Origin of the sequence: Haloferax sp. DFSO52 (assembly GCF_048158745.1) — an archaeon.
GTDB lineage: Archaea > Halobacteriota > Halobacteria > Halobacteriales > Haloferacaceae > Haloferax.
Genome location: NZ_JBLOPB010000002.1, coordinates 618,581 through 673,850 on the forward strand (window position 1 = coordinate 618,581; position 55,270 = coordinate 673,850).

Annotated in this window: 59 protein-coding genes, 1 tRNA gene and 1 pseudogene (2 of these 61 cut by a window edge); 34 read left to right on the forward strand and 27 right to left on the reverse strand. The window is 61.5% G+C overall.

Features of this window, described 5'->3' with window-relative positions:
- From speB to ACK3SC_RS12660, 5 genes are all read right to left on the reverse strand, one after another.
- Positions 1-450, reverse strand: the 5' portion of a protein-coding gene (gene speB, locus ACK3SC_RS12640) for an agmatinase (protein WP_416840547.1). Its footprint begins 360 nt before the window's first position; the window shows 450 of its 810 coding nt (coding positions 1-450); its start codon is at positions 448-450; its stop codon lies beyond the left edge, outside the window.
- Positions 451-465: 15 nt separating this feature from the next.
- Complete coding sequence (locus ACK3SC_RS12645; protein WP_416840548.1) at positions 466-840, reverse strand: translation initiation factor IF-5A; 375 nt, start codon at positions 838-840, stop codon at positions 466-468.
- Positions 841-963: 123 nt separating this feature from the next.
- A complete protein-coding gene (locus tag ACK3SC_RS12650) occupies positions 964-1,392 on the reverse strand; it encodes a DUF5518 domain-containing protein (protein WP_416840549.1) in 429 nt (142 codons plus the stop codon).
- Between the two features lie 57 nt (positions 1,393-1,449).
- The gene (locus ACK3SC_RS12655; RefSeq protein WP_416840550.1) at positions 1,450-3,126 is read right to left on the reverse strand and encodes an ABC1 kinase family protein; all 1,677 of its coding nucleotides are present in this window, start codon (positions 3,124-3,126) and stop codon (positions 1,450-1,452) included.
- A 9-nt stretch (positions 3,127-3,135) separates the two neighbouring features.
- On the reverse strand, positions 3,136-3,525 hold the full coding sequence (locus ACK3SC_RS12660; protein ID WP_416840551.1) for an Hsp20/alpha crystallin family protein: 390 nt from the start codon (positions 3,523-3,525) through the stop codon (positions 3,136-3,138).
- Positions 3,526-3,682: 157 nt separating this feature from the next.
- Between ACK3SC_RS12660 and glp the strand changes: the two genes are divergently transcribed.
- The 3 genes from glp (at position 3,683) to ACK3SC_RS12675 (ending at position 7,675) form a co-directional block, all read left to right on the forward strand.
- Positions 3,683-4,948 carry a gephyrin-like molybdotransferase Glp gene (gene glp, locus ACK3SC_RS12665; protein ID WP_416840552.1) on the forward strand — a complete coding sequence of 422 codons (1,266 nt, stop codon included), beginning with the start codon at positions 3,683-3,685 and terminating at the stop codon, positions 4,946-4,948.
- Positions 4,945-6,825, forward strand: a complete 1,881-nt coding sequence (locus tag ACK3SC_RS12670; RefSeq protein WP_416840553.1) for a molybdopterin biosynthesis protein — start codon at positions 4,945-4,947, stop codon at positions 6,823-6,825. The genes glp and ACK3SC_RS12670 overlap by 4 nt, the downstream gene beginning before the upstream one ends.
- Positions 6,826-6,931: 106 nt before the next feature.
- Positions 6,932-7,675 (forward strand): response regulator, encoded by a 744-nt coding sequence (locus tag ACK3SC_RS12675; protein WP_416840554.1) that lies wholly within the window; start codon positions 6,932-6,934, stop codon positions 7,673-7,675.
- 63 nt (positions 7,676-7,738) lie between these two features.
- Here the strand turns inward: ACK3SC_RS12675 and ACK3SC_RS12680 are convergent, their stop codons facing one another.
- The 8 genes from ACK3SC_RS12680 to ACK3SC_RS12715 form a co-directional block, all read right to left on the reverse strand.
- Positions 7,739-8,410, reverse strand: coding sequence for an HAD family hydrolase (locus tag ACK3SC_RS12680; protein WP_416840555.1), 672 nt, complete (start codon positions 8,408-8,410; stop codon positions 7,739-7,741).
- Between the two features lie 51 nt (positions 8,411-8,461).
- A complete protein-coding gene (lwrS, locus tag ACK3SC_RS12685) occupies positions 8,462-8,842 on the reverse strand; it encodes an LWR-salt protein (RefSeq protein ID WP_416840556.1) in 381 nt (126 codons plus the stop codon).
- A gap of 2 nt (positions 8,843-8,844) precedes the next feature.
- A complete protein-coding gene (locus ACK3SC_RS12690; RefSeq protein WP_416840557.1) occupies positions 8,845-9,120 on the reverse strand; it encodes a 4a-hydroxytetrahydrobiopterin dehydratase in 276 nt (91 codons plus the stop codon).
- 42 nt (positions 9,121-9,162) lie between these two features.
- Positions 9,163-9,813 carry a hypothetical protein gene (locus ACK3SC_RS12695; RefSeq protein WP_416840558.1) on the reverse strand — a complete coding sequence of 217 codons (651 nt, stop codon included), beginning with the start codon at positions 9,811-9,813 and terminating at the stop codon, positions 9,163-9,165.
- 131 nt (positions 9,814-9,944) lie between these two features.
- Positions 9,945-11,327 (reverse strand): glutamyl-tRNA reductase, encoded by a 1,383-nt coding sequence (gene hemA / locus ACK3SC_RS12700; RefSeq protein ID WP_416840559.1) that lies wholly within the window; start codon positions 11,325-11,327, stop codon positions 9,945-9,947.
- Entirely contained in the window at positions 11,324-11,971 is a 648-nt protein-coding gene (locus ACK3SC_RS12705; protein ID WP_416840560.1) for a precorrin-2 dehydrogenase/sirohydrochlorin ferrochelatase family protein, read from the reverse strand. The genes hemA and ACK3SC_RS12705 overlap by 4 nt, the downstream gene beginning before the upstream one ends.
- 1 nt (position 11,972) lies before the next feature.
- The gene (locus ACK3SC_RS12710) at positions 11,973-13,034 is read right to left on the reverse strand and encodes an Lrp/AsnC family transcriptional regulator (RefSeq protein WP_416840561.1); all 1,062 of its coding nucleotides are present in this window, start codon (positions 13,032-13,034) and stop codon (positions 11,973-11,975) included.
- 141 nt (positions 13,035-13,175) lie between these two features.
- Positions 13,176-13,574, reverse strand: a complete 399-nt coding sequence (locus tag ACK3SC_RS12715) for a DUF5778 family protein (protein ID WP_416840562.1) — start codon at positions 13,572-13,574, stop codon at positions 13,176-13,178.
- A 162-nt stretch (positions 13,575-13,736) separates the two neighbouring features.
- Between ACK3SC_RS12715 and uppS the strand changes: the two genes are divergently transcribed.
- Positions 13,737-14,666 carry a polyprenyl diphosphate synthase gene (gene uppS / locus ACK3SC_RS12720; RefSeq protein WP_416840563.1) on the forward strand — a complete coding sequence of 310 codons (930 nt, stop codon included), beginning with the start codon at positions 13,737-13,739 and terminating at the stop codon, positions 14,664-14,666.
- 48 nt (positions 14,667-14,714) lie between these two features.
- On the opposite strand, the gene ACK3SC_RS12725 is transcribed toward uppS, so the two are convergent.
- Positions 14,715-16,079: a serpin family protein gene (locus tag ACK3SC_RS12725; RefSeq protein ID WP_416840564.1), complete on the reverse strand. Its 1,365-nt coding sequence runs from the start codon at positions 16,077-16,079 to the stop codon at positions 14,715-14,717.
- A 147-nt stretch (positions 16,080-16,226) separates the two neighbouring features.
- Between ACK3SC_RS12725 and ACK3SC_RS12730 the strand changes: the two genes are divergently transcribed.
- The gene (locus ACK3SC_RS12730) at positions 16,227-16,415 is read left to right on the forward strand and encodes a hypothetical protein (protein WP_416840565.1); all 189 of its coding nucleotides are present in this window, start codon (positions 16,227-16,229) and stop codon (positions 16,413-16,415) included.
- Positions 16,416-16,557: 142 nt separating this feature from the next.
- On the opposite strand, the gene ACK3SC_RS12735 is transcribed toward ACK3SC_RS12730, so the two are convergent.
- Positions 16,558-17,166: an undecaprenyl diphosphate synthase family protein gene (locus ACK3SC_RS12735; protein WP_416840566.1), complete on the reverse strand. Its 609-nt coding sequence runs from the start codon at positions 17,164-17,166 to the stop codon at positions 16,558-16,560.
- 161 nt (positions 17,167-17,327) lie between these two features.
- Between ACK3SC_RS12735 and ACK3SC_RS12740 the strand changes: the two genes are divergently transcribed.
- Positions 17,328-18,641 (forward strand): DUF92 domain-containing protein, encoded by a 1,314-nt coding sequence (locus ACK3SC_RS12740; protein ID WP_416840567.1) that lies wholly within the window; start codon positions 17,328-17,330, stop codon positions 18,639-18,641.
- Positions 18,638-19,039, forward strand: a complete 402-nt coding sequence (locus ACK3SC_RS12745) for a GNAT family N-acetyltransferase (protein ID WP_416840568.1) — start codon at positions 18,638-18,640, stop codon at positions 19,037-19,039. The genes ACK3SC_RS12740 and ACK3SC_RS12745 overlap by 4 nt, the downstream gene beginning before the upstream one ends.
- 93 nt (positions 19,040-19,132) lie before the next feature.
- On the opposite strand, the gene dnaG is transcribed toward ACK3SC_RS12745, so the two are convergent.
- A complete protein-coding gene (gene dnaG, locus ACK3SC_RS12750) occupies positions 19,133-20,509 on the reverse strand; it encodes a DNA primase DnaG (RefSeq protein ID WP_416840569.1) in 1,377 nt (458 codons plus the stop codon).
- A 170-nt stretch (positions 20,510-20,679) separates the two neighbouring features.
- Positions 20,680-21,423: a sugar phosphate isomerase/epimerase family protein gene (locus ACK3SC_RS12755; RefSeq protein ID WP_416840570.1), complete on the reverse strand. Its 744-nt coding sequence runs from the start codon at positions 21,421-21,423 to the stop codon at positions 20,680-20,682.
- A 271-nt stretch (positions 21,424-21,694) separates the two neighbouring features.
- Between ACK3SC_RS12755 and ACK3SC_RS12760 the strand changes: the two genes are divergently transcribed.
- The 10 genes and pseudogenes from ACK3SC_RS12760 to ACK3SC_RS12805 form a co-directional block, all read left to right on the forward strand.
- Positions 21,695-21,910: a DUF3311 domain-containing protein gene (locus ACK3SC_RS12760; protein WP_416840571.1), complete on the forward strand. Its 216-nt coding sequence runs from the start codon at positions 21,695-21,697 to the stop codon at positions 21,908-21,910.
- Positions 21,910-23,409: a sodium:solute symporter family protein gene (locus ACK3SC_RS12765; RefSeq protein WP_416840572.1), complete on the forward strand. Its 1,500-nt coding sequence runs from the start codon at positions 21,910-21,912 to the stop codon at positions 23,407-23,409. The genes ACK3SC_RS12760 and ACK3SC_RS12765 overlap by 1 nt, the downstream gene beginning before the upstream one ends.
- 132 nt (positions 23,410-23,541) lie before the next feature.
- A complete protein-coding gene (locus tag ACK3SC_RS12770; RefSeq protein WP_416840573.1) occupies positions 23,542-23,826 on the forward strand; it encodes an amphi-Trp domain-containing protein in 285 nt (94 codons plus the stop codon).
- Positions 23,827-23,886: 60 nt separating this feature from the next.
- A complete protein-coding gene (locus ACK3SC_RS12775) occupies positions 23,887-24,360 on the forward strand; it encodes a GNAT family N-acetyltransferase (RefSeq protein WP_416840574.1) in 474 nt (157 codons plus the stop codon).
- A 107-nt stretch (positions 24,361-24,467) separates the two neighbouring features.
- On the forward strand, positions 24,468-25,286 hold the full coding sequence (locus ACK3SC_RS12780) for a YqcI/YcgG family protein (protein ID WP_416840575.1): 819 nt from the start codon (positions 24,468-24,470) through the stop codon (positions 25,284-25,286).
- Complete coding sequence (locus ACK3SC_RS12785; RefSeq protein ID WP_416840576.1) at positions 25,286-25,858, forward strand: cysteine hydrolase family protein; 573 nt, start codon at positions 25,286-25,288, stop codon at positions 25,856-25,858. The genes ACK3SC_RS12780 and ACK3SC_RS12785 overlap by 1 nt, the downstream gene beginning before the upstream one ends.
- A 131-nt stretch (positions 25,859-25,989) precedes the next feature.
- Positions 25,990-27,120, forward strand: coding sequence for a putative sulfate/molybdate transporter (locus ACK3SC_RS12790; protein ID WP_416840577.1), 1,131 nt, complete (start codon positions 25,990-25,992; stop codon positions 27,118-27,120).
- Between the two features lie 26 nt (positions 27,121-27,146).
- A complete protein-coding gene (locus ACK3SC_RS12795) occupies positions 27,147-28,073 on the forward strand; it encodes a DUF6293 family protein (RefSeq protein WP_416840578.1) in 927 nt (308 codons plus the stop codon).
- A gap of 369 nt (positions 28,074-28,442) precedes the next feature.
- The gene (locus ACK3SC_RS12800; RefSeq protein ID WP_416840579.1) at positions 28,443-28,691 is read left to right on the forward strand and encodes a DUF4242 domain-containing protein; all 249 of its coding nucleotides are present in this window, start codon (positions 28,443-28,445) and stop codon (positions 28,689-28,691) included.
- A 26-nt stretch (positions 28,692-28,717) separates the two neighbouring features.
- Positions 28,718-28,786: pseudogene (locus ACK3SC_RS12805) on the forward strand (hypothetical protein); the annotation flags it as partial.
- Positions 28,787-29,097: 311 nt separating this feature from the next.
- Here ACK3SC_RS12805 and ACK3SC_RS12810 read toward each other — a convergent pair.
- Positions 29,098-30,153 (reverse strand): hypothetical protein, encoded by a 1,056-nt coding sequence (locus ACK3SC_RS12810; protein WP_416840580.1) that lies wholly within the window; start codon positions 30,151-30,153, stop codon positions 29,098-29,100.
- An 80-nt stretch (positions 30,154-30,233) separates the two neighbouring features.
- Positions 30,234-30,971: a DUF1405 domain-containing protein gene (locus tag ACK3SC_RS12815; RefSeq protein WP_416840581.1), complete on the reverse strand. Its 738-nt coding sequence runs from the start codon at positions 30,969-30,971 to the stop codon at positions 30,234-30,236.
- Positions 30,972-31,094: 123 nt separating this feature from the next.
- Between ACK3SC_RS12815 and pdxS the strand changes: the two genes are divergently transcribed.
- Complete coding sequence (gene pdxS, locus ACK3SC_RS12820; RefSeq protein WP_416840582.1) at positions 31,095-32,003, forward strand: pyridoxal 5'-phosphate synthase lyase subunit PdxS; 909 nt, start codon at positions 31,095-31,097, stop codon at positions 32,001-32,003.
- Between the two features lie 165 nt (positions 32,004-32,168).
- On the opposite strand, the gene ACK3SC_RS12825 is transcribed toward pdxS, so the two are convergent.
- Positions 32,169-32,672 (reverse strand): universal stress protein, encoded by a 504-nt coding sequence (locus tag ACK3SC_RS12825; protein ID WP_416840583.1) that lies wholly within the window; start codon positions 32,670-32,672, stop codon positions 32,169-32,171.
- Positions 32,673-32,805: 133 nt separating this feature from the next.
- A complete protein-coding gene (locus ACK3SC_RS12830) occupies positions 32,806-33,687 on the reverse strand; it encodes a homoserine kinase (protein WP_416840584.1) in 882 nt (293 codons plus the stop codon).
- A 154-nt stretch (positions 33,688-33,841) separates the two neighbouring features.
- Here ACK3SC_RS12830 and ACK3SC_RS12835 point away from each other — a divergent pair, with 154 nt between their 5' ends.
- The 3 genes from ACK3SC_RS12835 (at position 33,842) to ACK3SC_RS12845 (ending at position 37,684) form a co-directional block, all read left to right on the forward strand.
- Positions 33,842-35,155: an NAD(P)/FAD-dependent oxidoreductase gene (locus ACK3SC_RS12835; RefSeq protein ID WP_416840585.1), complete on the forward strand. Its 1,314-nt coding sequence runs from the start codon at positions 33,842-33,844 to the stop codon at positions 35,153-35,155.
- A 385-nt stretch (positions 35,156-35,540) separates the two neighbouring features.
- Positions 35,541-36,206, forward strand: a complete 666-nt coding sequence (locus ACK3SC_RS12840) for a TetR/AcrR family transcriptional regulator (protein WP_416840586.1) — start codon at positions 35,541-35,543, stop codon at positions 36,204-36,206.
- Positions 36,203-37,684, forward strand: coding sequence for an MATE family efflux transporter (locus ACK3SC_RS12845; protein WP_416840587.1), 1,482 nt, complete (start codon positions 36,203-36,205; stop codon positions 37,682-37,684). Before ACK3SC_RS12840 ends, ACK3SC_RS12845 begins: the two co-directional genes overlap by 4 nt.
- 35 nt (positions 37,685-37,719) lie before the next feature.
- Here the strand turns inward: ACK3SC_RS12845 and ACK3SC_RS12850 are convergent, their stop codons facing one another.
- A complete protein-coding gene (locus ACK3SC_RS12850; RefSeq protein ID WP_416840588.1) occupies positions 37,720-38,313 on the reverse strand; it encodes a DUF6149 family protein in 594 nt (197 codons plus the stop codon).
- A 106-nt stretch (positions 38,314-38,419) separates the two neighbouring features.
- Here ACK3SC_RS12850 and ACK3SC_RS12855 point away from each other — a divergent pair, with 106 nt between their 5' ends.
- From ACK3SC_RS12855 to ACK3SC_RS12865, 3 genes are all read left to right on the forward strand, one after another.
- Positions 38,420-39,328 carry a winged helix-turn-helix domain-containing protein gene (locus ACK3SC_RS12855; protein WP_416840589.1) on the forward strand — a complete coding sequence of 303 codons (909 nt, stop codon included), beginning with the start codon at positions 38,420-38,422 and terminating at the stop codon, positions 39,326-39,328.
- A gap of 88 nt (positions 39,329-39,416) precedes the next feature.
- The gene (locus ACK3SC_RS12860; protein ID WP_416840590.1) at positions 39,417-39,770 is read left to right on the forward strand and encodes a hypothetical protein; all 354 of its coding nucleotides are present in this window, start codon (positions 39,417-39,419) and stop codon (positions 39,768-39,770) included.
- A gap of 108 nt (positions 39,771-39,878) precedes the next feature.
- The gene (locus ACK3SC_RS12865; protein ID WP_416840591.1) at positions 39,879-41,120 is read left to right on the forward strand and encodes an NAD(P)/FAD-dependent oxidoreductase; all 1,242 of its coding nucleotides are present in this window, start codon (positions 39,879-39,881) and stop codon (positions 41,118-41,120) included.
- A gap of 76 nt (positions 41,121-41,196) precedes the next feature.
- Here ACK3SC_RS12865 and ACK3SC_RS12870 read toward each other — a convergent pair whose 3' ends face one another.
- On the reverse strand, positions 41,197-44,067 hold the full coding sequence (locus ACK3SC_RS12870) for a S8 family serine peptidase (protein WP_416840592.1): 2,871 nt from the start codon (positions 44,065-44,067) through the stop codon (positions 41,197-41,199).
- Positions 44,068-44,162: 95 nt separating this feature from the next.
- Here ACK3SC_RS12870 and ACK3SC_RS12875 point away from each other — a divergent pair, with 95 nt between their 5' ends.
- The 4 genes from ACK3SC_RS12875 to mptA all read left to right on the forward strand — a co-directional run bounded on the left by ACK3SC_RS12875 (position 44,163) and on the right by mptA (position 47,329).
- A complete protein-coding gene (locus ACK3SC_RS12875; protein ID WP_416840593.1) occupies positions 44,163-45,515 on the forward strand; it encodes a winged helix-turn-helix transcriptional regulator in 1,353 nt (450 codons plus the stop codon).
- A gap of 17 nt (positions 45,516-45,532) precedes the next feature.
- Complete coding sequence (locus tag ACK3SC_RS12880) at positions 45,533-45,772, forward strand: hypothetical protein (protein ID WP_416840594.1); 240 nt, start codon at positions 45,533-45,535, stop codon at positions 45,770-45,772.
- A gap of 156 nt (positions 45,773-45,928) precedes the next feature.
- On the forward strand, positions 45,929-46,324 hold the full coding sequence (locus tag ACK3SC_RS12885) for a hypothetical protein (RefSeq protein WP_416841223.1): 396 nt from the start codon (positions 45,929-45,931) through the stop codon (positions 46,322-46,324).
- 78 nt (positions 46,325-46,402) lie between these two features.
- A complete protein-coding gene (gene mptA / locus ACK3SC_RS12890; protein WP_416840595.1) occupies positions 46,403-47,329 on the forward strand; it encodes a GTP cyclohydrolase MptA in 927 nt (308 codons plus the stop codon).
- Between the two features lie 49 nt (positions 47,330-47,378).
- Here the strand turns inward: mptA and ACK3SC_RS12895 are convergent, their stop codons facing one another.
- Both ACK3SC_RS12895 and ACK3SC_RS12900 read right to left on the reverse strand, forming a co-directional pair.
- A complete protein-coding gene (locus ACK3SC_RS12895; protein ID WP_416840596.1) occupies positions 47,379-48,182 on the reverse strand; it encodes a TrmB family transcriptional regulator in 804 nt (267 codons plus the stop codon).
- An 83-nt stretch (positions 48,183-48,265) separates the two neighbouring features.
- On the reverse strand, positions 48,266-49,906 hold the full coding sequence (locus ACK3SC_RS12900; RefSeq protein ID WP_416840597.1) for a DUF255 domain-containing protein: 1,641 nt from the start codon (positions 49,904-49,906) through the stop codon (positions 48,266-48,268).
- Positions 49,907-50,040: 134 nt separating this feature from the next.
- Between ACK3SC_RS12900 and ACK3SC_RS12905 the strand changes: the two genes are divergently transcribed.
- The 3 genes from ACK3SC_RS12905 (at position 50,041) to ACK3SC_RS12915 (ending at position 51,924) form a co-directional block, all read left to right on the forward strand.
- Positions 50,041-50,583 carry an FxsA family protein gene (locus ACK3SC_RS12905; RefSeq protein WP_416840598.1) on the forward strand — a complete coding sequence of 181 codons (543 nt, stop codon included), beginning with the start codon at positions 50,041-50,043 and terminating at the stop codon, positions 50,581-50,583.
- A gap of 226 nt (positions 50,584-50,809) precedes the next feature.
- Positions 50,810-50,883, forward strand: a tRNA-Ile gene (locus ACK3SC_RS12910).
- 213 nt (positions 50,884-51,096) lie between these two features.
- A complete protein-coding gene (locus ACK3SC_RS12915) occupies positions 51,097-51,924 on the forward strand; it encodes a hypothetical protein (protein WP_416840599.1) in 828 nt (275 codons plus the stop codon).
- Positions 51,925-51,926: 2 nt separating this feature from the next.
- On the opposite strand, the gene ACK3SC_RS12920 is transcribed toward ACK3SC_RS12915, so the two are convergent.
- Entirely contained in the window at positions 51,927-52,946 is a 1,020-nt protein-coding gene (locus tag ACK3SC_RS12920) for a tyrosine-type recombinase/integrase (RefSeq protein WP_416840600.1), read from the reverse strand.
- A 674-nt stretch (positions 52,947-53,620) separates the two neighbouring features.
- Between ACK3SC_RS12920 and ACK3SC_RS12925 the strand changes: the two genes are divergently transcribed.
- The 3 genes from ACK3SC_RS12925 (at position 53,621) to yciH (ending at position 54,622) form a co-directional block, all read left to right on the forward strand.
- Entirely contained in the window at positions 53,621-53,806 is a 186-nt protein-coding gene (locus ACK3SC_RS12925) for a DUF1059 domain-containing protein (protein WP_416840601.1), read from the forward strand.
- Positions 53,807-53,979: 173 nt separating this feature from the next.
- On the forward strand, positions 53,980-54,108 hold the full coding sequence (locus ACK3SC_RS12930) for a hypothetical protein (protein WP_416840602.1): 129 nt from the start codon (positions 53,980-53,982) through the stop codon (positions 54,106-54,108).
- Between the two features lie 208 nt (positions 54,109-54,316).
- Positions 54,317-54,622, forward strand: coding sequence for a stress response translation initiation inhibitor YciH (gene yciH / locus ACK3SC_RS12935; RefSeq protein ID WP_416840603.1), 306 nt, complete (start codon positions 54,317-54,319; stop codon positions 54,620-54,622).
- 54 nt (positions 54,623-54,676) lie between these two features.
- Here yciH and ACK3SC_RS12940 read toward each other — a convergent pair whose 3' ends face one another.
- Positions 54,677-55,270, reverse strand: the 3' portion of a protein-coding gene (locus ACK3SC_RS12940; RefSeq protein WP_416840604.1) for a sodium:calcium antiporter. The gene runs 429 nt beyond the window's last position; 594 of the gene's 1,023 nt are visible here — the last part of the coding sequence; its start codon lies beyond the right edge, outside the window — the gene reads right to left on this strand; it ends in the stop codon at positions 54,677-54,679.

Sequence of the window (55,270 nt, forward strand, 5' to 3'; positions counted from 1 at the left end):
GTCCACGTCGAGTTCGTTGAGGACGCGACGCGTAATCGTCGCGTGACTCCACTCGTTGCCGTCGTACTCTCTTCTCAGGTCGAGGTGGGCGTCGAGACAGACGAACACGTCGGGGTCGACGCCATCGACGCCTGCGGCGGTGACAGTGTGTTCACCACCGAGGACGATGGGGACGGCGTCGCCCCAGGCGGCGTCGCGGACGCTCCCAGTGAGCCACTCGATGTAGTCGGGCGCGTCGTCCCACGCGCGGATATCGCCCGCGTCGTGGACTGAGAGGTCGGTAAAACGACGGTCAGTTCGCCGGTCGTAATCGTCGAACGATTCGGCGAACTGACGGATTCGATTCGGTCCGAAACGGGTTCCCGGTTGGAAGGAGGTGGAGATGTCGAGCGGGGCACCGACGAGTACGTAGTCGGCGACCTCGCGGTCTGCGATTGCCCCGGGAAACATCACTCAGTCTCCCGTTTAGACGATCTTGCGCTGGCCTTCGAATTCGAGGTACTCGATTTCGTCTTCGGGGTTGAGTTCCTCGTCGTCGGGGATGCGCATCGTGAACGTCTGGTAGGTTTCGAGGTCCATAATCTGGGCGTCCTCACCGGTGACGGAGACGACCTGCCCCTGCTTTCGCTCGATGATTGGGACCCACACCTTCGCGTCGACGGGCTGGGAGAGCGAGCGCTTCTTGCCGTCGAAGACGCCACGGGCCTCGACACGGGCCTTCGCACTCCCGTGTTTACCGGGCTTCGCGGTACTGTAGGCGTAAATCTTGCACGGCTTGTCGTCCATGTTGACGTAGCTGCCTTCTTGGAGCTCGCGCACCTGCTTCTGCTCTTTCGCCATGTTCTCTCGTTATCGGATGGAGGGTATAAACGGTTTGGAACGCCTCTCGCACGGGAATCTTTCACGAAGCGCGACTACTCCGGCTTCGAGTCCGTCTCTTCAGGCGTCTTCGATGCCGTCTCTTCAGGCGTCTTCGACGGCGTCTCGCTCCGCCATCGCCGGATCGAACCACGTTCCCTGTGCATCGCGCCGGCCGAGACTGCCGAGCGCTCCCGACGCGACGTTCGGCAACGAGAGCGCCAGCATAATCGCCGTCGTCAGTTCGCCGGCCGATTCGAACATCGGAATGAGATACTGGAACGGAAAGAGGATGGCCGTCCGATTGAGGAACGTCAGCAAGATGGCGACGGGCATGAGGACACAGCCCCAGACCACACCAGCCATCAGCCCGTGCCACCCCCCGTCTGCAGGGTCGGTGCCGACGGTATAGCCGGCGAGCGCGCTCCCGGTCACACCGCCGACGAGCGTGAACTGTCCCGTCATCCCGAAGACGAGCGTCTCAGTACACGCGGCGAGGCACACCCCCACGACCACCGGCCGCCACTCCGTCATGCCCGGAGGTGATTTCTCGAACGCGCATAAACCTACGCGCCCGATTCTCAGCTTTGATTACTCTTCGCGTCGCTCACGGAGATTCTGCCGGGTGAACTGCGGCGTCGCCCGGATGCCTTTTCGCGTGCGGAACGACCGCCACAGCAGAATCGCGACGAACGCTGTCGGCACGCCCGCAGCGCCGACGGCCAGCAGATTCTGTGGGTCCAGCGAGTAGACGATGACCGTTGCGACGAATCCGAACGACAGGAAGATGCCGTAGATGAGTCGCTTCGCCAGCCGGTCGAGGACGCCTTTGTTGTCTTCGAGGCGGACGTTGAGCGTCAGATTCTCGCGGTCTGCCCTGTCGAGGACGCGTTCGAGTTTCGGCGGGACGCGAAACAGCGACTGCGCAGTCTTCTGGCCCTGTTGACCGACGCTTTCGAGCACCTTCTGGATGCTCTCTTCGCGGTAGCCTCGTTCCGTGAGATACTCCGTCGCCACCGCGATGAAGTCGAAGTCGGGGTCGAGCGTGACACAGACGCCTTCGACGACGCCCGCGACGCGAAGGACGAGTGCGAGATTTCGCGGGAGTCGAAGCGGGAACTCGTAGATGGTCGATTCGACCTGTTCGAGGATCTGGTTGACGCGATACTGTTCGATATCGTCGCCGCGAGCGTCTGCGATGGCGAGTTCCATCACGTCGCCCATCACCTGTCGGTCGACGTTGGGGCTGAGTGTGCCCATCTCGATGAGCGTGTCGAGGATTTCGTCGACGTTCTGATTCGCCACGGCGATGTAGAACTCGATGATTTTCTCCTGAATGAACGGGTCCACCTCGCCGTGCATGCCGAAGTCGTAGAAGATGATGCGCCCGTCGTCGGTCACAGAGAGATTTCCGGGGTGCGGGTCGGCGTGGAAGACGCCGTCTTCGACGATCATCTGCAGGTAGGCTCGCTGTAAGTTCGTCGCCAGTTCGGTTCGGTCGATACCGAGGCCGTCCAGTGCGGCGACGTTGTTTATCTTCGTCCCCGGGAGGTACTCCATCGTGAGCACCCGGTCGTCTGAGCGTTCGTGGATTGGCTCGGGGATGACGAGCGTCTCGTCGTCTTCGAAGTTCGCCTGAATCTGTTCGAGCGTCGCCGCCTCCTCGTCGTAATCCATCTCTTCGCGGATTGTCTTGGCGAACTCGTCGGCGAGGTTCTCCAGCGAGAAGGCTCGTGACTGCCCGATAAATCGCATGAGGAGCGGGAGCGACCACCGAATCACCCGGAGGTCGGCCTCGACGAGCTCTTCGATACCGGGTCGGCGAATCTTCACCGCGACTTTCTCGCCTTCGTACTCTGCGACGTAGACCTGCCCGAGACTCGCCCCACTTATCGGATCGGTGTCGAACGAGTCGAACGCCTCGTCGACGGGGCCGAGTTCTTCTTCGATGACGACTTTCGACTCGGCCCACGGCGCGGGCGGGACGTCGTCTTGGAGACTCCCGAGAACGTCGATGTACTCCGGTGGGAGGATGTCGGGACGCGTCGAGAGCAGCTGGCCGAGTTTGATAAACGTCGGCCCGAGCGTCAGTAGTGACTCCAAGAGGAGTTCGGCGCGTTTGACGCGCATCTCGGAGGTAACTCGCCGAGTGCCACCGAACAGCAGGTACTTCCGCCTGTCGCGAGTGTACGCGACGATGAGCGGGAAGAACTGGTAGACGACGACGAGGAACCGCCAGTAGGCGCGGAGGTTGACCAGCGTGACCACCCGCTCCGCTCAGGCGTCTTCGTCGACGCCGTCGTCAACGTCGTCGCCAGTGGTGATAGGGATGGTCCGCCCGGACGCAGCCTCACGTTTGGGGAGACGAACCTCGAGAACCCCGCGTTCCATCGATGCCTCGGCTTCGTCGGCCACGGCGTCCGGCGGCAGTGGCAGTTCGGCGTCGAGGAACAGTGGTCGCTCCTCGCGGACGTAGTCGAAATCGGTCGGCGTCCGTTTGTCGCGTCGCGCTTCGACGACCAACCGTCCTTTTTCGACTTTGAGGTCGGCTGATTCGGCGGTCACGCCGGGGAGGTCGAGGACCAACAGATACGACGACTCAGACTCCAGGAGGTCGGCGAACACCGCGTCCGGAAGTTCGGACAGCGCGTCGCGCAGTGTTGACATGTGGGTCCATAGGGAGGCGGTGTCGAAAAAGCCGGCGGTCAAATACCGGCGAACACTCCCGTATGTCGGCAAATTCGGCCGCCACCGGTGGGGTGAGACGAGTCGTGCCCCGTGGGGTGAGGCCGACGCTTTTTGCCCCCGGCATCTAAGTGCCGCCATGGACCACCACGACCGGCATACGGCCGGGTTCAAAGAACGAACCCGAGTCGCGGCGGCGCGCGAGACGCTTCTCGCGTCGGCCACGCCGCACGGACGGACCGAACGACTCCCGTTGGTCGACGCCGACGGCCGGGCCCTCGCCGAACCCGCCGTCGCACCCGCGGACGTTCCGAGTTACGACCGCGCCGCGATGGACGGATTTGCAGTCCATGCGAGCGACACGTTTGGGGCCAGCAGTCGCTCTCCGAACGTCCTCCGCATCGTCGACGAGCAAAGCTCGTCGGCCCGCCAGATGAAATCTGGCGACGTCGACGACGCCATCGCACCCGGTGAGGCCGCCCGCGTCCACACGGGCAGTGACCTCCCCGAGGGTGCCGACGCCGTGGTGATGGTCGAACACACCGACCAGTTTGGTGACGAACTCGAAGTGTTCGACGCACTCGCAGCGGGTGAGAACGTCGGCGAACGCGGTGAAGACGTTCGCGAAGGCGACGCGCTGTTCGACGTCGGCCACGAACTCCGGCCTTCGGACCTCGGCCTCCTCCGGTCTGTCGGCATCGACGACGTGTCCGTCTTCGAGCGCCCGCGCGTCGCCGTCATCCCGACGGGTGAGGAACTCGTCGAATCCGACCCCGGCCCCGGGCAGGTCATCGAGACGAACGGCCTGACCGTCTCCAGACTGGTCGAACGTTGGGGTGGCACGGCGAGTTACCGCGATATCGTCGACGACGACGCCGACCTGCTCCGCGAGGCCGTCGAATCGGACCTCGACCACGACGTCATCGTCACCACCGGCGGGTCGTCCGTGGGCGAACGTGACCTCATCCCCGACGTGATTTCGGAGATTGGTGAGGTGCTCGTCCACGGCGTCGCGCTCAAGCCCGGCCATCCCGTCGCGCTTGGGGTTGTCGAAGACACTCCTGTGGTGATGCTGCCCGGCTATCCGGTCGCCTGTGTCGTCAACGCCTTCCAGTTCCTCCGACCGGTGCTCAAACACGTCGGGTCGCTCCCGACTCGGCCGTTCCCCACGGTCGATGCGACGCTCACCCGAAAGATTCCGAGTTCGCCCGGCACGCGAACCTTTGCTCGTGTGCGTCTCGACGAATCTGGTGACGAACCGACCGCCGAACCCACCCGAACGAGTGGGTCTGGCATCCTCTCGAGCGTCGCACTCGCCGATGGGTGGGTCCAGGTTCCCGAAGGGAAGGAAGGGTACGAAGAAGGCGAAACCGTCACCGTCGAAGGCTGGGAGTGGTCTGCATGAGAAAGCAGTTCCGTGACCTCGCGTCGCCGGCCGAGGCACGCGAGACGATTGCGTCGCTCGAACTGACGCCCGAGGCCGAATTCGTCCGGCTTTCGGACGCCAGAGGTCGCGTTCTCGCCGACCGAATCGACGCCGAAATCGACGTTCCCGGATTCGACCGGGCGAGTATGGACGGCTATGCAGTTCGTGCCCGCGACACGTTTGGCGCGGACGAGGCCGACCCCGTCGAACTCGAACTCGTCGGCGCAGTCCACGCCGGGGCCGAACCCGACGTCGAAGTCGAACCCGGAACCGCGGTCGAAATCTCGACCGGTGCGGTCATGCCACCCGGTGCAGACGCCGTCGTCATCGTCGAACGAACCGACGAACGCGACGACTCGCTCGTCGTCTACAAAGCCGTCGCACCGGGTGACAGCGTGATGCCCGCCGGAACAGACATCGCTGCAGGGGCGCGCGCGCTCGGCCCCGGAACCCGCATCACCCCGCGTGAAATCGGGCTGCTGTCGGCGCTCGGCCTCGACGAACTCCCGGTCCGTGGCAAACCCGTCGTCGGCATCATCTCGACTGGTGACGAACTCGTCCGCCCCGGTGAGACGCTCCGCCCCGAAACCGGGCAGATCTACGACGTGAACTCGTACACCATCGCCGCCGGCGTCGAAGAAGCGGGCGGCGTGCCCAAACTCTACCCCCACGCAGGCGACGACTACGACGAGATGGAGCGACTGCTCCGACAGGCGGCCGACGAGTGTGACCTCGTCCTCTCGTCTGGGTCGACGTCGGCCAGCGCCGTCGACGTCATCTACCAGGTCGTCGAAGAGCGCGGCGAGTTGCTCCTCCACGGCGTCTCCGTCAAGCCCGGAAAACCCATGCTCGTCGGAACGCTCGGCGAGGGGAGCGCCTACATCGGACTGCCGGGCTATCCAGTCTCTGCGCTCACGATCTTCCGGACGTTCGTCGCACCGGCGATTCGCGACGCTGCCGGACTCGCAGAACCACAGACGGCGACTATCGAGGGAACGATGGCTGTCCGTGAGCGCTACGCCGAGGGCCGGACGCGACTCATGCCAGTCGGGTTAGTCGTCGACGGTGCGGGCGAGATGCTCGTCTACCCCGTGGACAAAGGGTCCGGAGCGACGACGAGTCTCGTCGAAGCAGACGGCGTCGTGGAAGTCCCGGCGGACGTGGAGTACATCGCAGACGGTGAGACGGTGTCGGTGCAACTGTTCTCGCCCGACGTTCGCCCACCGGAACTGCTCGGTGTCGGCGAAGACGACCCCGCGTTGTCGCGACTGCTGGACCGTGTGCCATCGCCGCGGTATCTCGCTCTTGGGTCGCGCGAGGGACTCCGCCGACTCCGCGACGGTATCCCCGACGTGGCCGTCGTCGCGGGCGACAATCGTGGCGACACCGACGCCGTCGAACTCGGGTCGTGGACGCGTGAGTGGGGACTCGTCGTCCCCGCGGACAACCCTGCCGACGTAACCGGTCTCGCGGACCTCGTCGATGGCGACGTTCGGTTCATCAACCGCGATACGACCTCTGGACTCCGCACTGACCTTGCAAACGCCATCGCCGCACTCGCCGACGAGCGTGGACAGACGCGCCACGAACTCGTCGAGGCAATCGACGGATTCAACCGCGGGACCAAGGCGTTCGAGAGTCCAGCGCGCGCCGTACAGGCGGGACGGGCCGACGTTGGCCTCGGCCTCCGTGAGACGGCAGAAACCCTCGGTCTGGGATTCGTCTCACTCGGAACACAGCAGGTTACCGTCCTCGCAGACCCCGACCGAACCGAAAAGACCAGCGTGCAATCGCTCAGTGACCGACTCACAACGAGCGACGTGTTCGACTCGCTTGCAGGCTACGAACGCGCCTGAGTCGAGTACACTCCCGAAAAACGTATTTCGCGGACAGACAGTCGCTGTCAGACAAAATATAAATAAAGTGGAACGTATTTACCCTCGCAGGTAGTACGCGCTTGGTATGGGCACCCCGCAAACAGTCCTTCATGTCGACGATGACCCTGAGATGCTCGCGCTCTCGACAGCGACGTTTCACCAATTCGATGACATCTCTCTTCTCACGGCGACGACGGCCATCGATGCGCTCGATATCGTCTCCAGCCATTCGGTCGATTGCGTCGTCAGTGACTCGTTAATGCTGCCCGATGGTGTCCCACTTATCGAGGCACTCCGACGGGAAAACAAGGACGTTCCTATCGTCCTCTTCACGGCCAAAGATTGGACCGAAGTGGCTGACGTTGCGTCGGCGGCAGCGGTCTCCGAATACGTTCAGAAAGCCGGACCTGACGACCTTTCGACAGTTCTCGAACACGTTGGGATGCTCGTCGATGGCGACCGCGACGAGTCGCTTGCTGCAGGGGTGTCTGCAGTCACCGAAGCACTCGCGGACCACGCCGACGCCGCCTCGGCAGCGTCGTTCAGTCTCGACGAGAACTGGGAACTCGTCGGTCAGTGGGTCGGCGACGACGAACTCGGCATCGTCGTCGTCGAAGCAATCGAAGCGCACGCCGGACTGCCGGCTATCGAAGAACCACTGTACGATTACATCGACGCCGACGCCCTCGAAGAGTTGCTTCGGCCAGTCCTCGAAGACGAAGAACGACCCGGCATCGAGGTTCGGTTCCCCTACGGCGACTTCGAACTCGCCGTCACGAGTACTGGGGATATTTTCGCGCGCCCCGAACCCGGCGAGACGCTCTACTAACTTCGCTGCAAAAACGCATCCGACGTACCGACTCAGAGTAGCGTGCGCGCCAGAGAAGCCTGCTCAGGCGACTTTCCGAGGGAGTTCGTCGAACGACTGAACGCGATACTCGCCGAGGACGCACCGACCACGCTGTTCTGGCCCGTGTCGCTCGACGTGGATGCCATCGAGTCCGGCGTTCCACGCCGCACCGATGTCACTTTCGCCGTCTCCGGCGAGGACGCCTGACGTGCCGCCATCGGTCATGAGTTTTCCACCGAGCCCCAACTTCGAGACCGCACGTTCGACCGGTGCAGAGTCGGGTTTCCACCCCGTCTCTTCGGTACAGCAGACGACGGCGTCGAACCAGTCTCGCACGCCGAGGTGGTCTAACACGGGGTCAGTCAGGAACTGCTGGCAGTGGGTCACGATACCGACGGGTCGGCCGGCAGCGTGTATCTCTTCGACCAGACGGACGGCGTCGTCGTGGAGGAACGTCGATTCCGCCCGCTTCAACGGGTCTTCTTCGTGGTGGAAGGCAGGCCAGAAGTCAGCAGGGTCGATACCCCATTCGCGGAGGGTTGGGTCACGTGCGCCACCGAGTCCGTGCCAGAGTATCTCCGCTTCGCGGTCGGTGAACTGGCGACCTAATCGCTCTCCGACTCGGTCGAACACGTCTCGTGTGTAGGCCCACTCGGCATCGATGAGCGTCCCATCGAGGTCGAACAGCCAGAAATCGTAGTCATCGGCGACCATTCGGGCGATTGAGTAGGTCAGGAACGGATAAAGGTCTTCTGCTGTGGATTGTCACGTTCCGTCTGTAGATTCGACGTGGATTGCACTCCCGAAGTACTTGTGCAGCACGTCTCGCACAGACGTGGCGTTGAACTCGTCGAGTGAGTCGGCGATTGCATCCCGGAGTTCGTCGAGTGCGTCTTCGTCGGTTCGGAGTTCTGCGAACTCACAGGAGACGACCGGAACGTCGACCCACGACGTCGCGAGCTGGGCCGCGTACACCGGGTCGTTCACTTCGCCACGCCACAACGCATCACGAAACAGCATCCACCCAGACTCACCGGGTGGTGGTGGGGTGACGGAGACTGTCGTTTCGAACTCCTGTGGGTCCGCGTAGACGCCCGGTTTCGTCTCCAGACGAACGCGGACGTTGAAGACGTATCGGAGCGCCATCCCTACGACTCTGCGTCGAACAGGTCGGCGAGGCGGAGGTCCTTCTCGGTGATTCCGCCTTCTTCGTGGCTCGTGAGTCTGACTTCGACTTTCTTGTACCGGATGGTTATCTCGGGGTGGTGGAACTCCTCTTCTGCGACTTCGCCGACCTTCGCGGCGAATGCGACGCCGTCGAGATAGTCGTCGAACTCGTAGAGACGGACGATTTCGTCGCCGTCGCGATTCCACTCATCCGATAGTTTCGCGTCGACATCGTCGTTGGAGAGTACCTCGGCCATACCGAACATGTCGGGTGGGGAACCGATAAGGGTTCGCCCGGCTCACGGCGACGCGACGAGGACGAACGTCGGTCCGGTCAGTGTTCGTCTCCCACAGCGTCCAACTGTCTCGTTCGTGAGAACGTCACCGGGGAGAACGCCGTCGGAGAGAACGCTGCCGAAGAGAGTGTCGTCGGTGTCGCGAACCACTCGTCCCGTTACGGTGACACGGTCGCCACATTCGACGGTGTCTGTCTCCCCGCTTCGCTCATTGCTGTCGTCGAAGAGTATACCCCCACCGGGAGGGATTCGGACCGAAATCTGTCCGCTCCCATCGTCGAGGAGGAATGGACGGGTCGTCCGTCCGCTGACTGACCGTTCTCTCCCTCTCGGTCGCCTTTGTCCTCTCCATCGCCTTCGTCCTCTCTTTCCTCGCTTTCGTCCTCTCCCTCTCAGTCGCCGTCGTCCACTCTTTCTCCCTTCGGACGCACCGCTCTGCCACGCTTCGACTGCCGGTCCGCCGCCTGCAACGGTGACGACGCGTCCGACGACTGTCGCTCTGGCGACACCAGCGAGGTCAGATATTCGTCGACGTGGGGTCGATTTTACCAGTCGCCGGTACCGTCGTTCTCGGAGGCGGTCGACGACTGTGCGGCCGAGTCGTTCGACAGACCGGGGCGGTAGCATCGTCCGAGGCGACGTGAGAGACTCCATCGAACGAACGTGGTCTCGGTTTCGTATATGAATCTACGCCGCCGTCGTCACGAGTTCGGTGCTCTGTAGACGGAACGTCAGACTGGGCAGTCGTGGTGTCGAAGAATGCAGCGTCGAAATCGAGAGCGAAGTCAGTCGTTCGAGAGTTGCTCGACGACGCGAGCCGGGGCCTCTTCGTCTGAGACCCCACCGTCTCTCTGGGGGCGACGGTCCTCGTCGTCAGCTGTGGACGCTGTCGACTTCAGTTCGTCCGGCATCGAGTAGTCGTCGAATCCGGGGTCGAACAATCGCATCGCCGTCTGGATGGTCGTCCAGTCGTCGTCGCCGGCGGCGTCGCGCAGACTCTTCGTCGGTGCCGAGAGCAGTTGTCCGATGAGCGCGTCCGCGAGGGATTCGACCGTCTCGCGCTGTTCGTCGGTCAGGTCGCCCTGTGCTTCCAACTTCGAGATGGCCGTCGAAACCTCGCGACGCTTGACGAGTTCTGCCGCCTCGTACATCGACGAAATCGCTTCGTCGGCCCGCTTGCGCTTGTAAGCCGCGAGGAGTCGGTCGAACTCTTCGTCGATCATCGCTTCGACCTGTTTGGCCGCCGCTTCTCGCTTCGCCGCGGTTCGGTCGGTAACCGTCTCGAGGTCGTCGATATCGTGGACCGAGACGCCGTCGAACTCGCCGGCCGCGGGGTCAATGTCCCGTGGTTGGGCGATATCGATGAGCATCGTCTTGCCGGCGGTTTCGAGGTGTGCCGATTCGACGACGAAAGTCGGACTGCTCGTCGCGGTGATGACGACGTCCGCCGTCGCGAGTGACTCGTGGATATCGTCCAGTCCTGCGGCGGCGTCGATTCCGGGGACTTCACGTGCGAGGTACTCTGCGTGAGCGACGGTCCGATTCGCGACGACGAGTTCGGAGACGTCCACGGATGCCAGTGCTTTCGCGGCGAGCGTCCCCATCTCGCCCGCGCCGACGACGAGGGCACGTGCCTCCTCGATCGGGTGGCCGAGTTTTGCCCGAGCGAGATTGACGGCGGCACTCCCGAGTGAGACTGCACCTTCGTTGATAGCCGTCTCGTCGCGAGCGCGCTCACCGACGTGAATCGCTTTCATCAGCGCGTCTTCGAGCATCGGTCCGATGCTCTCGGCGTTGCGGGCCGCTTCGGTCGCTGTCTTGAGTTGCCCGAGAATCTGGTCTTCGCCGAGGACGAGCGATTCGAGCCCCGCCGCAACCCGCATCAGGTGGCGAAGGCTCTCTTCGTGGTCCATGTGGCGAATGCTCCCGTCTCGAACGTCGGGAGCGAAGTCCTCCAGTGCGCGTCGGCCATCGGCGGCGTCGTCGGTGACGACGTACGCTTCTGCCCGATTACACGTCTGCACGGAGAACGCTTCGGTGACTCCCTCGCGCGTGAGAAGAGTGGCGACGACGGTTTCGACGTCGTCGCTGGAAGCGGTTTCTATCTCCTGAACGCTCGCCCTGTCGTGAGCGACGCTCACACCAGAGATGACTCCCGCGCTCCTCATGAATCACCCCGCTGTGTGTTTGTAATCACGCGCGCTGCCTCTCGTCGGGGGTTTGCATCCCCTGTACGTAAAGCCTTCCAAACAGATGGGTCGCGAACGACCGCACGAATTGCTGCACGGCGTTCGGCCGGCGTTCGGTCAGATTCCTTGAGTTCCGCTCGCAGATCGGCAGTCAGGTCTGCCATCGCGCCTGCACCGTCGAGTTCGGCTTCGATGCGTTCACGGAGGTACTTCGAGAGGGCGGGACTCGCGCCGCCGGTCGTGATGGCGACGGACACGTCTCCGTCCTCGATAGTCGCGGGAACGACGACGCTCCCCGCGTCGCGCGACCCGCTTTTGTCCGCTCGATTGACCATCGCGCCAGCGTCTCGGGCGGCGGCGACGACGGCGTCGTTCACGTCAGTATCGTTCGTCGCTGCCACGACGAGAACCGGGTCGAACCGGTCGACCCAGTCGGCGACATCCTCGGGTGCGGGCGCGGCGCGAACCAGTTCAGCCTCGCCGAACTCCCGGTCTGCGAACTCGGGGCTCACGACGACAGTTCGCGTCTCGCGGGCGAATCGCCGGGCTTTCCGCGCCCCGACAGGGCCGCCTCCGAAGACGAGGACTGTCTCGCCGGACATGTCGTGAACTAGTGGAATCATCTCACTCGGTGTTGGCGTCTGCTCGTTCGTCCAGTCTGATACCGGTCTTCTTCAGGATTCGCGTCGAGAACAGCGAATCCCAGTCGTCGTCAGCCACGTCCCAGTAGTCGCTCATCACCTCGCGAACACGTTCGATACGAGCGTCGCTCTCTTCCTTCGACCGGCCGTGGGTCATCGCGAAGAAGTTGTACGGCCACACGCCCTCGTGTCGTGGGCGACGGTAACAGTGAGTGACGAAGTCGAGCGCGGCGATTTCCGGGCCGACCTCCATCACGATGTCGTCGGGGACGTTCCAGACGGTCATCCCGTTTTCCGAGTAGCCGAGCGCGTAGTGGTTCGGGATGACGCCGACGCGACGAACCTTCCCTTCGAGATTGAAGCGCTTGATGGTCTCGACCACCCACGCGGTATCCTGTCCGAGCGCGTCGGCGACGTCGGCGTAGGGCGTCTCCGTAATCGGGAGACCGCCTTGAATCTCCAGGACGAGGTCACGTTCGTCGGGGGTGAGCATCCGTTCGTCCGATGGTTCGACGTCGGGGCCGAGATGCGACAGGTCGAGGTCACCGTCCGAAATCGGTCCATCTAAGAGGAACTTCGCCCCCACGTGGAACTCGTGGAGTTTGGGCATGTTGTACGTCTGTTGCCCAGTTTCGGCTTCGATTTCGCCGAGCACGTCGTCGACTCGTGACTCCTCGGCAACGGAGACGACGAACCACATGTTGAGATGTGGGTGCTCGCGCTCGTAGTTGTGTGCGACTTCTCGGTGTGCGTTCACCTGGTCGGCCACCTCGTCGAAGCGCTCCGGCGGTGCGTGCATGGCGACGAGCGTCGCCGTCCCGCCGATTTCCTCGGCGTTGACGAGTGCGCCGAACCGCGAGAGCGTCCCCTCGTCGTCGAGGGTTCGAACTCGTTCACAGAGTTCTGTCGCCGTCACGTCCACGCCGCGTTCCCGGAGCGCGGCAGCAGCGGGTTCGAACGGGCGTTCGACGACAGGAAATCCACCCTGGAACGCGTTGACGATGGCGCGGTCGAGACGAGAGAGGTCCGCGTCCGCCTGTATCATGGCCGTGAGTCAGGATGCGAAGGGAATAAACGCCTCGCTTGTTCTCGTTCCGAGAATTCACGAACGGCGGCCGTCGAGGTGACTGCGAATCGACGATTCAGTCGTAGCGACGGAAGAACGAGTAGATAAAAACCGGTTCGTTCAGGGAACGGGTGTCACGCGCTCGACTCGGTCGAGTGCTTCGAGGTCCGAGACGATGGCGTCGTGGTCGGCGGTCGCCTCGTAGTAGAACACGAGGTCGAACGTGCCGTCGCGGATGAGTTGTTGGCACTCCCAGACGAACTCGTCGTCGTCGACGCTGAGGCCCTGGAACTGGTTCGAGGAGAACTCCGAACTATCGTTGCCGGCGTAAATCCACGCGTCGCCCTTTCCCGAGTGGCCGGAGATGATGTCGTTGATTTCGACCGTCATCTCCTGCATCTCGAGGTCCTCGCGGCCGGTGAGGTCGGTGTGAACGATTGCGCCGACTAACTCGATGTCGCCCGGTTCGAGCAGTGCGAGCGTTCGCTTGTAGAGGTCGTCGTCGATAGTCTCGCTCATGCAGATGCCTTCTCGGGGAAGTACAAACGGATGGCGATTCGTCTGTAGGATTTGCGTTGCACTCGCTCGCGCCGACTCGGAGAGCCGTCAATCACTAACTCACAAGACAACGTCAATCACTAACCCACAAGACACATAGGCCGCCCACGCGACCCATAACACATGTTCGGTTGGGTCCGCCGCGGGTTCCGTCGCGCCTACGAGCGAGTGCTCCGCCGGGAGATTGGCGACGGGCCGACACACGTCGCAATCATCCAAGACGGGAACCGGCGCTACGCGAGAGAGCGCGGCGACGACGCACCGGACGGCCATCGCGCCGGTGCAGAGACGACCGAGAACGTCCTCGAGTGGTGTGAAGAAATCGGCATCGAAGAGTTGACACTCTACGCCTTTTCGACCGAGAACTTCGACCGTCCACCCGAGGAGCGAGAGCATCTCTTCGACCTCTTCGAGAACAAACTGTACGAGTCTGTTCGCTCCGAACAGATCCACGAGCGAGAGGTTGCCGTCCGAGTGATTGGAGAGGTAGACCGACTCCCAGAACGGGTCCAAGAGGCTGTCGAGTACGCCGAGTCACAGACTGCCGACTACGACAACTTTACGCTCAACATCGCACTCGCGTACGGCGGGCGAGCGGAACTGCTCAACGCCGCCCGCGACGTCTGTCGCGACGTCGAGGCGGGTGAGCTCTCACCCGACGACGTAGACGTGGCGGCGGTCGATGCACATCTCTCGCGGCAACCCGTCCGCGACGTGGACCTCATCATCCGCACTGGTGGCGACGAACGAATTTCGAACTTCCTGCCGTGGCACGCTAACGGCAACGAGGCGGCCGTCTACTTCTGTGCTCCCTACTGGCCGGAGTTCTCGAAGACGGACTTCCTCCGCGGCATCCGTACCTACGAGTCACGCGAAAAGTCGTGGCAACGGACACGAACTGAACGCGCCGTCGCACTCGTTCGCGCCGTCGCCGAAGTCGAGTTCGAAGACGCCCGCGCCGTCGCTGGCCGACTCCGTGAGCAACTCTCTTCGTCCGGTGCCGACGAGGTATCCGCCGAGTTGGCGAAGCGGACCGACGAGACGGCGGACTGAGCGCCCTGCGAGGCGGTGGACTGAGCGCCTGAAAAGACTGATTCTGCGCTATTCGTCACCCTGTGCAGCGCCGGCGTCGGTGACGCGGCCCCAGAACAGGATCGCGTCAGTCGGCCGGTCACGAATACAGAACAGGAACGGCCTGTCGAATCGGAGTTCGCCCCACGAGGGCGGTAACGATTCCAGCATGACGACGGCCGTCGCCGCCGCCGCTTCGGTTCCGTCTTCGTCCACCGAGACGAACGACTTGTGGAACACCTCGTCGATGAAGAGCCCACTCTGTCCGCCTTCGACCATCCCGCTGAAGTCGGCACCGCCGCCGAACGCGACGGGCATCCCGAGGTCTGAGAGGGCTTTCGACAGTTGGACTTCCGTCTCGAACTCGAAGCGGGGGAACACGAGTGACCCCGTCGCATCGCTCATCTCCTCGAAGATGCCGAACAACTGCTCTGCGGTGAGGTTCTGTTCGAACTCCTCGAAGGTGCCTTCGTCGGGGAGGAGCAACACCATCGACACGTCCTCGCCGATGTACGGGAGTTCGACGGCCTGTGCACCAGCGACTGACGCGTAGTTCACGCGGTCCATCTCCTGCTGCATGAGTGGGACTGTCGATTCGCTCCCGTCGAGTGCAGTGAACGTTCCATCTTCGGTGTTCTCGGGGTCGAACTTGTGCAACCAACTCGCCATGAAGTAGATGGCGTTCGTGAGCACGAGCACTGTCTGTGGGGTAATCGAATTCGGTGGAAGCAGGTCTTCGATTCGGTCTTCGGTCTGGTCGGCGACCCAGTCGTTGATTCGGGTTCGTTCCCCCTCCGGGTCGCCAGCGAAGTCTGCTCGTCGAAGCCCTGCGCCGTAGTTCTCCTCCAGCAACGCGAGGTAGTCCTCGGAGAACGGGTAGCCGTCAGCACCCCAGAGCGCGTTCGCCACAGCTAACTGGAAGGCATCGACTTCGGAGTCGTCGACGGGGTCGGTAGCGGTCGCCCGACTGTCCAGTTCGGTTTGGAGGTCGGCAAACGCCGGGTGAATGTCGTCGCCGAGTGTGTAGTGGAGCGTCTCTTCCATCTGTTCGCGAGTCGCTCCGCGAGCACCGGCGTAGGTCATCGCCAGCGCGACGGAGATGCTGTACGGCGACAGGAACAGATTGCCTCCCTGTTCGCTCGCGAGGTACTCGTGCAGTTCGAGGGCGAATTCGGCATTCCCGGACGCGAGTGCAGCGAGTCGTTCGTCGTCGACGCTGGGTTCGCCACTCGGGGGGTCTTCGGTTGGTGTGTCGGAGGGCGTCTCGGTTGCCGTATCTGTGGAGGGCGGTGCTGTCGTGTCCGTCTCGGACGGGGGACTCCCGCCACTCGTACACCCGGCCACGGTTGCGGCGGCGAGTGCACCTGACAGTGCGAGGAGTTCGCGACGGTTCATGTCGAATCGTTCACACAGCCGGGGATATGTCTTCTGTAGACCGAAACGGGTCTTTGTGTTATCCCCGTCGCCGCCAGAGAAGGAGGCGGGAGCTGAAAAACCGCTGTCACGAATACGAATAATAGCGTCCACAACGTACACTTGGACATGAACGCCCTCCTGAAATTCGTCGGAAGCGCCCTCGTCGCGTCCGTCCTCGCCGCCGTCCTCTCACTCTTCGTCTTCCAGATGCCCGTGAGTTCGGCCGTCCAAACGGCGTTGCTCGCGGCCGCAGTCGCGTTCGTCATCGTCTACCTGAATACGCGTCAGTCGGACTCGTCGACAGAGGCGAGATAGCTCGTCAGAACGCTGTTGACGTGTGATTCGGCCTATCAGCCGAATTTCTGTTGTACCCTTCGGGCGCAACAGCGTTTGGACGATTCGCTGGCGCTCATCGTCCAAACTTCTGTCGCTCGCGTCACTCGCGAAAACATTCGGTCTAACGACCGAATCTCCGCTGCCTATCCTGATAATCCCGCAACGCCCGCAGGTAGTCTCGCTTCCGGAAATCCCGCCAGTTCACGTCGGTGAAGTAGAGTTCGGCGTAGACCGACTGCCAAATCATGAAGTCCGAGAGCCGCTCCGCTCCGGTCTTGACGACGAAGTCCGGTTCGTCGGGGAACACCAGTCGCTCTTCGATGTCGGTGCCGTCGATGTCGTCTGGGTCCAGTTCGCCCGCTTCGACTTCTTCTGCGAGCGACCGGACGACTGCGGCGAACTCGCGTTTGCCACCGAGGCCGATGTTCACCTGCACAGGGGCGTCGGCAGGTTCGGTGTCGCCGGGTTCGCGCACCGCGATGTGATGTGGTGCGTCGAGGCTCCGTATTTCACGGGAGAGCGTCGGGACGACTGCCTCGTCGAGGACGCTCACCGAGATGGTGACGCGCTCGCTCCCGTACTCGAACGCCCACTGGATGAAGTCTTCGAGCGTGGCGTACGCCCCCTGTTCTAACAGGTCGCGCTCGGTGATGACGAGTGCGACGTGTTCGGGGGCGTCGGCGTCGTCGAAGCGGAATCGGAGGGCGAGGTAGTAGTCGTACACTCCCACGGTAGTCCGTACTCGCGCCGGGGTTCGTAACGCTTCGGGTTGAACGTCGAAACTGGCAATGTTCGATGGGGTGACCGGTGTGTCGTGCCCACGACCCTTCCGAGATTCGGAAGGTCACCGATGTCGGGAGGGTTAAGTGCGAGTCGGGGATACCGAACGATGTGACTTCCACGCTACGGCGAGCGGGTGGATTCGCAGTCGTCGGGACGTTGGCCCTCGCGGCCCCCAGTCTCGGGACGGCAGCGTTCGCTCCCTTCGCCGCAGTCGCGCTCCTTGCGGCCTTCGTCATCGACGACGGGCCGCTCTTCGAGTTATTTGCGCGCCCCGGCGACCGCAAGGATGGCCGACTCAACGGGTTGGCCGGATTCTCCCTTGCGGCGACTGGGTTGGCGCTCTTGGCGACGGTGCCGCGGGCCAGAATGCCGCTCACCGTCTTCGTCGCGTCCGTATTGATACTGGCATACGGCAATCTCGGAGCGCGATTGGTGGATACTCGTTTCGACGACGAATTCCTGCAGACCGCTGGATTCGTCAGCGTCGGCCTCCTCGCCGGCACAATTGGACAAGTCGCCGTCGTGACCATGACCGACGGCCAGATTGCACTCTCTCGGTTCATCTTCATCGCTGCGCTCGGTGCACTCGTCGCCGCACTCTTGCGGTCTGCACTCTACGAACGCGACGACCCAGTGGTCATGCTCACCGTCGGAATCGCGCTCTGGGGCGTCGATGGGTTGGTTGGCCCCGTCACGCCCGCACAGACAGGTGTCGCCATCGCGATGACCGTCGCACTCGGCTATGCGGCCTACGCACTGGGCACCGCATCGGTGGCAGGGATGATAACCGGTGTCCTCCTCCTGCTCGTCGCCGTTGGATTCGGCGGATTCGGGTGGGCAATCGTCCTCGCCTCGTTCTTCGGTATCGGCGCGCTCTCGACCAAATTCCGCTACGAACGCAAGGCCGAACGCGGCGTCGCCGAGGACAACGAAGGTGCCCGCGGAACCGGAAACGTCCTCGGAAATTCGGCCGTCTCTCTCCTCGCTGTCGTCGGATTCGCGGCCATGGAGACGATTGGCCAACCGTTCTTAAGCAATCTGTTCGTCCTCGCGTTCGCTGGGTCGGTCGCCGCCGCGATGAGTGACACACTCTCCAGCGAAATCGGCGGCCTCTTCGACAACCCACGCCTCATCACGTCGCTCAAGCGCGTCTCACCGGGAACAGACGGCGCAATCACGTGGCAAGGCGAAGTCGCTGGCGTCGTCGGGGCGGCGTTCGTCGCTGGGGCCGCGTACGTGTTGCTCCCACTGCCAGATGTGGCCGCCGCCGGTGCGGTTCTCGCAGGCGGGTTCATCGGCATGACTATCGATAGTCTCCTCGGTGCGACAGTCGAAGGCGTAAGCATCGGAAATCAGTCGGTCAACTTTCTCATGACACTCGGCGGTGCACTGGGCGCGGTTGTCGTGTGGATTCCGCTGTGACCGTTCGACGAGGCGGACTGACCGACGAATCAGCACTCACTTCGCTTCAGCGTCTCGTCTCCCATCCCTCACCAGAACTGCTTGACGCGTGGCCATCCGTCGGCACAGTGCTCGTCTCTGTCGACGACGCCGACCACCCGGTCGGCTACGTTCTCGGTGTCGGTGCCCACGTCGTTGAACTTGCAGTCGTCCCCGACGCCCGCCGAGAGGGGCGTGCGACTGCACTCATCGAGGCGTATCACGACCTACATCCAGCAGCGTCGCTCACGTTGTTGGTCCACCCCGAAAACGAGGTCGCACGGGCGTGTTACGAGACGCTGGGATTCCAGTACGACGAACGAATCGCCGGCGAGTTCGACGGTGACGACGCGATTCGACTCGTCCGCGACGCTGACTGAGTGGAACCTGACGAAAACGAGTGTCGAGTTGCGACGACCGACTGTCGAGTTACGACAAAGAACGAGTGTCGAGTCGCGACGACCGACTGTCGATTACGTCAGCAGTTGGTCGGCAGTTCTGACGCGCACACTGACTGGTTTCTTCACGTACTCGCCGGTCGAGCGTGCGACGACGTCTCCGACCCCACGCTGGGCCGCGATGTCGATGAGTTTCTGACTCGCTTCGCCGTCGACGACGACGAGTCGCGGCACCGGGTCGGCGTCTTCGAGCGTGTCGTAAATCTTCTCGACAGCGACTTCGTCGAGGAGGGCAAGGTCGGCGTCGAGGAGCCGAGCGAGCCCGCTTTCGTCGGTGATCGTCTCGCGGACGTGGTCCGAGAGCGACAGCGTCTGTTGAACTGGCTCTGCTGCTTCGGCAACTGCTTCGACGCTCGACTCACTGAACACGTCGGTGTCGGTGCTCAGTTCGTCTTCGGTGTCTGCGTGGACCGTCTTCTTGACGGTGACAGTGCCGTTGTTGTCGGAACTCGTCTCGGTCACAGTGTCGGTGGGAACGTCTGCGGATGGAGTCGGCGACGGTTCAGTCGTCGGCGACTCCTGACGAGGGTCCGGCGAAACACCACCGGTGCCGCTGGCGTCGGCAACTGCCGACTGGAAGTCCTCGTCGTCCGGCAGTGACGAGAACGGCACTTTGTTTCGAAGCGCACGGATGACCGCGCTTCGACCGAGGTCCTCGACGGACTCGTCTTCGGGTGCGAAGGCGACGTAATCGACGTCACCGACCTGCGAGAGTTCGCGGAGGATGAGTTCGCCGCCCCTGTCACCGTCGAGGAACGCCGTTACAGTGCGCTCCTGCGTGAGTGCCGCCACGTCCTCGGGGATGTTCGTCCCTTCGACGGCGACGGCGTTCTTGATACCGTATCGGAGGAGTGTTAGCACGTCTGCGCGCCCTTCGACGACGATGATGGCGTCTGAGTCGGCCACCCGCGGTCCCGCCGGCAGGCCGTGATACTCGGTGATGTCTTCGACGCGAACGCTCTCTTTGACCTCTTCGAGAATCTCAGTCGAGGTCATCACGGTGTCGTCGAACGACTCCGTGAGTAGTTCTTTGGCGCGTTCGACGACCATCCGGCGTTTGGCCTCGCGCACGTCTTCGATGTTCGTGACTTCGATGGCCGCCTGACACGGGCCGACGCGCGTGAGCGTCTCCAGTGAGGCGGCGAGGATGGCCGTCTCGACCTTGTCGAGACTACTCGCGATGGTCATCTGACCGAACGAGTGGCCGTTTTCTGAGTCTACCTGTACGTCTATCCGACCGACTTTCGATGACTGTTGGAGGTCACGGAGGTCGAGGTCGTCGCCGAGGAGGCCCTCTGTCTGTCCGAAGACGGCCCCGACTACGTCGCTCCGTTCGACGACCCCGTCGGCGGAGATGGAAGCGTGAATGAGATATTTTGCAGTGTCGTCCATTGGTGAAATCCTCCCGAGGGAGGGAATGATGTGGTGATAGTGATGCTGTCATGGGTGAAACCCACGGACGTGTTTATATAAGACGGGGGCGAGGGAAATATCTATCGTGGCCGACGAATCGAACGAAGGCGGGAGTCAGTCTCGGTTTTGGGTTTCGGCCTGGTTCTCCGCTAGTTCTCACCACGAAGCGCGGTAATCGTCGCTCCCGATGTCCGGCAGAACTCCGCTGGGTCTTCTGGGTCGTCGTGTTCGACGATGACCCACTCGACGAACCCCTCTCGGGCGACTGCGAGGCAGTCGTCGATATCGACCTCGCCGTCACCGAGCGCGACGGGGTGGCCACCGAGTTCGGCGTCAGCGTCGAGGACGACGTCTTTCAGGTGGACGAACGGTGTCCGGTCGGCGTAGCGTTCGAGGTAGTCTGTCGGGTCGTACCCGGCCGCCAGAATCCACGCCACGTCGAGTTCGAATCCGATTCCAGATTCCGCTGCTAATCGGTCGAGCGCTGGTTCGCCTGCCACCGTGTGGAGTTCGTGGTTGTGGTTGTGGTAGAGGAGTCTGAATCCTCGGTCGTCACACCGTGCCGTCAGGTCGTCGAGTCGATGGGCCGTCTTTTCTACCGTGTCGGCGTCGGCGAAGTCCTCCGGTGGGAGGTAGGGGACGACGAGCGTCTCCACACCGAGTGACTCGTATCGCTCACAGACTGCATCGAGGTCGGATTCGAGCTCTTCGATAGGCACGTGCGCAGAGGATGCCGTGACTCCGGTGTCGCCGAGGGCCGCTTTCGTCTGGTCGGTGTCGTCGACGCCTGCGAACTCGACGCCGTCGAACCCGGCGTCTGCAGCACGTTCTACCAACGACGCGGTCGATTCGCCGAGCTTCCGAAGTGAGTAGAGCTGGATTCCAACGTCCATACGTGTCGACTCGGTATCACGGATGGAAATTGTTCCGGGTTCGGTGAAGTGTCGTTCCGGGTTTGATGAAGAACTGTTCTGGATTCGGTGAATATCGCCCTGCCGCCACGAGCCAATTGTTGTAAAACCGACAACATTTGCTATTATCCTCTCTGTATGGTAGAGCACGGAAATTCGATGGCAATATATGAAGACTATTTTTCTTCGATAAGGCGCAACGTAGGTCAATAGAGTAAGATTTACGTTCTACAGTCAACTATCGTCTCCAGAGATGCCGAGAACGCGTACCGACTACCTCTGGATTGTGGCGTTCGCAATCCTCGTGACGTTCGCAGTCCCGTGGTTCCTCTGGGGAGATAGCCGTGTCTTCGCCGGCCTTCCGCTGTGGCTCTGGTGGCACATCGGGTGGATGGGACTGACTGCTGTAGTATTCCACCTGTTCACTCGACGGGCGTGGGACGACGGAATCGTCGAGGGGGTCCACTGATGGTCTCTGCACTCGGAATCCAACTCGGCGTCGTCGGCGCCTACCTCGTGGTTGCGCTCGCCGTTGGGTTACTCGCATACCGTCTCACGAGCAGAAATGCCGAAGACTACTACCTCGCAGGACGCTCTATCGGAACGGTCGTCTTGCTGTTTACCACGTTCGCGACCCTCCTGTCTGCGTTTACGTTCTTCGGCGGGCCTGACCTCGCGTACCGTGCTGGCCCCGAGTGGATTCTCGTGATGGGCGTCATGGACGGCGTCCTGTTCGCCATCCTCTGGTACGTCGTCGGCTACAAACAGTGGCTTATCGGGAAGGCTCACGGCTACGTCACGCTCGGTGAAATGCTCGGCGACCGATTCGGGTCGAAGCGACTTCGCGCCCTCGTCGCCGGTATCAGCCTCTTTTGGCTGTTCCCGTACGTGATGCTCCAGCAGATGGGTGCCGGTGAAGCCATCGTCGGCCTGACGAACGGAATCGTTCCCTACTGGGCCGGTGCCGCAGGCATCACGGTGTTCATGATTGCCTACGTCGTCATCGCAGGTCTTCGTGGTGTCGCCTGGACTGACACGCTTCAGGGTCTGTTCATGCTCGGCGTCGTCTGGCTCGCTGTCGGATGGATTGCGACTGCGGCAGGTGGCCCGAGTGCGCTCTCGAACGCGCTCGCGACCAACAAACCCGAGTTCCTCGCACTCGGCGGGGGTCTCTACTCGCCGCAGTTCATCATCTCGACGGCAATCACGATTGCCTTCGGCGTGGCGATGTTTCCGCAGATCAACCAGCGGTTCTTCGTCGCGAAGTCTGCCGCAGTTCTCAAGCGCTCGTTCGCCCTGTGGCCCGTTCTGGTCGTCTTGCTGTTCGTTCCCGCGTTCATCCTCGGCACGTGGGCCGCCGGTCTCGGTGTCTCCGTTCCAGAGGGCGCGAACGTCCTTCCGGTCCTCCTCAACGAGTACACGCCCGTCTGGTTCGCCGCCCTCGTCGTCGCCGGCGCGATGGCTGCGATGATGTCGTCGTCTGACTCGATGCTGCTCTCCGGGTCGTCGTACTTCACGCGTGACCTCTACCGCCCATTCGTCGATGCGTCGCTGAGCGAAGACCGTGAGGCGTGGATTGCCCGTCTCGGCGTCGCACTCTTTGCGACGCTGACGTTCGTCGCCAGTCTGTTCCGACCCGGCACGCTCATCGAAGTCGGCGATACGGCCTTCGGTGGGTTCGCACAGATGGCGCTTCCCGTCATCATCGCACTCTACTGGGCGAAGACGAACCGCGCGGGGATGTTCGCTGGCATCCTCGGCGGGCAGGTGTTCTACCTCGCGCACGTCTTCATCCCCTCGTTCGACGTTGCCGGCGTCACGCTCCTCGGACCGACGTACCTCACGTGGGATTTCGCTCTCTGGGGGATGGCGCTGTCTGCCATCTTGACGCTCGGTGTCTCCACGTTGACCGCGACTGCTCCCGAGGAGAACCAGCGACGGTTCTCTGAGGGGCTGCGTGCCGACTGAGGCAACTGACCGTTCGACCGCACCATCCGCTGTCACCCTCGTCTGAGGTATCCGCTGTCGCTTCCGATGACCCATCCGTCGCCGCCTCCGACCGAGGCGAGGTTTATTCCGTTGTATCACGATGTTCGAGACATGCCAGAAGAAGTGCTGTTCAAATCTGAAAGCCGGCAGAGCCGAGCGGAAATCGCGTCGTACCTCCGCGCAATTGCCGACAAACTCGACGCAGGCGAGCCAATCACGCTGAAAGCCGGGTCGCAGTCGGTGACGATGGACCCACCGACGTCGCCGACGTTCGAAGTGAAAGCCGAACGCGAAGGCCCCGCCGGCAAACCCGGAGAACTGAGCGTCGAGTTCGAACTGGAGTGGGACGAAGACGGTGGCAACGGCGGCAACGGCGGCGATCTACAGATCGAGTGACCGGTCTGCGCTGCCTCCGAGAAGATACATTTTTGACACGACTCCGACTCTTCCCTACGCATGCGTATTCGACCGATTACTCGAGACGAAATCACCGAACTCGTCGACGACTTGTGGCTTCCGTTCGCCGGAGAGATGGGCGACATCGACGAGTACGACGCACTGGCCGAGGACGTAGACGTCCGCGCCGAAGCACTCGACTATCGACGGACGCAACTCGACGACGACGAGACGCAGACGTTCGTCGCCGTCAGCGACGACGAACTCGTCGGCTATACGACCGTCGCGTACTCGGAGTCCCCGCCGGTGTTCGCCCGCGATTCGGGTGCGAAGGTGAAGGACCTCTACGTCGCACCGGAGGCCCGAGGTGAGGGGCTCGGCACATCGCTTCTCGAACGCGCACACGAGTGGGGGCGTGACCGTGGGTGTGCTCGTATCTCACTGAGTGTCCACGCTCGCAACGATGCCGCCCGGTCGTGTTACGAGTCGATGGGGTACGAGACACGATACGTGAAGATGGACCGGCCGTTGTGAACAGAGACGTCGTGAAACGCTGTCGAGATAGTGCACACCCAGACGGTTCCACCGGCGTTCGACCACCAAACCCGAACCCTCAAATCTCCCCACACTAATCCCCGGACATGAACGAGTCGGGTCATCAAGTGCTGCTGGAGCAAGCCGTGCTCCGGCGCCGGATGGACGACGGAACCGTCCCCGAATGGGCGGGACAGCACTACGAGACGTTTCGTGAGACGATGCTCAGCGACAACGACGGCGCACCGTTCCCGTGTTACTTCGGCATCGAATCCGAGCGAAACGGCGACGCACTCTACACCTTCGTCGATTCGATGACCGACAAAGACGCCTTACTCGCCCTTCGCGACACTCTCGTCGAGTATCTCGACGTCTACCGCGACTATTCTGAGGCAGCATCGCTCGTCGCCTTCTTCAAACCGCCCGAAGAGGACCTAACGGAGGCTGAGTACCACGAACACCTCTGGCATATCCTCCAGTTCCTCCACGTCCACGACCCCGAACCGTGGCCCGAGGACATCCCGACCGACCCCGACGACTCGACGTGGGAGTTCTCCTTCGGCGGCGAACCCATCTTCCCGACGACGCGCGCTCCGTTCTACGACGACCGCGTGAGTCGGTACTGCCCGTGGGGGCTCGAAATCACGTTCCAACCCCGGTCGTTGTTCGACGGCATCACTGCCGATACCGAGGCCGGACAGACGGCCCGCGAAGTCATCCAGGGTCGCATCGAAGCCTACGACGGCGTCTGCCCCCACGCTGACCTCGGTGACTGGGGTGTCGATGGTGACCGCGAGTGGCCGCAGTACATGTTCTCGTCGGACGAAACACAGGCTCCTGACGAGTGTCCGATTCGTATCTCGCGTGAACACCCGAAAGTTCCCATCGCGTCGGCGACCAGCGCTCAGCGGGTGGCGGACGACTGATGACCGACGTCGAACTTCCCGAAGACGCAGTGCTCGTCTGTATCGACATGCAAGTCGGGTTCGACGACGACGCGTGGGGGACCCGAAACAACCCTGAGATGGAAGCACGCGTCGCGGAGCTACTGGAGGCGTGGCGCGACGCTGACGCCCCCATCGTGCACGTCCGACACGACTCGACAGAATCGAACTCCCCACTTCGGGGTGACGGTGAAGGATTCGACTGGAAACCCGAAGCAACCCCCGAAGACGGAGAAGTCGTCTTCACCAAACGCGTCAACAGCGGGTTCATCGGGACCGACCTCGAATCGTGGCTGCGTGACCGCGACTACACGACGCTCGTCGTCTGCGGACTCACGACTGACCACTGCGTCTCGACGACGACTCGGATGGCAGAGAATCTGGGATTCGACGTGTATCTGGTCGAAGACGCGGCTGCGACGTTCGACCGAGAAGGACACGACGGAACGAAGTACAGTGCAGACGAGATGCACCGGACGGCCCTGGCGCACCTGAACGGCGAGTTCGCGACAGTGGTCGAGGTGGCGGACGTACTCGACGCACGAGGTGTCTAAGCGTGCTCTCGCGGGAGTCGCCGGTGTGAGATGGGGACGGCGGAGTAACCAAAACCAGTTATCGTCTCCGTCCTTGGCTCCAAATTCTAGTTACGCAAATACATTTATTCTTCGCCCAGAATCCGTGTTGTATGGGTGCGACGTTCCCGTATAGACAACGCCTCTCCCCTGAATTTTCGTGGAACGAGTTCACGGGGGCGGTAGGAGATTCGGTTACAGTCCTGCCTCTCGTCGTCGCACTCTCGGTCCTGACGGATCTCTCGCTGACGTTCGTCCTCCTCTGGTTCGGTGTCTTTCAGGTCGTCTGGGGGCTCTACTACGCAGCCCCGATGTCCGTTGAACCGATGAAAGCGCTGGCAGCGCTGGTCCTCGCTGGGACGGTTTCGACTGCCGAAGCACTCGTCGCCGGCCTCACACTCGGCGTCGTCTTACTCGGTATCGGCCGAACCAACTCCCTCGCACGTGTGAGCCAGTACATCGGCGCGCCCGTCGTCCGCGGCGTCCAGTTCGGCGTCGCTCTCGTCTTGCTCGAAACCGGGCTGCAACTCGGTCTGTCGAACCCCGGATTGGCCGGCATCGCCGCCGTCGTCGCCGTCGTCGCAATCGCTCTCGGCCGGTGGAAGGCGAGTGCACTCGCAGTGCTCCTCGTCGGCGGTGGCGTCGCCGTGTTCCACACCGGCGTTCCATCGCCGACGCTTCCCTCGATGGAGGGCCTCTTCCTCGTCGATATCTCGGGTCTTTCCATGCCGGCGTTCGAAGCGGCGTCCGCCCAGATTGCGATGACCGTCGGTAACGCCGCGTTGGCCACGTCGGTGCTGATGACCGACTACTTTGACCGGGACATTTCGGCCGACGAACTTGCAACGAGTATGGGCGTGATGAACCTCGCTGCCGTTCCCTTCGGCGCGTTCCCGATGTGCCACGGAAGCGGCGGCGTCGCCGGCAAGTACGCCTTCGGCGCTCGAACCGCCGCGGCGAACGTGATTCTCGGCGTGGGGTATCTGCTCGTCGCCCTCGTCGCCGTCGAACTCGTCGCAGCCTATCCGCTGGCGATGCTCGGCGTGGTGCTGGCGATTATCGCGCTGCAACTCGCCCGGACGAGCATTCGAGCGACTGAGGAGTACGTCCTGGTCGCCGGGATTGGTGTTCTGGGGGTTGTTGTGAATCTGGGTGTGGCGTTCGTTGTGGGAATCGTGGTGTGGATGGTGTGGGAGCGGGTGGATGCCGGGGGCTCACTGGCCCGGTTCAGTTGGTCGGATTGATAAACGACCGCCGCGACGTACCACGTATGCAGACGCACATCGTTCCCGTCGGGTTCGACTACGACCGACTCATCGCGCCACTCATCCGCGATCAGTTGGATGTCGACCGCGTCATCCTCCTCGAAGGGGCTGTCGGGAGCGAGGCGAACGTCGAGTACTCGAAGAACCTCTCTGGCAAGTTGGAGAAGGACTTCGAGAACCTCCTCGGCGCGGAGACAGAGCGCGTCGTCGTCGACGACGTGTACGACTACGACGCCGCCTTCGAGCAAGCCTACGACCTCATCAACGCGGAACTCGACGCCGACGACGAGTCGCGAGCCGACGGCGAGGAACCCGGCGAGGTGTGGGTGAACGTGAGCGCCATGCCGCGCCCGGTCTCCTTCGCCTTCGCTACCGCCGCCCACTCCATCATGGTCGAGCGTCAGGCCGACCGAGAGCGCATCCACACCTACTACACCGCCCCGGAGAAGTATCTGGAGACCGAACTGGCCGAAGAACTCCGAACCGGGCGCGACCTGCTCGCCGACATCCTCGAATCCGGCGAAATCGACGAAGACCGTATTCGAGAACGTCTCGACGTGTCTTCGGACCTCCTTTCGGAGTTCGACGAACGCGGGACGACCATCGGTGCGAAACAAATCGGCAAGCGCCACATCGTCGAACTCCCCGTCGCCTCCTTCTCGAACGTCAAACCCTTCGAAGAGGTCATTCTCTTCAAACTCGGCGAACACGGCGAGTTCGGGTCGGTGTCGGAACTCGCGGAGGCATTGGCCCGCGAGATGAACGAAGAGTACACCGACTCGTTCCGGTCGAAGGTCATCTACAACGTTGACCGCCTCGGCCCCGGCGGGAAAGGCTACATCGAACAGCGAGAGGTCGGAAAGTCCTACCGGACGCGACTCTCCCGTATCGGGGAGTTGTGGGTCCGCGCCCACGCCGATAGCGACGAGTAGAGCCAAGTGACCGAGAGTAGAGCCAGTGACCGACGGGGTGGTGTGACCGAAGGCTGGTGTGACCGAAGGCTGGTGTGACCAAAGGCTGGTGTGAGTGCGAGTCGTGTACCTGACTCGTGGGTGACAACACGACTCTCTGCGGTCTGGTTGTGGATTTGTATTTGACACCGAAGTGACATCCAATGACGTTCTTGCTCGCCGTAGTCGAGGCGTAGACAGTCTCGAGTGGTTCTGGACTACCGAAACCAGAATTGACAGATTGTCTGTTCTTCTATAGTACGAGTCAACTGTTCGAAACGTATATATCAAAATATTCAGATAAATAATCAGAAATGATTATCCCCCATTGCGTGGTATCCTCTAGCAACCATGCCACTATACATGGACGTACACAGAAACGTGACGGGGAGTGCCAGGGACGTTGCAGAAGCGCATCGCGCCGACCTGGAGACGCAAGGCAAGTACGGTGTCGATTATAAAAGCTACTGGGTGGACGAGAAAGACGGAGCGGTCTTCTGCCTGTTCGAGGCACCAAACAAAGAAGCCGGTGCCAAGGTTCACGAAGAGGCTCACGGACTCGTCGCTGACGAGATATTCGAGGTCGAACAAGGCGAGTAATCTGAGCGGTACTCGCTTCGAGACGTGATTTTTTGGGTCGCTGTTCTGGTGGGACGCTGTCGGTCTCTGTGGTCGTTCGACTCCCGCAGACGTGATGGGCTCGTCAGTTGTGACCGGTTGTCGCGATGGTGTGGAAGTGAGCACGTGTACGCATGAGCACGTGAACGAGTGAGCGAACTCCAGTATCTGTGCAGTCTGGTCGCCCATCTGTATATGAATCTATGGAAGTGGTGTGTCAACGTTGCCCACGCGCGCATTCCTTAATGCTGTCACCGACTCAGTCCGTACTGGGCGAACCGAACGCAGCGTCGCCGACTGTGTACCCCCTGCGTAGTGCGGCGACGACGCCAGTAACCGGTTGCCCGTCCTGTACACTGTCTCCTCTCTCCCTGTACCATTTTCCTGCTCAGAAGTCGAGACCCGACGGGTCGTCACCCGGTTCAAGCGGACTCACAGCGAGGTCTGCCGGTGGGTCCGGAAGGTTGTAGCCACTCGGGGCAACGTCGTTCGGTCCGTCGGGGTAGAACACCGACGCGAGCAGTTGGATGTGGTCGCGGCCGACGTCGAGTTCGAACTGTCCGCCACCGTACAGTGAGATGCTTCGCTCGTCGGCGTACTCGATGGTATCGAAGAGCGATTCGACGGTGCCGAACCGTGAGGGCTTGATGTTCAGCCACGACGGTTCGAACGGGAGTTCGTCGACGGATTCGACGCCCGTAATCGGATAGTCCCAGGAGACACGTCCTTCGTGACCGTCGAACAGCGGTCGTGTCTCGTCGGTGAACGCCGGGTCTTCGATAACTGCCTCTGAAAAGCCATTGATGACTCGGTCGTAGAGTTCCAGGTCTGGGGCCTGGTCGACGTCTGTGCCCTCGTACATGCCCTTCAGGTCGAGAATTCTGACACAGTCGTAGTCGGCGAGTGTGGTGACGAGCGCGTCGTCCCACTCGGAGGTGGGGTCGAGTTTGAACTGGCAGTCCGGGTCGTGGTCGAGGAGCATCTCTACGCGCTCGGCAGACGGCGGGTCACCGAGACGAGTGCTCACGACGAACCGAACCGGGTCGCGTTCGCGGCCAACTGCGGTGGCGAGGTCAGTGTCGTTCTGGCGGAGTGCGAGGTCCAAGCCCGCAGATTCGAGCGCCCACCGGCGGTAGTGTCTGGACGTCTCGCGCTCGGGGTCTTTCGTCGGAAAGAGGTTCACGTCGTCGAGTGACGCCGAGAAGTCAGCAAACGAGTCGTATCTCCCTTCGAGACCGAACACGTCGTCCGAAACCTCGGCGAGTGCGTCGTGGTCTTCTGCGTCGTAGGTCACGTCTTCGCCCTGGCCACGCTCACCGTCGCCGGAGAGCGAGAAGAGCGTCGTCTTCCGGAGGAATCCGCTCGACGTGTCGCTTTCACGGCGGGTCGTCGAGACGGTGTCGACGGTGAGCGGGAGGTGTGCCACTCGGTCGAAGATGGTCATCGAGACACAGATTGGGAACGGCGAGGCAAAAGGGTACGTCCCGGGGTGGTGTGAGCGTCGGGAGACGAAGCAGGTCCGGCTTAGACTGCGCCCCGTTCGACTTTCTCGACTCGTGTCGCAAACGCGAGGAACGTCGCCGTCAACGTCAACACCACGGCACCAGCGGCGGCGAGTTCGTGCGCTGGGGCAACGTGCTGGACGACGCTCTCGACGATTGGTTCGGCCGGGATGAGCGTGTGGTGTGGCGTGCCGACGAGTGGAACGAAGTAATCGACCAGGTCGTTGAAGCCGTACCAGACGACGGCGACGAAGATGGCGAGTGTCGGGAATTTCGCGTAGCGCTGGATGAGAAACGCCTCGACGACCATCGCGAGGTGGCTCCAGAAGAGGAAGTTGTACATCGCCCAGTGGAGATACGAGAAGTCGCTCTTGAACGCGAGCAGGACGTACGGCGTCCACAGACCGAGTTTGAGGCAGCCAAAGAACGCGAGGGCGTTGAGGTACTCGTTCGACCGGCCGAGTTTCCAGAGGGCGAGCGAGAGCGCGATAAAGAGCGTCGCGACGGGGCTGTCGGGGACGAACGGCCACATCACGACGGGTTCGATGCTGAACTGAAAGCCGTAGTACCAAAAGCCGAAGGCGGTGCCGACGAGGTTGATGACGACGACCACCCACGCGATGTTGAGTCCGAAGTTCTCCAACCACTCGGGGAGTGGGTTGAGCCATCGCGGGAGGTCAGTCGTCGCGGGGAGGGTGCCGTCGTCGAACAGTTGTCTGGGGTCGTCGAGTAGTCGGCGTAATCGCGTCACCGCGTCCATACTCAGGCGAAAGTGTGGGGGAGTGAAAGCGGTGCCGGTCTCACCCATGAGATGCGCTGCCAAGTGAGAACTGGTGACGGTCGGAAGAGATTACTTAAGTGTACCCAGTCGCAAGCCACGAATATGCCTGAGGAGACCGACCTCGAGGAACTTCGGCGTGGGACTGAACTGGTCAAGCGCGGGTTCGCACAGATGCAGAAAGGTGGCGTCATCATGGACGTCGTCAACGCAGAGCAGGCGAAGATTGCAGAGGAAGCCGGCGCAGTCGCCGTCATGTCGCTCGAAGCGGTCCCTGCGGACATCCGCAAGCGCGGCGGTGTCTCTCGGATGGCCGACCCCGAGTTGGTCAAAGAGATTATCGACGCCGTTTCCATCCCGGTGATGGGGAAAGCGCGTATCGGCCACTACACCGAAGCCCAGATTCTCGAATCCGTCGGCGTCGACATGGTAGACGAGAGTGAGGTGCTCACGCCCGCGGACAACGAGTACCACATCGACAAGCGCGAGTTCACCGCGCCGTTCGTCTGCGGCGCACGGAACCTCCCCGAAGCACTCCGCCGTATCCACGAGGGTGCTGCGATGATTCGGACGAAGGGTGAGGCCGGCACGGGCGACGTGAATCAAGCGGTCACCCACCAGCGCACCATCAAGAACCAGATTCGCACGCTCACCGGTCTGAACTTCGACGAGCGCGAGAAGTGGGCCCGCGAACACGAAGCGCCTGCCGAACTCGTCCACGAGACGGCCGAAATGGGCCGTCTGCCCGTCGTCAACTTCGCTGCTGGTGGTATCGCGACGCCCGCCGACGCCGCACTCATGATGTACCACGAGTGCGACGGCATCTTCGTCGGGTCCGGTATCTTCGGTGCCGAAGACCCAGAGAAGATGGGCAAAGCAATCGTCGAGGCAGTCAACAACTGGGACGACCCAGAGAAACTCGCCGAGATCGCCTCCGGCATCGGCAAGGGCATGAAAGGCGAAGCGAACGTCGACATGCCCGAAGAGAAGAAGATGCAGGGTCGCGGCGTCTAAATAGCGGTCTACTCGACCACGCTGTTCTCGTTTTTCCGCTTTCTGCCGTCGAACTGGGAGCAGGCTGCTCGACAGTTGGTCAAAAGAACGTGCCGTATCGGTGATGATGGTGGTGGTTGCGGTGGTGTGGGTTCTTTGGAACGGATGCGTCGCCCAGAGACGCGCTTACGCGACTGTTTTCGCTTTCTTCTTCGAGTCAGTGTCGGCATCGTCGTCGGTGTCTTCACCGAGAAGGACCGTCACCGGTCCGTCGAAGTTGAGCAGCAGCGTCTGTGTCAGGTCTCGGGAGAGGAGTTTGCCGGTGGGCGAGCGGCGACGACCAGAGACGAACAGGTGGTCGCACGCTTCCCACTGGGCGGTTTCGAGGACCGTCTCGACGATCGGGCCCACGTCGGCGATGATGCGGTAATCCACGTCGAGGCCGTCGAACGCTGCGTTGGCTTTCCGTCTGGCTTTCCGTGTCGCTGACTCGAGTGCCTGGTCGAGTCCGTAGACGACGTCTGCCGACCCCACGCTCGCGAGGGCCGAACGCGTCCGTTCGAAGTCCTCTTCGGGGAGGATTGTGAGGACGATGAGTTCGGCCCCGCTTCCGGCGGCGAGTTCACCGGCCTCACGCAGGATTCGATTCGACTGTGCTTCTGGGGGGACGACGACGAGTGCTCGCTTCATGATTTGAAATTATCGCGTATGTGAGAAAAGTCTTCTCGGAATCGTGATAGCACACACCATGTGGATTCGTTACGTTGCCTCAGACGTTGAAATACGGGCAATCTGGGCGCATGGTAACTGTTCGCAAGAACGCTCAGATATCGAATACTTCCGCGCCTCTGCCGACACGAGTCTTGTAGGCGCGAGCAGAAACTCCGGCCTCGTCGAACGCTTCTATCATCGCAGCGGCGACGCGGGTCCGGACATGTGCGCCGCACACAGCGAGTATCGCCGGCCCGGCACCAGAGACGGTGACGCCGTCAGCACCTGCGTCGAGTGCGGCGGTTCGAACGTCGTCGTATCCGGTGATGAGCTCCGCGCGGGCCGGGGTGACGATTCGTTCGTCCATTCCCGCACCGACGAGTTTCGGGTCGCGGCGACACATCCCCACAGCGAGCGTCGCTGCTCGTCCGACAGTGTGGACGAGTTCTTCCATACTCGCGGTCTCCGGGACGACGCGGCGGGCGTCGCGCGTCGAGACGGCGATTTCGGGGAGACAGGCGACGAGCGGGATGTCGGCATCGACGGTCGTGACTCCCTCGGGAGTTGCGACGGTAAACCCGCCGAGAAGCGAGGGGGCGACGTTGTCGGCGTGAGCCTCACCGGAGACGACTGCTTCGCCTTCTGCGGCGATTGGGACGAGTTCTTCGAGGGAGAGTCCACGGTCGTACAGTTCGTTCAACGCGAGCGCGGCACCGGCGGAACTCGCGGCGGACGACCCGAGACCCGACGACGGGCGGACGCCCTTGTCGATACGGATGTGTGCCGGGGCGTCGAGTGCCTCGGCGACGGCACCGACGACGTTTTTGTCCGGGTCAGTCGGGATGTACTGGCTGCCGACACCGGTGACTTCGATTGTCGTGCGGTCCGCTCGCTCGACGTGAACGACGTCGGCTGGGCGGTCGAGGGCCACACCGAAGACGTCGAACCCACTTCCGAGATTGGCGCTCGTGGCGGGTGCACGGACCGTAACCATGCCCCGCAGTTGCCGTATCGCGGATAAAAATGTGGCGAACGGTGCTGCAGTGCAGTCTCAGTCGGTTGTTACGCCCATTCGGTCGTGGGACGTGTTCGTCGCCGGAGACAGCCCAATCACAAAGGACTTTCCGACGCCCAGCGAACCCCGGTCTATGATAGGCATCGTCGGCGGCGGCATCGCAGGCCTCGCCGCGGCGCACCGACTCCGGAAACGGGGTCACGACGTTCGAGTCTTCGAGGCAGCAGACTCACTCGGGGGTCTTGCAGCGACCTACGAGACGAACGGTGACGACATCGAGAAATACTACCACCATCTCTCGAAGTCCGAAGAGACTATCGTCGAACTCGCCGACGAACTCGGCCTCGGCGACGAACTGGAGTGGCGTATCGGCAAGAACGCCTACTACGTCGATGGCGTCGTCCACCCGCTGGATACGGCGTGGCAGATAGCGGCGTATCCGCATATGAGTCTCTACGATAAGTTCCGCCTCGGCATGCTCACACTCGGTATCGACGTTCGCGGCGGAGTTCCTGACTTCGACGCCTACGAGGAACTCGCAGAGTACGAACACACGCCAATCGAGGACTTCGTGGTCGAACACACGACGCGCGGCGTCTACGACAACTTCGTGGACCCGCTTCTCGACGGCAAGTTCGGCGAGCGAAAACACGACGTGTCGGCGGCGTGGTTCCTCGGGCGCGTCCGCTTCCGTGGCGAGCGTGACCTGCTTCGCGGCGAACTCCTCGGCTACTTCGACGGCGGGTTCGCACCACTCATCGACGCCCTCGTGGATGCTGTCGGCCGGGAGAACATCCAGACCGGGTCTCGCGTGACTGCACTCGACACCGACGGCGACGAAGTGGGTTCCATCACCGTCGAGACCGACGACGGAACCGAAGTCCACGAGGTCGATTCGGTCGTCGTCGCGGCGATGCCGAACGTCCTCGAAGACCTGACGGGATTCGAGTGCGACATCGACTTCCAGGGCGCCGTCTGCGGACTCGCGACCATGTCCGAGTCGCTGATGGACACCTACTGGCTCAACATCGCCCACGACGCGCCCTTCGGCTCGCTCATCGAGCACACGAACTTCGTCCCGCCCGAGAAGTACGGCGGCGACCACCTGCTCTACGTCGCGAGTTACGTCCAGGGCCCAGAGGAAGACCTCTGGCAGATGAGCGACGAGGAAGTCGAAGCCGTCTGGTTCGACGAAATCGAAGACATGTTCCCCGAATTCGACCGCTCCGTGGTCGAGGACTTCAGAATCGCCCGCAACCCGCGTGCTGGACCAGTGTACGAACGCGGCTATCTCGACCTCGTGATACCGTACGACCTCGCCGACGACGTTGCCGACGGCGTCTACTACGCGGGGATGGCCTCTGAAGCACAGTACCCAGAGCGTTCGCTCAACGGTGGTATCGTCGCCGGGTACGAAGTCGCCGACCGCATCGACGAGCGTTCCTGAACCGAGATAGACGTTCCCAAAAACCCCACTGAATTGATAATAATAGCATTTTGATGAGACGGTCTATATAGTCAGCAGCAACGCAGTCTAGTTTAAATCGGCCTTATCCCGTGACACAGTGTATCGTGTATCATGGGGGATAAGAACACCCTCCACATCTGTCGGGAATGTGGAATCGTGATGGCGACTGCATCGACTACAGCACCGAGAAAATGCCGGGTCTGTGGGGCGGCTAACTTCTCGGAACTGGACAGACCGCCGAAACTCCGGTCTGTCCGCTGACTCGGTTTTTGGTCTGGTTCGTGTGTCATCGTGAGCCACGCTTCCCGGCAATCTACTGCGTATCCGTAACCCCTTTTGCCGCCACTGACTGACCAGTCAGTTAGTGAGTGCAGACACAGACCACTCGGTCCCCGCCGAGGTCCACGAGACGTTGATGCAGGCGACCTATCGGGCCCTGTGTACCGAGGGGTACGCCGACCTGACGATGCAGCGAATCGCCGACGAGGCGGGGAAGAGCAAGTCGCTTCTCCACTACCATTACGGGACGAAACGCGAACTGCTCGTCTCGTTTCTCGCCTACTTGCTCCAGCGTTTCGAAGAGAAAGTCGAAGCGACCGAGGACGACGCACCAGAGGAGCGTCTCCGGTTCCTCCTCGACAAGATGTGCCCTCCAGCGGACGACGACGGCGATTACGACCGCTTTGGACTCGCACTGATGGAACTCCGGGTACAGGCCCCTCACGACGAGGCGTACCGTGAGCAGGTCGCGCGGAACGAAGTTGCCATCCGCGAGCGATTTGCAGATATCATCCGTGACGGCATCGACGACGGGACGTTCCGGGAGGTCGACCCCGACCGCACCGCATCGCTTCTCTTTGCGGCGCTGGATGGGGCACGACTCCAGCGAGTCGTCGTCTCCGGAGTGGACTCGGACGATTCGCACGGACCCGCACACGACACTCCTGCAGACGTTCGTGCCGCCCTCGAAACGTTCGTCGTCGCCGACCTGCTCGCAGACGACAGTGACACGACGGAGGCCAGCACGTGAGCGCCCGCGACGTCAACCTCACCGAGGGTGACCTGCTCAAACCGCTGTTGACGCTGTCGATTCCTATCGTCCTCTCGCAACTCATGCAGGTCGGCTACAACCTCGCGGACACCTTCTGGGTGGGCCGCGTCGGTGAAGAAGCAGTCTCGGCGCTGTCGTTTTCGTGGCCGCTGGTCTTCCTCATGATCTCCATCGGTGGTGGGTTCACCGTCGCTGGAACCGTCCTCGTCGCGCAGAACAAGGGCGCTGGCAACCACGACAGAGTCGACCACGTCGCCGGCCAGACCATCGCGTTCGTCACGCTCCTGTCGGTGTTCTTCTCTGCAGTTGGCTACATCCTCGCGCCGGTGATGCTACCGCTCATCGGGACGACACCGGGTACGGAAGTTCACAACCTGGCCGTCGACTACACCCGAACCATCTTCCTCGGCGTCTACTTCATGTTCGGCTTCTTCATCTTTCAGGCGCTCTTGCGCGGGTGGGGAGACACGCGGACGCCGATGTTTCTCATGGCGTTCGGCGTCGCCATCAACGTCGTCATCGACCCGTTTCTCATCCTCGGGTTCAACGCCAACCCGATATTCGGACTGCTCGGTCTGGACGCCCTCCAGTCGCAACTCTTCGCGGCCACGGGGTTCACCGGATTCGGCGTGCAAGGTGCCGCTATCGCGACCGTGTTCTCGCGGGGGCTCGGCGCTCTCGCCGGGTTTTTCCTCTTGTTTTCGGGACGGGTCGGCATCCAGCTCTCGCCGCGTGACCTCGTCCTCAAAGCAGAGACGGTTCGGAAAATCGTCAAAATTGGCGCACCGACGAGTGTCGAGCAGTCGACTCGCGCCCTCGGTGTGACCGCATTGACTGCCCTCGTCGCCTTCGCCGGAGCCAAAACGGTCGGTGTTGACACCTCCGCGGCAGTCGCGGCGTTCGGTATCGGAATCCGCCTCAACTCGCTCGTCTTCCTGCCGGCGATTGGTCTCCAGCAGGGTATCGAGACTGTGGTCGGCCAGAACCTCGGCGCGGAGAAACCGGACCGCGCAGAGCGCGGTGTCCACCTCGGTGCTGGCCTCATCACCGGTGCGCTCGTCTTCGTCTCGGCGGGCGCGTACGCCTTCGCAGAACCGATATTCTCGGTGTTCATCCCCGGCGAACCGAACGTCATCGCAATCGGCGTGGACTTCCTCCGAATCGTCGCGCCGACGTACATCTTCCTCGGTATCTTCCGGGTCGTCTCCGGCGGCTTCCGCGGCAGTGGGTCGACCCGAACGGCGATGATTTTCACCCTCCTCTCGCTGTGGGTGTTCCGCATTCCACCCGCCTACTTCCTCGTCGAATACGGCGGCATGGGCGTCTCGGGCGTCTGGTGGGCAATCGCGCTCTCGAGCGTGATTTCGGCGGTCCTCGCCTACGCGTGGTTCCTGCGCGGCACGTGGAAAGACAACGTCGTCGACTCGCCACGGATGGCGGCAGCAGCAGACGACTGAAGAATATGGGCCGGCCGACTATCGAACGAACGGTTTCAGGCCGTCTCTTCGTCCACGTCCTGTAATCCGGGGGCCGATTTCACGTCGACGTCTTCCGGTTCCTCCGCACCGCCGACGCCGACGTCGCCGGTCTCGTCTTCGACGTACACGTCGTCGGCGAAGCCACCCTCTGCGTGTGGGTGGTCTGGGTTGTCCAACTTCTCCAACGTCGCGGGCGCGTCGGGAATCTCGATGGTTCGGAACTCACCGAGTGGGTTCGCGATGTCGATGTCGTAGCGCTCGAAGAACTCCTCGTAGCGCTCGTAGTGTGCTTCGAGTTCGTCCGCGGGGAACTCCATCATCTCGGTCCAGCCGTGGTTGTAGAAGTCGAAGTTGGCCTGAATGTGGGTTATCTCGCGGGCCTCTGCTTCGGGGAACCCGGCGTCGAGTGCCGCCAGATACGTGTCGAACGTACACTCGAAGAACGCAGCCATGTGGGCCTCGCGCGCGTCACGGTGGGCGGGGTCGGCACGGTCGCCGAAGATGCGAACGTGAAGGTCGACCATCTTCTCGGTGGCGATGTCACCGATGACCGGCATGGTGAGCGCCTTCTTCGTCGCAAAGTGGCGAATGTTCTGACGAATCTTCATTCAGTCGGCGGCTTAGGGTCGGATATACGTAAAGACCACGCCCACGGCGGGTACTGAACGAAATTTCACGACCGATTTTATTATCGCTCGTTCACAAGTTTCGGCCATGAGCGACTCCGTTTCCGCCCGCGAGCAGTCTGTCCTCGACTGCGACGACTGTCTCGCTCCTGCCGATGCGTTCGCAATCGTCGCTGACGAGACTCGATTGGAAATCCTCGAAGCGCTGTGGGAGTCTCCCGACCGCCCTGTTCCGTTTTCTGACCTCCGACGGCGCGTCGGCGTCGACGACAGCGCCCGGTTCAACTACCACCTCGGGAAACTCCGCGGGCAGTTCGTCCGGAAGACGGACGACGGGTACGACTTCAGACACGCTGGCGAGAAAGTCGTCCGCGCCGTGCTGGCCGGGACGTTCAACGAAGACCCAGTCCTGCCGGCGTTTCCTGCGCCGGGGACGTGCGTCGCGTGCGACGGCCCGCTCGAAGCAGCGTACGCCAACGAGAAACTCACGCTCGGATGCGCCGATTGCGGGCGCGTTCACGCGCACGACGAGTTCCCGCCGGGCGGCCTTCAGGGACGTTCGACGGAGGCACTCCTCTCGGCGTTCGACCAGCGAGTGCGACACCTCCACTGTCTCGCTGCCGACGGCGTCTGCCCCGAGTGTGGTGGGACGACGACGACATCGCTGACCCGTGAGACTGGGCGATACGAACTCGATGTCGTCGTGAGCCATCGCTGTGCCCAGTGTGCCTACGAGGCGCTCTCACCCGTTGGACTGGTCTTACTCGACGAACCGACGACGCTCGGATTCCTCTCGTCGCGTGGTGACGACGTGTGCGGAACGCCGTTCTGGCAGTTCCCGTGGGTCGTCGGCAACGACGCGCTCACCGTCGTCGACGACGACCCGTGGCACATTACCGTCCGTATCGAACACGGTTCGGACGCGCTCGTCGTCGAACTCGACGAATCACTGACGCCTGTCGATTCTCACGTCGAAACAGTCAGAGAGATTGCATAAATTCGGTACGGTAAGCCGCCTTACAAAAATATCATTCTGCTTACCCTTTTGGTGTCGGGCGTCCTCTCATTAACTGAGGAACACGACAATGACCCACGACACCACATTCGGTCTGCTGAACCCACTGGCCGCCCGCCCCGGCCGAACGCTGACGTTCGTCGAGACGGTTTTCGTCTCAGTTTCGACGGTCGCTGGTATCCTCGCGGCGACGTTTGCAGCGACGTTGGTCGCCCCAGTCGCCCCGAGTCTCGCCCTCGCGACGTTCTTCGTCGCGTTACCAGCCGGGATCGTCGCCACAGGGGTGGTGCTTCGAACTGGCCGGCGAACAGTCACGCGAAGCGGAATTCCTGCGACTGTCAGAGAGATGCGCCGGCGCGTTCGGACTCCAGAACGCGTCGCTGCAGACGGTGGCACTCCCGAGGAAACGGCGTGTAACTGCTAGAAACCCCCGTTTGGTCCGGTTTCCTCTCTCTTCTCGCCGGTCGTCTAGCTGTAAACAATCATGAGAGAGATAGCAATCCACATTAACCCCGAATACAAACCACGGGTTATGAGTCAATCGTACGTGATCGTCGGCGACGGCATCGCGGGGGCCTCAGCGGCCGAGACACTCCGCGAGGAGGAACCCGATGCCGACATCACAATCATCACGGACGAGGGTGAACCCCTGTACAATCGCATTCTGATCAAAGAATTCGCCAAGGGCAAACTTCCCGCGGCACCCATCTCCATCCACGAAGAATCGTGGTACGACGACCGGGATGTCGACCTCGTTCTGAACACGCTCGTCACCAACATCGACCCCGACGCGCACAAGATTACCACCCACGACGGAACCGAGTACGACTACGACAAACTGCTTCTCGCCATCGGTGGCACGCCGACCCAACTGCCCGTCGAGAACTCCGACGCAGAGGGCATCCACCACTTCTGGACGTTCCAGGACGCGCGCGACATCAAAGCGCACATCGAACAGGCCGAGAACTCCGTCGTCATCGGGGCCGGCCTCCTCGGTATCGACCTCGCGGCCATCACCGCCGCACAGGACGTCGAAGGCAAGTACCTCATGCGCGGCAAGGCGTGGTGGCGCTACGCACTCTCGCAGGAAGGTGCAGAGATCATCCACAACGCGCTCCGCGAGCGCAACGTCGAACCCGTTTTCGACTCTGGTGTCGACCACTTCGAGATGGACGACGACGGCGTCGTCACGGCGGCTATCGACCCCAACGGCGACCGCTACCCTGCCGACTTCGTCGGCATCGCTATCGGCCTGAACTTCAACACGGAAATCATCGAAGGCACCGATATCGAGTACGACACCGGCATCTACGTGGACGAGTACATGCGGACGAACCACGAGGACATCTTCGCCGCCGGTGACATCACCGAGTTCCACGACGTCATCCTCGGTGACCGCGCACAGAACGGTGCGTGGGGCTCCGCCAAAGAACAGGGGACCATCGCGGCCAAGAACATGGTCGACTACGGCAGCGAAGAGTTCCGCTGGGTCTCGTCGTACTCCATCACGCACTTCGACTTCCCGTTCCTCTCGTTCGGTCACCCGACGCTCGGCGACGACAGCGTCGAAGCGAAGTACTCCGACACCGAGTGGCGGCGTCTCGCCATCAAGGACGGCAAAATCGTCGGCGGCGTCCTCATCGGCGACCTCTCGCCACAGACGAAGTACAAGAAGCTCATGCGCGAACAGGTCGACGTTAGCGGTCAACTCGACACGCTCGTGAAACAGGACTTCCAGCTCGAAGACCTCGAAGGCGCGGCGGCCGAACAGTAGCCGCGTTCTCCCCCTCTCCGTCTTTCCCTCTCCGTTGTTCTCTTTCGACGCGAAACTGTGCAGTCAGTGACTGCACTCAGAGCAGGTTCGTGTCTGCACCGACCACGACGTTCGAGTCTGCGGTTCCGTCTGCGGCAACCCACGTGTTGTCGAGACGGACCTCGGCAGGACCGAACGAATAGACGTCTGAGTCAGCGAGGAGTTCGTCGTCGTCGGGTGCTTCGACGAAGTACGAGTACGTGTTCGACTCGTCGGTAGACGCACGGCCACCGAAGTAAACGTACTGTGCGCCATCTCGCTGTTCGACACGTTTCACGTCGTCGCTCGCGTCGGTGAGGACGGTCCACGATTCGGGGACGACGTCGCGAACTCGGCCGTCGTCGGATGGATTCACGTCGATTGTCACGTGATTCGTCTGCCCTGCGGTGAACACGTCGCCGTCGTCAGACCGACTCCCGTCGACGTACTGACCGGGTTCGAACGACGTCGTGAGGTCGACGTACACCTGCACGTCGTCACCGTTGACGCATCCGGGGACGTTGACGAGTTTTGCGACGACGTAGTAGACCGAGGACGTAGCGTCGCGGCCGAACGAGACGGAGACGCTCGCGTCACCCTGGAGGCCCTGTCCGCGGGCGACGATGGTCGGTTCACCGTTCTCGCCGGGTGACTCGGCGTCGTAGACGAACAGGTCGATGTGCGGATTATCGACGGCAGCACCGGCGTTTCCGCCGCCGTAGTGGGAGAACGACACGTCGGCTGAGAGCGTTCCTGCACCTGCTTCGACGTATCCTGCGACTGCACGGGAGTCGGCGGGCACGTCGAGGCCGACGACTTCTGAAGTCGTCCCGCTGAGTTCTTGAGTGACAGCGTCAACCGCAGCGTCCGGGTTGACACGACCGTACCCCTCGTAGGGGTCTCGGCCACCGAAATCGTACGTCGGCGGGTGCGGAATCGTCTTGAGATTGTGATACGGGGCCGCCGTAAACGTCGTCTCGCTCGCGGTCGCGAGGAGCGCCTGTTTCGCACGCATCACGTCGGCACGAGTCGTCTCGCTCGGTTCGGGTAACTGGATGGACGACGGTGCGTCTTCTTCCATCGCCTGTGAGAGCAGTCCGACGACGCCAGTGGTGTACGGGGAAGCCATGCTAGTGCCGGCTTTCCGCGTGTACTCTCGGATGGGCGCTTGTTCGGATTCTTCAGTGTCCGGGTCACCACGGAGGGCCGCTTTGACGAGTTCCATGTTGAGCGCGACGGGGTAGTCTGGCGCGCGTCCACCGGGCGCAGTCACGTCGGGTTTTCGGTCGATGCTGCCGTCGTCTTCGTCGAGCGTGGCGACCCCACCCGAAGAGTACGACGCGATACCATCGAGCGGACCAGTAGCGACGACGGAGACCGATTCGTCCATCCCACCGGGTGAACCGTTTCCGTTCGCAGGTGTGAAGCTGTTTCCTGCCGCTGCGACCGGGAGGATTCCGGCGTCAGCCATCTGGTCGAGTGCCTCCGGAATCGTCGAATCGAGCAGTCCCGCGAACGCACCGAGTGGAAGGCCGCCCACGTAGCCCCACGACATGTTGACCGACCGCAGGTTGAACAGGTCTCTGAACTCGGGTGCGTGCGCACCGAGGTCGATAGTCGGTGCGGAGAGACCTTGCATCCCGAAAATGCTCGCGTTCGGTGCAACCCCAGCGTGAATCGACGGTGCCGTTCCGGTTCGGTCCCCTGTCGTCTCGCCGGGGGCGAGCAGTGGACCGACTGCGACGGATTCGACCTCCGAGACGGTGACTTTCTCACCGTCAGTCGGTCTGACGTAGATGGTGTAGGTCGCTGTCCCCGACTCGTGAATCGTGGGCGCTTCTGCGATGACGTTGTCCAGCAGACTCGAGTCGCCCTCCAAGGTCGCGGCTTCGAGTTGTGTTCCGTCGGGAGCCTCGACGACGAGTTCTGCGGCAGTTCCGTACGCACTGGCGAAGACGCCAGTTCCGGCCTCTGCGTCGACAGTGTATTCGAGCACGTCGCCGAGGGCGAGAATCGTCTGCGGGCGGTGAACTGTGGTTCGGTCGGTATCGACGGTGCTCGCGCGACCTGTCCCTGCCATGATGGACGAGACGTGTGTTCCGTGACCGTCAGAGTCGCGCGGTTCGTCGTACGACCCATACCGAGACCCTGCGTCGTACCACCCAACTGTCTTCGGCGTCGATTCCGAGGGCGTCCCGTTCGTGCCGTCGAAGACGGCAGACGGGTCGACAGTCGTCATCGTCCCTTCGATGGTGTAGTAGTCAGCAGAAACCTCGTACGTCGTGAGCGTGTTGACGTACGTCTCGATAGCGAACCGGTACGTCGCCCCCGATTCGACCGGAACGCTGAGTCGTTCGGGCATACTCGCAGTGGCCGCTCGGTCTTCAGGGACCCACGACCCATCGACGCGCTTGTCGAGGCGGAACTCCAGGTCGTTCGAAGCGTCAGCGTTCGGGGACCACGAGAGGGCCGCGTCGAGTTCGTCGACGTCGTCTGGGGCGACGAACTCGTGGTAGGTCTCGTCACCAGCCGCGAAGGTCCCGGGGCCGACAGTTCCAGAGAACGATTCGGTGTCTCCCGTGGCGACGCGGCGAAGGTCGTTGTCAGCGGGGCGCGTCAACTGCACCGACCCGTCGTCGATGTAAGCTTTGATTCCGTTCCACGGCCCGAGGTCGGGATGTCGTGCTTCGACCCCACTGTCGGTGACGGCGAGTCCACGGTCTGCTCGCCCGCGATACCCGCGCTCCCAGACTTTCTGTGCTTCGAGGACGCGGTAGTTCGCGTATCGTGGGTCGAACGTTTCCGACCCAGTGGCGCTGGCAGAACCGACCCCGACCAGCCCTGCCCCGGCGAGTACACCGGTCGTCTTGAGGAAGGTTCGTCGGGACAGCCCTGCTCGTTCCGATTCGCGCTGGTTGTTGTCTGGCATGGTGACCAATCGCAACCGGGTGAGTGCAGACAAAAGCCGTTCTGACAAGTTCGTCCAAACGTCTCTGACACACGTCAACAGACCTAATAGTGAGCGTGGATAGCAACCAACGAGCAACCGTGACCACAGACCCGGTTCGTGTCGGCCTTGCGTTTTGGTTCGCTGCCCTCCTCTGTCTCTCTCTTTTCACCGGAGGTGTGGTTGGCGGAGACGACGGCATCCAGACCGACGAGCCGATTGGGTCGACGGTGAACGAGACGACGAATACGACTGATGACCTCGCGACGACGTCCACACCGACGCCCACACCGACACCGACACCGACACCGACACCGACATCGACACCAACATCCACCCCCACACCGACACCGACGCTCACGGTTTCGTCCACGTCTGAAACAGAGACCGACGTGACGCTAGATTCGGGGGTAACAGTGAGTTCGGCCTCGACCCTCGACGACAGCCTCGACGAGACGGTGAACGACACTCTCGGTGACACGAGCAGCGATGTGACGGATGACTCTCTCGTCGATGTATCGGCGGTGTCCTCGACACTCGGCACCGATGCCCCGAGTGTGACCGAGTCAGCAACTGGCTCGATGGCTGGGCAGACGGAGGGAGTCGAATCCACTCGTACAGCGACGAACGCGAGTGCCGACTCGACTGGTGGCGACGGAGCGTCTCGTGCTGACGGTCTTTCGGTAACGGACACAGAGGAAGCGCTCGATAGTGAACAGGATGGCCTCCTTAGCCACCCGTTCTCTGAGACACCGACTGAGTGGGTTCCAGTAGCCGGAGCGACGGTCGTCGCCGCTGGTGCCGTGGCAGCGATGTTGAACCCGGGCGGTCTGAACTCGTTTGGACCATCGACGCAACTCGCTCACCGAGTGGGTCTGGAACGTGCGTCGGTTGTCGACGCGGTCAAGCGAATCGCTCGCCGACCGCTTGCGATTCTCAGTGGTCTCCGTCAGCACTACCGGGAAGACGACGCCCCTGACCACGAGTTGCGGCAGTCCCTGTTCGAGAGTGTCCGTGACCGTCCCGGTATCCACCTCTCTGCGTTGAGTAGAGCGGTCGATACACCCCTCTCGACGGTTCGATACCACGTTCGGGTACTCGAAGACGAAGGCTACCTCCAGACGGCCAAACATCGCGGAAAGCGGCGCTACTACCCCGCGTGGGCGGCCAATCACGAACTCTCGACGGCACTCGCTGACCCCGCAACTGCACGACTCGTCTGCGCACTGTACAAACTCGAATCCGCTGATGTTGGCCAACTCGCTGACGAAGTTGAGCGTGACGTCAGTACTGTCTCACATCACCTCACACGTCTCGAACAGGATGGTGTCGTCGTCAGAGAACGCGAGGGCCGAACCGTCGTCAATCGACTCGCAACCGACGTGAGTGAGACGATGGACGAGAAATACAGCAAACATTTATGGTATTAGATGGTATGTGTTACCATATGTCATCGAAGGATGGACAGCCAGCACCGGCGACGGCGTTCGTAGCGTCTCCTGTCGTCGTTCCAATCACGGACGTCCCACCGGACGCTCGGGTTCGACATTTCGACGAACTGAGCGACCGAACGCAACACGCACTCGCAACGGCCGCGCCGTCGGGTCGCCTCGATATCGACCCGGCAGCGACGCAACTCTCTCGCGGAGACGTTGTCGTGTTTACAGAGTACGTCCGTATCCAGTAACCCCGTCGTCGAGCCGCTGGCGCTCGACTGTGGCTTTTCGTCGTCCAGTTTCGACAGTCCCCGAGTAGCGTTCTCGCCGTCCGACGAGGACCGAAGTGGTTTTCCACGCCTCGCCGCCTATCGCCGGACATGGCAGCAGGTGGCGGACAAGGGACGATGACGCTCGCGTTCGAACTAGAGGCACTCAAACAGCTCGCGAACCCGAATGCGGCCTTCGCGGACGCGCGAACGTGGACGAAGTACGTCGGCGTCGTGAGCGAAAAGCCCACGTACGTCGTGACCAACTTCACCCGAAAAGAGCGCATCCGTCAGGATTTCTTCTCCGGGCCGCGCGGCGTCGAAGAGAGCCTCGAAAACGTGATGCGTCAGTTCGACACCGACAGACACGTCTTCATCGGGACGACCGACGAAGACCGGAAACTCGCCGAGCAGGCCGACTGGGAGTACCTCCCCGTCGAAGAGGCGGCAGCAGCAGCGGGGTGGGTACTCGCTGACGACGACGACGCAGTCGACGACCCCTTCGAAGCCGAGAGCCGAGACGACTGGCCCTAGTCGAACATCAGGACGTCTTCCGCCGATTTTGTTCGTCTATCGAAAGCACTAATCAGCAACAGCACTTCTAACTCGCTGATGAGTCACCAGTTGCCTGACGTCCAGGCCTCTCAACCGGACGTGACCGTCGGGTTGAGCCAGGTCGGCGTCACAGGCGTCGAGAAGCTCGTCAAGATTGCCCGCGACGGAAAGCGTCCGCTCGTCTTGATGGCCGAGTTCGAAGTTTTCGTCGACCTCCCAAGCGGCCGAAAGGGCATCGACATGAGCCGAAATATGCAGGTCATCGACGAGGTGCTCGAAGCAGCCGTCTCTGAACCCGCCTACCGAGTCGAAGACATGTGCGGCGACGCCGCCGAACGTCTCCTCGCGAAACACGAGTACACCACGACGGCCGAGGTTCGGATGACTGCCGAACTCGTCGTTCGTGAAGACACCCCCGCGAGTGGTCTGGCTACCCAGAGCACCGCCCAGATCATCGCGAGTGCCACGGCGACCGAAGCCGGAACCCGTGAAGAAATCGGAGCCAAAGTCGTCGGCATGACGGTCTGTCCCTGCTCGCAGGGGATGTCGGCATCTCGTGCCCGCGACGTGCTTCGAGACCTCGCCGTCGACGACGACACCATCGAGGAGTTCCTCGACAAGGTTCCGCAACCCGGTCACTCCCAGCGCGGCCACGCCACGCTCACCGTCGAAACCGAGGGCTCGCCAGATGTGGACTTGATGGACCTCATCGACATCGCCCGCGACTCGATGTCCGCACGCATCTACAACCTCGCGAAGCGTCCCGACGAAGACCACATGACGTACCACGCACACGCGAACGCGAAGTTCGTCGAAGATTGCGTTCGCTCGATGGCGGAGATGTCCATCGACGAATTCGAGCATCTTCCCGACAACGCTGTGGTCCACATGAAGCAGTCGAACGACGAGTCGATTCACCAGCACAACGCGCACGCAGAGCGCGAAGTGACGCTGGGACAACTCCGAGCAGAGCTCGACGAATAGTCGGTCTCGACCGTCAGACTCGACGGTCTCCAACACACTCCGTTTTGACTTACAGTGGGAGCGGTGCTGCCGCCTCCCAGCGCGGGTCGAATGTCGACCTGAGGTCGGCGGCGAACTCGGGGTCTTTCAGGTCTATCATCGCGAACGCCTGCCCGGGGTTGAGCGGGTTGGGAACCTCGATACAGACTTCCACGTCGTCGATGAGGTTGAACACGCCAGTGAGGTTCTCCGCGGTTCGGACGTGGAACTTTGGATGGTCCGAAAGGCGGTCCATGTAGCGCCGACCGACGCTCTCTGGGAGGCTATCGACGAGGTCCGGAGACATGAGAATCGACACTTCGACACCTCGTTCGAGCGCCGCTTCGAGTTCTTCGACGACGAGGTCACCGACCGCACCGAGGTCGAACTGCGGAGATGGCGTCCCCGCGACCATCGCGAGCGAGTCGTCGGCGGCCGCCAATCGCTCGACGAGGAGGTCGATCGTCTCGTCGTCGCCGACTGCTGCCGTCCAGAACTGGTCGTGGACTGGTTCCGCAGCGTCGAGTTCGGTGTTCAGTTCGTCGACGACGGCCTCGTACTGCTGGGCCTTCTCGTCTAACTCCTGTCGCTTGCTCTCGAGGAGTCGTTCGAGCGCCATGTCCGGTTCGACGGCGACGTACTTCTTCGGTCGACTCGCCGCCTGACTCCGGATGAGGTGGTACTGTTCGAGGCTGTTCAGCACGTCGTAGATGCGACCCATCGGAACGTCACTCGCCCGCGATAGTTCCTTCGCCGTCGTTGCTCCCGTTCGGAGTAGTGCGCGGTACGCCCGCGCTTCGTATTCAGAAAGTCCGAGATCTCGAAGACTCGCCATGCACGGTCTATCTCGGTTCTTCGTTATAAACAAACCGGATGTTTACACCATGTCTCGGTTTGGGGCGAGGCGATTCGGGCGGCCTATGTGACTATCGAGACTGCGTCCATCAACTCGTCCGGAGTGGTTGCTTCGTGAGTATCCGACCCGACGCTGACACGTGCGGTTCCAGCGTCGATATCGGCCGCAGGGACGACGACTGCTTCGTGGTCTGCGACACGGAGCGCAGCGCGGTGGAGGTCCGACCCCGCCTCGTCGCCGAGTTCGACGACGAGCGGGTCTCGGAGTAATCGTGCGGCGACAGCTCCGTATTCGGCGACTTGCACGCCGATTCGGTCCCACGCACCGGCGAACGCGCTGATCGTTTGTTCGGCTACCTCGCGGTACTCGTCGGTGTCCGTAAGGATTGCAAGGTCGAGGAGTGCGTTGGCCATCTCGACGTTCCCGTCGAGCGGACGGAGTGGCAACGACAACAGCCCTTCGCCAGCGGCAGGGCCGTCGAGGAACGAGCCGTCTTCGAAGAGTTCGTCGATGGCAGTGTCGGCAACGGTCGTCGCAAAGTCGAGATACGTCTCGCCTGTAACAGTGTCGTCTCCGAGCACTTGTCGGGCGCGACACGCGGCGGCGACGACGCGCGCGTGGTCTTCGAGGAGGAGCGACTCGCCGACTGCACCACCCGAGTGGAAGTGTGTGACGACGCCATCGTCGACGAGGTCCTCGGCGATTCGGTCGAGCGCCCGCGTCGCGTACTCGCGGGCCTGTTCGTCGTCGGTGAGTCCAGTGAGAACCAGCAGTGCGTCAACTGCGAGGGCGTTTCCACCGGCGTAGACCGTGAGGTCCGTCCGGGGGCCGGGGGCGTTCGCTCGCCCCTCTTTTCCGAGGAGGTAGTAGTCTGTCCCGGCCGCAGGGCCCATGCTCCCCCCGAATCCGGTGCCGGTCCAGAGCGACTCGACGAGGAAGTTCGCAGTTTCTGTCGCCGGGTCGCGGTAGGCGTCCTCGCCAGTGTAGCGATAGCCGTTGGCGAATGCTCGCAGGAGTGCTGCGTTCGATTCGAGCGTCTTCTCGCGGTTCGGTTTCGCCCACGCGGGGTCGTCCGCGTACCGGAAGAACCCACCTTCGACAGGGTCGAAGAGGCCGTCTCGGATGGCGTCGAGCGAACGAAGTGCTCGCTGTTGGTCGCGTTTGAGCGCGAACTCGACGGTGCGCGGGAGTGGAAACTTCGCCGCGTCGCCCCACCCACCGTGGTCTTCGTCGTAGGTCACTTCTACCTGTCCGGCGAGGTGCGCTTCGATTTGACTGGAGAGTTCGCCTGCTGGCGGGAGGTCGCCAGTGAGAGCGCGCGGGAGTCTCCCGGCCTCAGCACCCTTCTTCTCCCACACCTCGCGGACACGGTCGATGACCTGCCGCATCCCCTCGGGGCCGATGAAGGTCGCACCCGTGATTGGCCGCCCATTCGGTGCGAGAAACACCGTCGAGGGGAACCCGCCCATGTTGTACCGCTCGCGGATGCGCGGGTGGCGGTCGACGTTCACCCGAATGGGGACGAAGCCATCGTTGAGGTTCGCCGCGATACGCGGTTCTGCGTACGTCTCGGCGTCCATCTCGTGACAGTCTTCGCACCACGTCGCAGTGAGCGACAGGAGAATCGGTTTGTCAACCGCCGTTGCCTCGGCGAACGCGTCGGCACCCCACGGTCGCCATTCGACGCGCGTCTCGTCGGTCATGTCCCACCATCGGCAGTCGATGCGGGTAAGCGCTTCGAGGCCATGCCGCACGGCGGTCGGCGGGCGTACGCGGTGGAAGTCCGCTCCCGTGTCGGGACAAAAGGGCTATGGGCCGGGACACGGTAGGGACGACCATGCGAACGCGCACGCTTATCGCGCTCTTGCTCCTCATCCCCCTCTCTGACGCGTTGTTGCTCGTGGTGGTCGCGCAGTACATCGACCTCGTGCCGACCGTCGCGTTAGTGGTGCTGACGGGTCTCGTCGGCATGCTACTCGTCCGTGCAGAGGGGCGACACACCCTTCGAAATCTGCAGACGAAGTTCGCTCGAGGCGACCTGCCGACGAACGAACTCATGGACGGTGGCCTCCTCATCGCGGCCGGCGCGTTCCTCCTCACGCCGGGTCTCGTCACCGACACCATCGGCTTCCTCCTCGCCATCCCGGTGACGCGGTATCCCATCCGCGAGGTGATCAAGCGGTTCGTGGTCCAACCCTACCTCGACAAGCAGACAGACGGGTTCATCACCGGCAACGTCTGGACGGCCGGCTTTCCGCAGGACGACACCGGCGGGGATGGGACCTACACCACCGGCGATGGCACATACACCACCGGCGGCGACGGTGTCTACGACGCGGACCCCGATTCGTATCGGTTCGGCGGACAGGACTCAGAATAACGCGTCTTTTCTCGCCGTTTTTCGACGCCCTGTGAGCGACGGCACCCACTGTGGGGGCCGTACACGTTTGGAAACGGTCGGTTCGCACACCGACCCCGCCGACTCCGGTTCCGGTGTGCGCTCATCGAATCGACATACGACGGCGACACTCACTAACACGCACCAACGCTCCGTCGAAAAGAAAGTCTTAAAATCAACAGCGCGCAACGACTAAACGCGCCAACCTGGGCCAATAGCTCAGTCAGGTTGAGCGCTCGGCTGATAACCGGGAGGTCCGCGGTTCAAATCCGCGTTGGCCCATATCTCAGGGCTACAATTCGTAGTTGTAGCCTGTTAGGGGTTGAGAACTCCCCAGCCACCTAACTTCGTTCCCAACTTTTCTGAGAGAAACGTCTATAATCAGTTCATTTCAACCGCGCTCCTCGCGCTACTACTTCCTGTTGAGTAGTTGGGCTTGTCTCAAGAAGTAATTCCCCACGAAAGATTTATTCCCACATGTTCGGTGGTTGTCTTGTGGAACCGGAGCCATTTCTACAGGAGTTTCTCGAACAAGAAAGTGTCATCATCGACTACAAGCAGGCACAAAAGTGGTCATCTCCTGACCTACTTTTCATACTATATTTACTCACTGCAGGTCTCGGTTTTATCATCAACTTATTTATAAAATCATCAACAAATTTGGGGACGACATATTTTGGGGTGGATGATTTCTTTCTCTATCTGATACTCGGGGCTGGTGTTATTCTTGGCACGGTTATAATGGTAGCATCAGTTGACAAGCTCAATTCTATTGGGTTCCGGCAGAGAGACGTTATTTATCATTACCTCGCAAAGTCGATAGACGGCTTCAATGAATCCCCTGAGAGAGATTATCAGAAAGTCATATCTTCATTAGAATCCGCTGTGGAATACGCTGATAATCAAGATATTGATTTTGCTCACCCGCGAATTGAACATAGCTTACGAGAATATATCTCACAAATTAACAGATATGATTCCGATGCTCAGAAAAACAGATTAGTTGATGAATCATTTGAGAAGATAATCGGACAGGTATCTAACTCAATCTTAGCCGATGAATCGACCGACTTTGAAATAGAGATAGATGATTCACTCGTACCCAAAGACAACAAATCATCGCCTCGATTCATTTTGCGTCTCTTGTCTGATTTCTTCACTGAAAAGCGAGTCCAATTACTGATTCCTATTGTGATTCTACTCGTAGCCCTCGCTACATTCCCGATTTTCGGACCTCAAATCACAATTGTCGTCCTTGGTGCTTACCCGATTGTCAACTCATTACTCCAATGGCGTTCTGGACAAAGAACAGATGGCTCTTGAGGCTACAGGTTATCCAAGTACCCTCTCCTCTGCTCTGCCTTCTCACGTTCACCTCGGCGGTCGTAGTGTTTCTCAAGAATATCCAGACTCACGTTCATCCGGTCACTGACGACCTTCTCAGGAACATCTTTCGACAAGTGATGTGTGATTGACCCCCGCCGAATCGCGTGGGGACTCACGCTTGAGGGACATTTGCTCGCTCTGTTCCTGTCCATCGCTTCGCACGTCTCCGGGTCGCGGTCATGCGGGCATCCTTGTGCGTAGGTACACGGTCGCGTAGCCCCGTAGATACTATCTCTGAGTGTAGTCTTGGCTGGGCGTCCGTGCTTGCTCGTAAATAGAGGCTCGCGTCCGTAGTCATCTGTCCTGTCGTAGCGGTTCACCTCAATGTAGGCGTCGAGAACATCACAGACCTCCGCGCTCATCGAGGCGAACCGCTCGCCTGCCTCCTTGTTCTTGAGCCGGGTATCTGTCTCTGGTCGGTGATGCAGTTGGAGACATTGCTCATCCCGGTCGTAGTCTTCGAGGTCGAGTCCGTGCGCCGCGCCAATCCTCATCCCTGTATGCCACAGGACTTCGATGAGCGCATGGGTTCTCGTAGCGAACTCGAACTGGCGAAGGAATGCGAGGAGGGCGTGAGCCGCCTCAGCCGTTAACATCACCTCACGTCGGTCTTCATTTCGGCTTAGAGATGGGAGGGTAATCTTGTCGTGAAGTCCTCGCTCTACAGCGTCTACACGCTCACACCATTTGATGAACACTCGAAGGGTAGACAATTGGGTGTGCATGGTGACGTTGTTCAGGCCGCCGTCATCGCGCCGCCAATTTTTGTATTGCATCAAGTCTCGTCCCGTCAGGTCGTTCAGATTCTCGATGCCTCCTTCCCCCTCACACCACCGGATGAAGTGAGAGAGACGGTAGCCGTGTGCCTGAATCGTCGATTCGCTCACCTCCGGCTTTCGGTCTTCCAGATACAATTCGACTGCTTCGCGCGTCGTCATCGGGTCAAGTTGGTCGGACATGGTTTCTCATGCAAACCACCGTATAACGGCCGAGTGCGCTGATTTGGACGCTTACTGCCGAGAGCGACCTAATCTGATGATTGCCGTGGGCGCGAGGGGCTGTATTTGTGCGTTACAGTCCCTCTCGCGCCCGTCCGCGTTCAAATCCGCGTTGGCCCATCCACAACGAACTCGGCATTTTGCCGAGGGAGTTCGGGCTTATTGGCTCCCCAGCCACCCAACTTCTGCGGTTCCGCTACACGTCGAGAGTGTTCTCTGTGATGTCTACTCGTGACCGTACGGGACAGAGTGACAGGTCTTCACGAGGTAACATGCAACACAGAATACATAAGTGATTTGGCGACGAATTAGTATTTGCTGTTGTCAGACACGCACCCACCCATAGACGTTTTTTGTCCCCGATGTCGCGACGACGTGATTCTTTCCGCAGAACACGATTCACTCTGAGTTTACGCACCCAGGCGACCGGGTTCCCCAATCGGCTGGGCCTGTTTGGAGGCTGTCTCCACGAGAAGACACTCTCTGAATGTAGAAAAATCACGCTGAACTCTGGACAAATCTGCTGCCCAAACTCAAAATCCCACCAGATTCGGTATTTATCACTCCAATATATAGGTCAATCAGCCAAATATTGAGCAACGTATAAGACGGCCCGGCCTGTGCTACAAGTTAGCATGCCATTCACCTTGACCTGTCTCTCTGGCTGTGGATTTCGCACGACTGCCGACTCTCGTGAGGATGTCGGTGTACTCGTGATGGAACACATGGACGACGAACACGACACGCCAGTCGACCCATTCGAAGCAGGTGAACTGGCAATACAGCGCAACGCTGGACCATCGAGCCAGTCGTCGAACTAAAATAAACCCGTCAGGTTGCCTGCTGTGTGTGTCTCGTCTCCTGTGAAATCGATGGGGTCGATACAGTCATTTGGTCGTGCGATTTGTGGACAAGTATCAACCTATCGCCGTATAAGTTTACTCGATTCTGTATTCCAGTAGTATTAAAGTCGTACACGACATATGCACTGGTGATGCCAACCATCAACGTCTCCGAACACCTGTACCGTCAACTCCAGTCCGCCGCCAATGGTGAGGACCTCGACGTGGCGATGTGGAAGATGGTCGGTCGCTACCAGCGCGGTAACACGCCCGGCGACTGAGCAGGTTCGAGACACCCCTCACCACGACCGCACTTGCGGTCACCATCAACCCAACTCGTCGCGACATGCCCTTTTCGCGACGGGTACATCTCTGATTCTATAGCGACAGCGCGCTCTGGTTGCACACGCACAGCTGTCGCGAGTCGCTCGCAGATAATCAGCGTCGCTCGCAGATAACCACTTATTCGCAGAGCGCCTTCCAGAACCTGTGGAAAAAGAGCACAAAGACCTCTCGTCCATCAGCGGCCTCCCAGACGAACTCGGCATCGACGCCGACCTCTCGAAGGTCGGCCAGACGCTCACGATTCGAAAAGACACCCGCCGGTACGGCAAATCGATGACCATCGTCTCCGGGTTCCAGATGGACCGTGCCGAGATCAAAGAACTCGCGTCTGAACTCAAACACCGACTCGCCTGTGGCGGGACCGTCGAAGGCAACGAGATAGAACTGCAAGGTGACCACGTCCAACGCGCCCGCGATATCCTCTCGGAATTCGGCTATCAAGTCGCCTGAGCGCCACACAGTTCTTCTCGCCTTCTTGGACACACGGCCCCGGTCGCGCCAGACTCATCCAACGAAGGCTGTAATCCCGAGGCTTTCGGCGACCAACCACAGGATGAACAGCCCGTAGGTTCCGAGGAGGACGAACGACTCACCACGAGTCAGTGCCATCTCGGTTCGAAGGACGGCGAAGAAGACGATCGACGCCCCCGTGAGAAAGCTCATCATCGGGATGATCTCCTGGAAGGCGATGACGGTTCCGCCCGCGACGAGGATTCCGATGGGGAGCGCGACGAGCAGGGCGAAGACGTTGCTTCCGAACACGTTCGCCAGACTCATCGGTGCGTTCCCCTGCCGCGCGGCAGTGACGCTGACGAAGGTGTCTGGCAGACTCGTCCCCGCAGCGACGACGGTCAGTCCCCAGAGGAACGGCGACGTTCCGAACACGTCGCCGAATCCGACTGCCGACCGGACGAGGAGTTCTGCGCCGGCGAGAATGATGGCGAGCGACGCGACGAGGATAGCCCACTGCCGCCTCGGGTCGACAGTCGAGGGTACCGTGGTCTGCGATGCACGGTGGTCCAGCGTGTCGTGATACTGCATGAAGAGATACAGTCCATACAGTAACAGTGGGATGAGCGCGAGGGGCCGCGTGACGAA

Bases quoted from the DNA above. Each gene is read 5' to 3' on its own strand.
- ACK3SC_RS12830 (WP_416840584.1), bottom strand. From the start codon at position 33,687: ATGGTTACGGTCCGTGCACCCGCCACGAGCGCCAATCTCGGAAGTGGG.
- ACK3SC_RS12695 (WP_416840558.1), bottom strand. From the start codon at position 9,813: ATGGAGTCTCTCACGTCGCCTCGGACGATGCTACCGCCCCGGTCTGTC.
- ACK3SC_RS12860 (WP_416840590.1), top strand. From the start codon at position 39,417: ATGACCCACGACACCACATTCGGTCTGCTGAACCCACTGGCCGCCCGC.
- ACK3SC_RS12800 (WP_416840579.1), top strand. From the start codon at position 28,443: ATGCCACTATACATGGACGTACACAGAAACGTGACGGGGAGTGCCAGG.
- ACK3SC_RS12850 (WP_416840588.1), bottom strand. From the start codon at position 38,313: ATGAAGATTCGTCAGAACATTCGCCACTTTGCGACGAAGAAGGCGCTC.
- ACK3SC_RS12790 (WP_416840577.1), top strand. From the start codon at position 25,990: ATGGGTGCGACGTTCCCGTATAGACAACGCCTCTCCCCTGAATTTTCG.
- ACK3SC_RS12885 (WP_416841223.1), top strand. From the start codon at position 45,929: ATGACGCTCGCGTTCGAACTAGAGGCACTCAAACAGCTCGCGAACCCG.
- ACK3SC_RS12880 (WP_416840594.1), top strand. From the start codon at position 45,533: ATGTCATCGAAGGATGGACAGCCAGCACCGGCGACGGCGTTCGTAGCG.
- dnaG (WP_416840569.1), bottom strand. From the start codon at position 20,509: ATGGACGACACTGCAAAATATCTCATTCACGCTTCCATCTCCGCCGAC.
- ACK3SC_RS12760 (WP_416840571.1), top strand. From the start codon at position 21,695: ATGCCGAGAACGCGTACCGACTACCTCTGGATTGTGGCGTTCGCAATC.
- ACK3SC_RS12705 (WP_416840560.1), bottom strand. From the start codon at position 11,971: ATGATTCCACTAGTTCACGACATGTCCGGCGAGACAGTCCTCGTCTTC.
- ACK3SC_RS12855 (WP_416840589.1), top strand. From the start codon at position 38,420: ATGAGCGACTCCGTTTCCGCCCGCGAGCAGTCTGTCCTCGACTGCGAC.
- ACK3SC_RS12825 (WP_416840583.1), bottom strand. From the start codon at position 32,672: ATGAAGCGAGCACTCGTCGTCGTCCCCCCAGAAGCACAGTCGAATCGA.
- ACK3SC_RS12715 (WP_416840562.1), bottom strand. From the start codon at position 13,574: ATGAGCGAGACTATCGACGACGACCTCTACAAGCGAACGCTCGCACTG.
- ACK3SC_RS12835 (WP_416840585.1), top strand. From the start codon at position 33,842: ATGATAGGCATCGTCGGCGGCGGCATCGCAGGCCTCGCCGCGGCGCAC.
- glp (WP_416840552.1), top strand. From the start codon at position 3,683: ATGGACCACCACGACCGGCATACGGCCGGGTTCAAAGAACGAACCCGA.
- ACK3SC_RS12810 (WP_416840580.1), bottom strand. From the start codon at position 30,153: ATGACCATCTTCGACCGAGTGGCACACCTCCCGCTCACCGTCGACACC.
- ACK3SC_RS12780 (WP_416840575.1), top strand. From the start codon at position 24,468: ATGAACGAGTCGGGTCATCAAGTGCTGCTGGAGCAAGCCGTGCTCCGG.
- ACK3SC_RS12930 (WP_416840602.1), top strand. From the start codon at position 53,980: ATGCCAACCATCAACGTCTCCGAACACCTGTACCGTCAACTCCAGTCC.
- ACK3SC_RS12900 (WP_416840597.1), bottom strand. From the start codon at position 49,906: ATGACCGACGAGACGCGCGTCGAATGGCGACCGTGGGGTGCCGACGCG.
- ACK3SC_RS12680 (WP_416840555.1), bottom strand. From the start codon at position 8,410: ATGGTCGCCGATGACTACGATTTCTGGCTGTTCGACCTCGATGGGACG.
- ACK3SC_RS12870 (WP_416840592.1), bottom strand. From the start codon at position 44,067: ATGCCAGACAACAACCAGCGCGAATCGGAACGAGCAGGGCTGTCCCGA.
- ACK3SC_RS12905 (WP_416840598.1), top strand. From the start codon at position 50,041: ATGCGAACGCGCACGCTTATCGCGCTCTTGCTCCTCATCCCCCTCTCT.
- ACK3SC_RS12865 (WP_416840591.1), top strand. From the start codon at position 39,879: ATGAGTCAATCGTACGTGATCGTCGGCGACGGCATCGCGGGGGCCTCA.
- ACK3SC_RS12690 (WP_416840557.1), bottom strand. From the start codon at position 9,120: ATGGCCGAGGTACTCTCCAACGACGATGTCGACGCGAAACTATCGGAT.
- ACK3SC_RS12925 (WP_416840601.1), top strand. From the start codon at position 53,621: ATGCCATTCACCTTGACCTGTCTCTCTGGCTGTGGATTTCGCACGACT.
- ACK3SC_RS12675 (WP_416840554.1), top strand. From the start codon at position 6,932: ATGGGCACCCCGCAAACAGTCCTTCATGTCGACGATGACCCTGAGATG.
- hemA (WP_416840559.1), bottom strand. From the start codon at position 11,327: ATGAGGAGCGCGGGAGTCATCTCTGGTGTGAGCGTCGCTCACGACAGG.
- ACK3SC_RS12650 (WP_416840549.1), bottom strand. From the start codon at position 1,392: ATGACGGAGTGGCGGCCGGTGGTCGTGGGGGTGTGCCTCGCCGCGTGT.
- ACK3SC_RS12660 (WP_416840551.1), bottom strand. From the start codon at position 3,525: ATGTCAACACTGCGCGACGCGCTGTCCGAACTTCCGGACGCGGTGTTC.
- ACK3SC_RS12775 (WP_416840574.1), top strand. From the start codon at position 23,887: ATGCGTATTCGACCGATTACTCGAGACGAAATCACCGAACTCGTCGAC.
- mptA (WP_416840595.1), top strand. From the start codon at position 46,403: ATGAGTCACCAGTTGCCTGACGTCCAGGCCTCTCAACCGGACGTGACC.
- ACK3SC_RS12815 (WP_416840581.1), bottom strand. From the start codon at position 30,971: ATGGACGCGGTGACGCGATTACGCCGACTACTCGACGACCCCAGACAA.
- ACK3SC_RS12785 (WP_416840576.1), top strand. From the start codon at position 25,286: ATGACCGACGTCGAACTTCCCGAAGACGCAGTGCTCGTCTGTATCGAC.
- ACK3SC_RS12765 (WP_416840572.1), top strand. From the start codon at position 21,910: ATGGTCTCTGCACTCGGAATCCAACTCGGCGTCGTCGGCGCCTACCTC.
- ACK3SC_RS12730 (WP_416840565.1), top strand. From the start codon at position 16,227: ATGAACGCCCTCCTGAAATTCGTCGGAAGCGCCCTCGTCGCGTCCGTC.
- ACK3SC_RS12725 (WP_416840564.1), bottom strand. From the start codon at position 16,079: ATGAACCGTCGCGAACTCCTCGCACTGTCAGGTGCACTCGCCGCCGCA.
- ACK3SC_RS12770 (WP_416840573.1), top strand. From the start codon at position 23,542: ATGCCAGAAGAAGTGCTGTTCAAATCTGAAAGCCGGCAGAGCCGAGCG.
- ACK3SC_RS12710 (WP_416840561.1), bottom strand. From the start codon at position 13,034: ATGATACAGGCGGACGCGGACCTCTCTCGTCTCGACCGCGCCATCGTC.
- pdxS (WP_416840582.1), top strand. From the start codon at position 31,095: ATGCCTGAGGAGACCGACCTCGAGGAACTTCGGCGTGGGACTGAACTG.
- ACK3SC_RS12645 (WP_416840548.1), bottom strand. From the start codon at position 840: ATGGCGAAAGAGCAGAAGCAGGTGCGCGAGCTCCAAGAAGGCAGCTAC.
- ACK3SC_RS12670 (WP_416840553.1), top strand. From the start codon at position 4,945: ATGAGAAAGCAGTTCCGTGACCTCGCGTCGCCGGCCGAGGCACGCGAG.
- ACK3SC_RS12920 (WP_416840600.1), bottom strand. From the start codon at position 52,946: ATGTCCGACCAACTTGACCCGATGACGACGCGCGAAGCAGTCGAATTG.
- ACK3SC_RS12895 (WP_416840596.1), bottom strand. From the start codon at position 48,182: ATGGCGAGTCTTCGAGATCTCGGACTTTCTGAATACGAAGCGCGGGCG.
- ACK3SC_RS12795 (WP_416840578.1), top strand. From the start codon at position 27,147: ATGCAGACGCACATCGTTCCCGTCGGGTTCGACTACGACCGACTCATC.
- ACK3SC_RS12755 (WP_416840570.1), bottom strand. From the start codon at position 21,423: ATGGACGTTGGAATCCAGCTCTACTCACTTCGGAAGCTCGGCGAATCG.
- uppS (WP_416840563.1), top strand. From the start codon at position 13,737: ATGTTCGGTTGGGTCCGCCGCGGGTTCCGTCGCGCCTACGAGCGAGTG.
- lwrS (WP_416840556.1), bottom strand. From the start codon at position 8,842: ATGGCGCTCCGATACGTCTTCAACGTCCGCGTTCGTCTGGAGACGAAA.